Annotated in this window: 56 protein-coding genes, 1 tRNA gene and 3 pseudogenes (1 of these 60 running past the window's edge); 39 read left to right on the top strand and 21 right to left on the bottom strand. The window is 72.5% G+C overall.

What is annotated here, in order from left to right:
- Positions 1–283: the 5' portion of a formate dehydrogenase-N subunit alpha gene (fdnG, locus tag H9645_RS02175; RefSeq protein ID WP_191728085.1), read on the bottom strand. It extends 2786 nt beyond the left edge of the window; 283 of the gene's 3069 nt are visible here — the first part of the coding sequence; its start codon is at positions 281–283; the stop codon falls past the left edge of the window.
- Between the two features lie 200 nt (positions 284–483).
- Between fdnG and H9645_RS02170 the strand changes: the two genes are divergently transcribed.
- Both H9645_RS02170 and H9645_RS02165 read left to right on the top strand, forming a co-directional pair.
- The gene (locus tag H9645_RS02170) at positions 484–1767 is read left to right on the top strand and encodes an acyltransferase family protein (RefSeq protein WP_191728084.1); all 1284 of its coding nucleotides are present in this window, start codon (positions 484–486) and stop codon (positions 1765–1767) included.
- The gene (locus H9645_RS02165; RefSeq protein WP_191728083.1) at positions 1760–2347 is read left to right on the top strand and encodes a hypothetical protein; all 588 of its coding nucleotides are present in this window, start codon (positions 1760–1762) and stop codon (positions 2345–2347) included. Before H9645_RS02170 ends, H9645_RS02165 begins: the two co-directional genes overlap by 8 nt.
- A 35-nt stretch (positions 2348–2382) precedes the next feature.
- On the opposite strand, the gene yghX is transcribed toward H9645_RS02165, so the two are convergent.
- Entirely contained in the window at positions 2383–3270 is an 888-nt protein-coding gene (gene yghX / locus H9645_RS02160; RefSeq protein ID WP_191728082.1) for a YghX family hydrolase, read from the bottom strand.
- A gap of 140 nt (positions 3271–3410) precedes the next feature.
- Between yghX and H9645_RS02155 the strand changes: the two genes are divergently transcribed.
- Complete coding sequence (locus tag H9645_RS02155) at positions 3411–3647, top strand: hypothetical protein (RefSeq protein ID WP_191728081.1); 237 nt, start codon at positions 3411–3413, stop codon at positions 3645–3647.
- A 75-nt stretch (positions 3648–3722) separates the two neighbouring features.
- On the top strand, positions 3723–4253 hold the full coding sequence (locus H9645_RS02150; protein ID WP_191728080.1) for a riboflavin biosynthesis protein RibA: 531 nt from the start codon (positions 3723–3725) through the stop codon (positions 4251–4253).
- Between the two features lie 40 nt (positions 4254–4293).
- On the opposite strand, the gene H9645_RS02145 is transcribed toward H9645_RS02150, so the two are convergent.
- Positions 4294–5193, bottom strand: a complete 900-nt coding sequence (locus H9645_RS02145; RefSeq protein WP_191728079.1) for a LysR family transcriptional regulator — start codon at positions 5191–5193, stop codon at positions 4294–4296.
- A 56-nt stretch (positions 5194–5249) separates the two neighbouring features.
- On the opposite strand from H9645_RS02145, the gene H9645_RS02140 reads away from it, so the two are divergent.
- The 5 genes from H9645_RS02140 (at position 5250) to H9645_RS02120 (ending at position 9774) form a co-directional block, all read left to right on the top strand.
- The gene (locus H9645_RS02140; protein ID WP_191728078.1) at positions 5250–6041 is read left to right on the top strand and encodes a DODA-type extradiol aromatic ring-opening family dioxygenase; all 792 of its coding nucleotides are present in this window, start codon (positions 5250–5252) and stop codon (positions 6039–6041) included.
- A gap of 33 nt (positions 6042–6074) precedes the next feature.
- Positions 6075–6869 carry an SDR family NAD(P)-dependent oxidoreductase gene (locus H9645_RS02135; RefSeq protein WP_191728077.1) on the top strand — a complete coding sequence of 265 codons (795 nt, stop codon included), beginning with the start codon at positions 6075–6077 and terminating at the stop codon, positions 6867–6869.
- A gap of 65 nt (positions 6870–6934) precedes the next feature.
- Positions 6935–7885, top strand: coding sequence for an aldo/keto reductase (locus tag H9645_RS02130; protein WP_191728447.1), 951 nt, complete (start codon positions 6935–6937; stop codon positions 7883–7885).
- A 130-nt stretch (positions 7886–8015) separates the two neighbouring features.
- Complete coding sequence (locus H9645_RS02125) at positions 8016–8546, top strand: cytochrome b (protein ID WP_191728076.1); 531 nt, start codon at positions 8016–8018, stop codon at positions 8544–8546.
- 67 nt (positions 8547–8613) lie between these two features.
- Positions 8614–9774: an AI-2E family transporter gene (locus H9645_RS02120; RefSeq protein ID WP_191728075.1), complete on the top strand. Its 1161-nt coding sequence runs from the start codon at positions 8614–8616 to the stop codon at positions 9772–9774.
- A gap of 3 nt (positions 9775–9777) precedes the next feature.
- Here the strand turns inward: H9645_RS02120 and H9645_RS14125 are convergent.
- From H9645_RS14125 to H9645_RS02100, 5 genes and pseudogenes are all read right to left on the bottom strand, one after another.
- Positions 9778–10122, bottom strand: a pseudogene (locus H9645_RS14125) (DUF1428 domain-containing protein); the annotation flags it as partial.
- A 27-nt stretch (positions 10123–10149) separates the two neighbouring features.
- Positions 10150–10503, bottom strand: a pseudogene (locus tag H9645_RS14120) (DUF1428 domain-containing protein); the annotation flags it as partial.
- A gap of 85 nt (positions 10504–10588) precedes the next feature.
- Positions 10589–11686, bottom strand: a complete 1098-nt coding sequence (locus H9645_RS02110) for an alpha/beta fold hydrolase (RefSeq protein WP_191728074.1) — start codon at positions 11684–11686, stop codon at positions 10589–10591.
- Positions 11687–11866: 180 nt separating this feature from the next.
- The gene (gene azu, locus H9645_RS02105) at positions 11867–12541 is read right to left on the bottom strand and encodes an azurin (protein ID WP_191728073.1); all 675 of its coding nucleotides are present in this window, start codon (positions 12539–12541) and stop codon (positions 11867–11869) included.
- 71 nt (positions 12542–12612) lie between these two features.
- Positions 12613–12906 carry a DUF6522 family protein gene (locus H9645_RS02100; RefSeq protein WP_191728072.1) on the bottom strand — a complete coding sequence of 98 codons (294 nt, stop codon included), beginning with the start codon at positions 12904–12906 and terminating at the stop codon, positions 12613–12615.
- Between the two features lie 118 nt (positions 12907–13024).
- On the opposite strand from H9645_RS02100, the gene sstT reads away from it, so the two are divergent.
- The gene (gene sstT / locus H9645_RS02095) at positions 13025–14302 is read left to right on the top strand and encodes a serine/threonine transporter SstT (RefSeq protein ID WP_191728071.1); all 1278 of its coding nucleotides are present in this window, start codon (positions 13025–13027) and stop codon (positions 14300–14302) included.
- 40 nt (positions 14303–14342) lie between these two features.
- Here sstT and H9645_RS02090 read toward each other — a convergent pair whose 3' ends face one another.
- The 7 genes from H9645_RS02090 to H9645_RS02060 all read right to left on the bottom strand — a co-directional run bounded on the left by H9645_RS02090 (position 14343) and on the right by H9645_RS02060 (position 21818).
- A complete protein-coding gene (locus tag H9645_RS02090) occupies positions 14343–14627 on the bottom strand; it encodes a hypothetical protein (protein ID WP_191728070.1) in 285 nt (94 codons plus the stop codon).
- 175 nt (positions 14628–14802) lie between these two features.
- Positions 14803–16584 (bottom strand): EAL domain-containing protein, encoded by a 1782-nt coding sequence (locus H9645_RS02085; RefSeq protein ID WP_225217981.1) that lies wholly within the window; start codon positions 16582–16584, stop codon positions 14803–14805.
- A gap of 159 nt (positions 16585–16743) precedes the next feature.
- On the bottom strand, positions 16744–17313 hold the full coding sequence (locus H9645_RS02080; protein WP_191728068.1) for a peroxiredoxin: 570 nt from the start codon (positions 17311–17313) through the stop codon (positions 16744–16746).
- Between the two features lie 107 nt (positions 17314–17420).
- Positions 17421–18032 carry a mechanosensitive ion channel domain-containing protein gene (locus tag H9645_RS02075; protein ID WP_191728067.1) on the bottom strand — a complete coding sequence of 204 codons (612 nt, stop codon included), beginning with the start codon at positions 18030–18032 and terminating at the stop codon, positions 17421–17423.
- A gap of 72 nt (positions 18033–18104) precedes the next feature.
- A complete protein-coding gene (locus H9645_RS02070; RefSeq protein ID WP_191728066.1) occupies positions 18105–19154 on the bottom strand; it encodes a glutathione synthetase in 1050 nt (349 codons plus the stop codon).
- Complete coding sequence (locus tag H9645_RS02065) at positions 19148–21019, bottom strand: peptidase MATCAP family protein (protein WP_191728065.1); 1872 nt, start codon at positions 21017–21019, stop codon at positions 19148–19150. The genes H9645_RS02070 and H9645_RS02065 overlap by 7 nt, the downstream gene beginning before the upstream one ends.
- Positions 21012–21818 carry an N-formylglutamate amidohydrolase gene (locus H9645_RS02060; RefSeq protein WP_191728064.1) on the bottom strand — a complete coding sequence of 269 codons (807 nt, stop codon included), beginning with the start codon at positions 21816–21818 and terminating at the stop codon, positions 21012–21014. The genes H9645_RS02065 and H9645_RS02060 overlap by 8 nt, the downstream gene beginning before the upstream one ends.
- Positions 21819–21938: 120 nt before the next feature.
- Here H9645_RS02060 and H9645_RS02055 point away from each other — a divergent pair, with 120 nt between their 5' ends.
- The 6 genes from H9645_RS02055 to H9645_RS02030 all read left to right on the top strand — a co-directional run bounded on the left by H9645_RS02055 (position 21939) and on the right by H9645_RS02030 (position 28034).
- Entirely contained in the window at positions 21939–24068 is a 2130-nt protein-coding gene (locus tag H9645_RS02055; RefSeq protein ID WP_225217908.1) for a M13 family metallopeptidase, read from the top strand.
- 192 nt (positions 24069–24260) lie between these two features.
- Positions 24261–24542, top strand: coding sequence for a hypothetical protein (locus tag H9645_RS02050; protein ID WP_191728062.1), 282 nt, complete (start codon positions 24261–24263; stop codon positions 24540–24542).
- A gap of 69 nt (positions 24543–24611) precedes the next feature.
- Complete coding sequence (gene ubiM, locus H9645_RS02045) at positions 24612–25871, top strand: 5-demethoxyubiquinol-8 5-hydroxylase UbiM (RefSeq protein ID WP_191728061.1); 1260 nt, start codon at positions 24612–24614, stop codon at positions 25869–25871.
- A 27-nt stretch (positions 25872–25898) separates the two neighbouring features.
- On the top strand, positions 25899–26243 hold the full coding sequence (locus H9645_RS02040) for a zinc ribbon domain-containing protein YjdM (RefSeq protein WP_189494817.1): 345 nt from the start codon (positions 25899–25901) through the stop codon (positions 26241–26243).
- 7 nt (positions 26244–26250) lie between these two features.
- Positions 26251–27516 (top strand): TIGR03862 family flavoprotein, encoded by a 1266-nt coding sequence (locus tag H9645_RS02035; RefSeq protein ID WP_191728060.1) that lies wholly within the window; start codon positions 26251–26253, stop codon positions 27514–27516.
- Between the two features lie 71 nt (positions 27517–27587).
- A complete protein-coding gene (locus H9645_RS02030; protein WP_191728059.1) occupies positions 27588–28034 on the top strand; it encodes a hypothetical protein in 447 nt (148 codons plus the stop codon).
- Positions 28035–28052: 18 nt separating this feature from the next.
- Here the strand turns inward: H9645_RS02030 and H9645_RS02025 are convergent, their stop codons facing one another.
- Both H9645_RS02025 and H9645_RS02020 read right to left on the bottom strand, forming a co-directional pair.
- The gene (locus H9645_RS02025; RefSeq protein WP_191728058.1) at positions 28053–28289 is read right to left on the bottom strand and encodes a hypothetical protein; all 237 of its coding nucleotides are present in this window, start codon (positions 28287–28289) and stop codon (positions 28053–28055) included.
- A gap of 187 nt (positions 28290–28476) precedes the next feature.
- Positions 28477–29844: a mechanosensitive ion channel domain-containing protein gene (locus H9645_RS02020; protein ID WP_191728057.1), complete on the bottom strand. Its 1368-nt coding sequence runs from the start codon at positions 29842–29844 to the stop codon at positions 28477–28479.
- Positions 29845–29982: 138 nt separating this feature from the next.
- On the opposite strand from H9645_RS02020, the gene H9645_RS02015 reads away from it, so the two are divergent.
- The 6 genes from H9645_RS02015 (at position 29983) to H9645_RS01990 (ending at position 33742) form a co-directional block, all read left to right on the top strand.
- Positions 29983–30249, top strand: a complete 267-nt coding sequence (locus tag H9645_RS02015; RefSeq protein ID WP_191728056.1) for a DksA/TraR family C4-type zinc finger protein — start codon at positions 29983–29985, stop codon at positions 30247–30249.
- Between the two features lie 44 nt (positions 30250–30293).
- Positions 30294–31130: a spermine/spermidine synthase domain-containing protein gene (locus tag H9645_RS02010; protein WP_191728055.1), complete on the top strand. Its 837-nt coding sequence runs from the start codon at positions 30294–30296 to the stop codon at positions 31128–31130.
- A complete protein-coding gene (locus H9645_RS02005; protein WP_191728054.1) occupies positions 31118–31738 on the top strand; it encodes an HD domain-containing protein in 621 nt (206 codons plus the stop codon). Before H9645_RS02010 ends, H9645_RS02005 begins: the two co-directional genes overlap by 13 nt.
- A 61-nt stretch (positions 31739–31799) precedes the next feature.
- The gene (locus H9645_RS02000; protein ID WP_191728053.1) at positions 31800–32174 is read left to right on the top strand and encodes a DUF6164 family protein; all 375 of its coding nucleotides are present in this window, start codon (positions 31800–31802) and stop codon (positions 32172–32174) included.
- A complete protein-coding gene (locus H9645_RS01995) occupies positions 32171–33076 on the top strand; it encodes a hypothetical protein (RefSeq protein ID WP_191728052.1) in 906 nt (301 codons plus the stop codon). The genes H9645_RS02000 and H9645_RS01995 overlap by 4 nt, the downstream gene beginning before the upstream one ends.
- A 51-nt stretch (positions 33077–33127) precedes the next feature.
- Positions 33128–33742, top strand: coding sequence for a hypothetical protein (locus tag H9645_RS01990; protein ID WP_191728051.1), 615 nt, complete (start codon positions 33128–33130; stop codon positions 33740–33742).
- A gap of 1 nt (position 33743) precedes the next feature.
- On the opposite strand, the gene H9645_RS01985 is transcribed toward H9645_RS01990, so the two are convergent.
- Positions 33744–34925 (bottom strand): BaiN/RdsA family NAD(P)/FAD-dependent oxidoreductase, encoded by a 1182-nt coding sequence (locus H9645_RS01985; RefSeq protein ID WP_191728050.1) that lies wholly within the window; start codon positions 34923–34925, stop codon positions 33744–33746.
- A gap of 678 nt (positions 34926–35603) precedes the next feature.
- On the opposite strand from H9645_RS01985, the gene H9645_RS01980 reads away from it, so the two are divergent.
- Entirely contained in the window at positions 35604–35780 is a 177-nt protein-coding gene (locus H9645_RS01980; RefSeq protein WP_191728049.1) for a hypothetical protein, read from the top strand.
- 129 nt (positions 35781–35909) lie between these two features.
- Here H9645_RS01980 and H9645_RS01975 read toward each other — a convergent pair whose 3' ends face one another.
- The 3 genes from H9645_RS01975 to H9645_RS01965 form a co-directional block, all read right to left on the bottom strand.
- Positions 35910–37730 (bottom strand): DEAD/DEAH box helicase, encoded by a 1821-nt coding sequence (locus H9645_RS01975; RefSeq protein WP_191728048.1) that lies wholly within the window; start codon positions 37728–37730, stop codon positions 35910–35912.
- 73 nt (positions 37731–37803) lie between these two features.
- On the bottom strand, positions 37804–38652 hold the full coding sequence (gene asd, locus H9645_RS01970) for an archaetidylserine decarboxylase (RefSeq protein ID WP_191728047.1): 849 nt from the start codon (positions 38650–38652) through the stop codon (positions 37804–37806).
- Positions 38649–39296, bottom strand: coding sequence for an SCO family protein (locus tag H9645_RS01965; RefSeq protein WP_191728046.1), 648 nt, complete (start codon positions 39294–39296; stop codon positions 38649–38651). Before H9645_RS01965 ends, asd begins: the two co-directional genes overlap by 4 nt.
- A 108-nt stretch (positions 39297–39404) precedes the next feature.
- Here H9645_RS01965 and prmB point away from each other — a divergent pair.
- From prmB to H9645_RS01885, 16 genes and pseudogenes are all read left to right on the top strand, one after another.
- Positions 39405–40319 (top strand): annotated as a pseudogene (gene prmB, locus H9645_RS01960) (50S ribosomal protein L3 N(5)-glutamine methyltransferase); the annotation flags it as partial.
- A 115-nt stretch (positions 40320–40434) separates the two neighbouring features.
- Positions 40435–41544 (top strand): chorismate synthase, encoded by a 1110-nt coding sequence (aroC, locus tag H9645_RS01955; protein WP_191728044.1) that lies wholly within the window; start codon positions 40435–40437, stop codon positions 41542–41544.
- On the top strand, positions 41537–42532 hold the full coding sequence (locus tag H9645_RS01950; RefSeq protein ID WP_191728043.1) for a 2-hydroxyacid dehydrogenase: 996 nt from the start codon (positions 41537–41539) through the stop codon (positions 42530–42532). The genes aroC and H9645_RS01950 overlap by 8 nt, the downstream gene beginning before the upstream one ends.
- A gap of 49 nt (positions 42533–42581) precedes the next feature.
- On the top strand, positions 42582–43325 hold the full coding sequence (locus tag H9645_RS01945; RefSeq protein WP_191728042.1) for a sulfurtransferase: 744 nt from the start codon (positions 42582–42584) through the stop codon (positions 43323–43325).
- A 46-nt stretch (positions 43326–43371) separates the two neighbouring features.
- Entirely contained in the window at positions 43372–44388 is a 1017-nt protein-coding gene (locus H9645_RS01940) for an aspartate-semialdehyde dehydrogenase (protein ID WP_191728041.1), read from the top strand.
- An 85-nt stretch (positions 44389–44473) separates the two neighbouring features.
- Complete coding sequence (locus tag H9645_RS14115; protein WP_263598370.1) at positions 44474–46387, top strand: type IV pilus assembly protein FimV; 1914 nt, start codon at positions 44474–44476, stop codon at positions 46385–46387.
- 55 nt (positions 46388–46442) lie between these two features.
- Positions 46443–47276, top strand: a complete 834-nt coding sequence (gene truA / locus H9645_RS01930; RefSeq protein WP_191728039.1) for a tRNA pseudouridine(38-40) synthase TruA — start codon at positions 46443–46445, stop codon at positions 47274–47276.
- Position 47277: 1 nt separating this feature from the next.
- A complete protein-coding gene (locus H9645_RS01925) occupies positions 47278–47964 on the top strand; it encodes a phosphoribosylanthranilate isomerase (RefSeq protein ID WP_191728038.1) in 687 nt (228 codons plus the stop codon).
- Positions 47961–49175, top strand: a complete 1215-nt coding sequence (gene trpB / locus H9645_RS01920) for a tryptophan synthase subunit beta (RefSeq protein ID WP_191728037.1) — start codon at positions 47961–47963, stop codon at positions 49173–49175. Before H9645_RS01925 ends, trpB begins: the two co-directional genes overlap by 4 nt.
- Positions 49172–50011: a tryptophan synthase subunit alpha gene (trpA, locus tag H9645_RS01915; protein ID WP_191728036.1), complete on the top strand. Its 840-nt coding sequence runs from the start codon at positions 49172–49174 to the stop codon at positions 50009–50011. The genes trpB and trpA overlap by 4 nt, the downstream gene beginning before the upstream one ends.
- Before the next feature lie 44 nt (positions 50012–50055).
- Complete coding sequence (gene accD, locus H9645_RS01910) at positions 50056–50943, top strand: acetyl-CoA carboxylase, carboxyltransferase subunit beta (RefSeq protein ID WP_191728035.1); 888 nt, start codon at positions 50056–50058, stop codon at positions 50941–50943.
- Complete coding sequence (gene glmM, locus H9645_RS01905) at positions 50940–52304, top strand: phosphoglucosamine mutase (protein WP_191728034.1); 1365 nt, start codon at positions 50940–50942, stop codon at positions 52302–52304. Before accD ends, glmM begins: the two co-directional genes overlap by 4 nt.
- A 103-nt stretch (positions 52305–52407) precedes the next feature.
- Positions 52408–53361 (top strand): isopenicillin N synthase family dioxygenase, encoded by a 954-nt coding sequence (locus tag H9645_RS01900; RefSeq protein ID WP_191728033.1) that lies wholly within the window; start codon positions 52408–52410, stop codon positions 53359–53361.
- 100 nt (positions 53362–53461) lie between these two features.
- Complete coding sequence (tpiA, locus tag H9645_RS01895) at positions 53462–54205, top strand: triose-phosphate isomerase (RefSeq protein WP_191728032.1); 744 nt, start codon at positions 53462–53464, stop codon at positions 54203–54205.
- 25 nt (positions 54206–54230) lie between these two features.
- Entirely contained in the window at positions 54231–54683 is a 453-nt protein-coding gene (gene secG / locus H9645_RS01890; RefSeq protein WP_191728031.1) for a preprotein translocase subunit SecG, read from the top strand.
- Between the two features lie 55 nt (positions 54684–54738).
- Positions 54739–54823 (top strand) — tRNA-Leu (locus H9645_RS01885).
- Positions 54824–54848 lie beyond the last annotated feature (25 nt).

The following is a 54848-nucleotide window of genomic DNA, read 5'->3' as shown; positions in this document are numbered from 1 at the left end:
TGGGGCACAGCGTGCCGCGGTTCACCGGGTGGTCGGGATCGCCCTCGATGTGGACGATGGCGGAGGCGGCGTTCTTCGCGCCGTCGCCAAGGCCGTACATCAGCAGGCCGCAGGCAACCGAACAGTAGGGACAGGTGTTCCGGGTCTCGGTCATCCGCGCCAGCTTGAACTGGCGGACTTCGGCCATGGCCGGCGCCGGACTGGCGCCGAGCAGGGCCAGGCTGGAACCGGCGAGGCCGGTGCCCGAGACCTTGAGGAACTGCCGTCGATTCATGTTGACCATGAAGCGATCCTCGAGTCGTGGTGGCTGGAAGGCCCGGCGTGCCGGGCCACCTTGGCTTGTGCGCGCGTTCCGCGCAGGCACGCCCCAGCATAGTCCGGGCAGGTTGCAAGGTAAACGCGGCGGCGGAAGCCGTTGGCGGGCAATAGGTGGGCTCTATCGCGGCCCCGTAAGATGCGGCGACCCCGTCACGCGGAGACCCCATGGCACAGGCATTCGATCGCGACCCGTATCCCGACGCCCTGCGTGCCTGCGCGCTGCTGGTGGTGGTGCTCGGGCACTGGGTCGCGACCCTGCCTCGGCTGGCCGACGGGCAGCTGGTCGACACCGACCACCTGCTCGGCATCTGGGATATGGCCGGCGTCCTGACCTGGCTGGTGCAGGTGGTGCCGCTGTTCGTGTTCGTGTCCGCCGCGGTCAGCGCCGACGGCGTGGCGCGGCGGCTGCGGCAGCACCGGCAGGCGCAGTGGTGGGCCGGGCGCGCGCTGGGCCTGGCGCGGCCGACGGTCACCTACCTGGCGGTGCTGGTGGCGCTGGCGGCGGTGTCGCTGTTCACCGGCGGACGCCTGCTGGGCGTGTTCAACCAGTCGCTGACGATCCATCTCTGGTTCCTGCTGATGCTGCTCACCGTGCAGGCGCTGCTGCCGTGGTGCCTGCGCCTGGATGCGCGCTTCGGCCTGCGCGCGGTGCTGGGGCTGGTAGCGGTGGCGGCGGTGCTCGACGTGGTGCGGGCCGGCGCGTGGACCCCGGAGGCGCTGCGCTGGCTGGGCCGCGGCGTGGCCGACAGTCCGCCCGGCGTCGCCTGGCTCAACATGCTGGTGGTCTGGCTGCTGCCGCAGCAGCTCGGCATCGCGTGGAAGCGCGGGCGCTTCCGCGGCGTGCGCGCGGGCGTGGGCCTGGTGCTGCTCGGATGCGCATGGCTGGCCTGGGCGATGGCGAGCGGGTATCCGGTGGCGATGGTCGGCGTGGCGCTGGCGGGCAACAACATGCTGCCGCCGACGCTGGCCCTGGTCGGCGTGATGTGGCTGCAGGTGGGCGCCGTGCTCGCGTTCGAGCCGGTGGCGCGGCGCCTGCTGGCGGGCCGCGCGCTCGGGCGCGTGATCGCGGTGCTGGGCGCGCTCGGCATGCCGCTGTATCTCTGGCACAAGCTGGCCGAGCTTCCGGCCGCGTGGCTGGGCGAAAAGCTCGGGCTGCCGATCGATGCCGGCGTTCCGGGAGAGCCCGGCTTCTGGCTCGGGCGCGCGGGCTGGATCGCGCTGTGCCTGCTGGTGGTGGCGCCGCTGGTCGCACTGGTGGTGCGCTACGAACTGCGGCGCACGCGCGAGGTGCCCGCCGTCGAGGCCCTGGCGCCGGTGCTGCTGGGCGGGCTGGCGCTGTACCTGGGCCTGGCCTCGGCGCTGGTCTGGGGCGTGTGGCCGGGCGCGCTGGTGGGACTGGCGGGCGTGGCGCTGGCCTCGCGGCGGCTGCGGAAACGCGGCGATGCCTGAGCCGGGCGCGCCGCAGCGCGTGGCCCGGCTGGTGTCGATCCTGGTCCATCCGGTGGTGGCCATGCTGGCCGCGGCCGCGGTGGCCACGGATGGCGCGGCTTCGCCGGCGCTGCGATGGCAGGCGCTCGCCTCGGTCGCGGCGGCCGCGACGGCGGTGATGCTCTACAGCGGACTGAAGACGCGTTCGGGGCGCTGGGCACACGTCGACGCGTCGCAGCGGCACGAGCGCGCGCAGCTCAACCGCTTCGCGTCATGGCTGTTGTTCGTGCTGGCGGCCGGCCTCGCGATGGCGGGCGTGCATGCCGGCATCGTCGCCACGATCGCGCTGTCGGGCGCGATCGTGCTGGCCGGCCACCTGCTGCGGTGCTGGCTGAAGAGTTCGCTGCATGTCGCCTTCGCCGCCTTCGCGGCCTGCATCGCCTGGCCGCACGTGCCCGCGACGGGCGTGCTGCTGGCGGCGACGGTGGCGGTGGCCTGGTCGCGGTTGGCCCTGCGCCGGCACCTGCCGGCCGAGGTGCTGTCGGGTGCGCTGCTTGGCGTCGCGGCCGGCGCCGCGCTGCACGCCATCATGCGGGGCTAGAGCCCGGCGCCCATCCGGGCCCGCGCCCGGCGGCCTCAGGCCAGGTGGCGCCTGAACCAGGCGATCGTGCGCTCCCAGGCCAGCTTCGCCGCCGCCTCGTCGTAGCGCGGCGTCGAATCGTTGTGGAAGCCGTGCTGCGTGCCGGGATACACGTGGGCTTCGTATTCCGTGCCCGCCGCCCGCAGCGCGGCCTCGTAGGCCGGCCACGTCGCGTTGACGCGCTCGTCGGTCTCGGCGAAGTGGATCAGCAGCGGCGCCTGGATGCGCGGCACGTCTTCAGGCCTGGCCTGGCGGCCGTAGAAGGGCACGGCCGCGGCCAGCTCGGGATAGGCCACCGCCGCCGCGTGCGACACGCCGCCGCCATAGCAGAAGCCGGTGATGCCGACCTTGTCCGTGGTGCGCGCATCGGCCATCAGAAACTCGATGGCGGCGAAGAAGTCGTTCATGAGCTTTTCGGGGTCGACCTTCGCCTGCAGCTCGCGGCCGCGCTCGTCGTTGCCGGGGTAGCCGCCGACGGAACTCAGGCCGTCGGGCGCCAGCGCCGCGAAGCCGGCCTTGGCCACGCGCCGGGCGACGTCCTCGATGTAGGGATTGAGGCCGCGGTTCTCGTGCACCACCACCACGCCCGGCACCGGGCCTTCCGCGCCGACCGGCAGCACCAGGTAGCCGCGCACCTGGCCATGGCCCTTCGGCGACGGATAGGTGATGTAGTCCGCGCGGATGGCGGGATCGGTGAACCGGACCTGCTGGGCCAGCGCATAGTCCGGGCTCAGCGCGGCCAGGATGGCGACGGCGCTCATGCCGCCGATCGCCAGTGCCCCGGCACGGTCCAGGAACTGCCGGCGGCTGATGCGGCCATGCACGTAGCCGTCGTAGAGCTCGAGCAATTCGGGCGGGAAGTCCTTCGCGGTCAGGCGGGCCATGTGGCGCTCCTCTCATGCAGGCGGGCGCGCCCACGATAGCGCAGGACCGCGACGCGCTTGACCCGGGTCAAGGACGCGCGGCGGGGCGGCGCCGACCATGGCCGCCGCCGGGGATGCCGGCGCCATGACTGGAGAGCCACATGCAGTTCGAACTCGACGCCCGGCCCGACGCCGCCACGCTCGCCACGGCGCTTCGCCCGCTCGATCCCGACGCGAAGATCGCCCTCGACGGTGCCAGCGGACGCCTGGACGTGATCTCCAGCGCCAGCAGCGAGCAGGTCGCCGCTGCGCTGCGCCAGGCCGGTTACGCGGTCCAGCCGGTCGTGCAGGAGCTGCACGTCAGCGGCGGCAGCACCTGCTGCGGCGGCTGCGGCTGAGGACGCACGCGACCGCTCACGCGGGCGGGACGAAGCCCTTGCCATCATCGGCGCAGCCCACCAGGAGCCAGCGCCGTGTCCGACAATCCGCTGACCGGAGAGGTCTCGAACAGCAAGCTCGCCGCCGTGTTCGACAGCAGTGCCGACGCGCGCGCCGCCGCGGCCGCGCTACTCTCGGAAGCCGGCCTGCAGCCGCAGCAGGTCAAGGTGGTCGGTCCCGACGAGCCTGACGCGAACATCAAGCTGGAGCCGGAGGGCAGGGGCATCTGGCGCACCATCGTGGTGGCGCACGTGAAGCTGGGCATCGTCGGCGCGATCCTGGGTGCGATCGCGTTCGGGATCATGATGTGGGCCGGGCTGCCGTTCGTGACCCGTTCGCCCGTGGCCGCGGCCGCGGCGACGATCGCCTTCGCCACCGTGGGTGGCCTGCTGCTCGGCGGCCTGGTATCGATCCGCCCGGACCACGACCGCTACGTCCAGGCCACGCACGACGCCATGGAGGCGCGGCGCACCACCGTCGTGGTGCACGCGCTGTCCAAGGACGAGCAGCAGCGGGCCAGCGAACTGCTGGCCGCGCGCGGCGCGGAGGTGACCGCCACGCTCTGACTCGGCGTTGCGGTCCGGCTCCGGTCGCGGGCCATCCGCCTCAGCGCGGCGGCGGAATTTCCGGACGCCCGTTGGCAAAGGCTTCGGCCAGGTAGTCGATCATCACCCGCACCTTGGCCGGTGGCCGGCGGTCGGGCGGATAGAGCACGTGGATGCCGCCCAGCTCGACGCACGGCCGGTCGAGCTCCAGCACCGTGAGCTCGCCGCGCGCCAGCGCCGCTTCCACGATGAATTCCGGCTGGTAGATGATCCCCTGGCCGCGCACCGCCGCCGCCAGCAGGGCGTCGCCGTTGTTGGCCAGCAGGTTGCCGCTGGCCGGCACGCGGACGTCGCCGTTGACGCCGAAGGCCCAGTGCCCGCGCCCCTGCGTGCCCGAGAGCGTGTAGCCCAGGCAGTTGTGCTGCACCAGGTCGGCCACCCGCCGCGGCACGCCGCGCGCGTCGAGGTAGGACGGGGACGCACAGACCAGCATCGGGCTGTCCCCCAGGCGCCGCGCCTGCAGCGGGCTGTCCGCCAGCCGGCCGATGCGCACGGCGAGGTCCCAGCTGCCGGCGACGAGGTCGAGTTCGGCGTCGCTCAGGCTCAGCTCGACCGTGACCTCGGGATGGCGACGGCAGAACTCCGGCACCAGCGGCGCCACGAAGCAGCGCCCGAAGGACAGGGGGACGTTCATGCGCAGCAGGCCGCTGGCCTTGATCCGCTGCGAGGCGACCGCGGCCTCCGCCTCGTCGATGTCGGGCAGGATCCGCAGGCAGGCCTCGAGGTAGTCGCTGCCGGCCTCGGTCAGGGCCAGGCGGCGCGTGCTGCGGTGGAACAGCTTCACGCCCAGGCGGGCCTCGAGCGCGTTGACGTGCTTGGTCGCCATCGCCGGCGACATGCCGAGGTGGCGGGCCGCCGCGGACAGGCTGCCGTCGGTCGCGGCGCGGACGAAGACGCGCATGCTGGTAATCCGGTCCAACCCCTGGCAACGCCACCGATGCTGAGCGCGTCGGGCGCATGCCCGTCCTCTTCATTCCCCACGGCGCCGGTCCCTGCTTCTTCATGGACTGGAACCCGGCCGATACCTGGGACCGCATGGCCGCCTTCCTGAAGGGCGTGGCCGGCACGCTGCCGCAGGCACCGCGGGCAATCGTGCTGGTCTCCGGGCACTGGCTGGAGCCGGGCTTCAGCGTCACCGGCAGCGCCCGTGCGCCGCTGATCTACGACTACAGCGGCTTCCCGGCGCATACCTACGAGCTGACGTATCCCGCGCCCGGCGAGCCGGCCCTGGCCGAGCGCATCGTGCAGCTGCTGCGCGACACCGGCGAGCCGGCACGCGTCGACCCGCAGCGCGGCTTCGACCATGGCGTCTTCATCCCGCTCAAGCTGATGTTCCCGAAGGCTGACATCCCGGTGGTCCAGCTGTCGCTGCGGCGCGACATGGATCCCGCCGCGCACATCGCCGCCGGCCGCGCCCTGGCCGCCCTGCGCGACGAGGGCGTGCTGATCGTCGCCAGCGGCATGAGCTTCCACAACATGCGCGGCTACGGCGATCCGCGCTACACCCCGGTGTCGGCGCGCTTCGACGAATGGCTGACCGCGGCTGTTGAAAGCGGAACGCCACGGCGCGAGGCCATGCTCCGCGACTGGGCCAGCGCCCCGCACGCCCGCGACAGCCATCCGCCGGGCGGCGAGGAGCACCTGCTGCCGCTGCTGGTCGCCGCCGGCGCCGGCGCCGGCTCCGACGGCCGCAAGGTCTATTCCGAGGAGGTCATGAAGACCACCCTGTCCGCCTTCCGCTTCGGCTGATCCACGGCCGCGCCCCATCGAGGAGATTCCCCCATGAAGATCGATCTTTCCGGCAGGTCCGCCATCGTCACCGGCTCCACGGGCGGCATCGGCCTGGCCATCGCCACCGGCCTGTCGAAGGCCGGTGCCACCGTCACCATCGTCGGCCGCAGCCAGGCGCGCGTGGACGGGGCGCTGGCGAAGCTGCGCAAGGACGGCGGCCGCGACGACGCGACCGGCGTGGTCGCCGACCTCGGCACCGCCGAAGGCGCCACCGCGCTGACCGCCGCGCGCCCCGACGCCGACATCCTGGTCAACAACCTCGGCATCTACGGCGCGCGCGAGTTCTTCGACATCGACGACACGCTGTGGGACGAGTACTGGCAGGTCAACGTGATGGGCGGCGTGCGCCTGTCGCGCCACTACGCGCGCGGCATGCGCGAGCGTGGCTGGGGTCGGATCCAGTTCGTGTCCAGCGAATCGGCGCTCAACATTCCCACCGAGATGGTCCACTACGGCGTCACCAAGTCGGCGCTGCAGGGGCTGTCGCGCGGCCTGGCCAAGGTGCTGGCCGGCAGTGGCGTCACCGTCAACACCATCCTGCCCGGCCCCACGCGGACCGACGGCGCGGTGGAGATGATGGCCGCGCTCGCCGCCGGCCGTGGCGTGACTCCGGAGGAGATGGAGGCGCTGTTCCTGGCCGAGAACCGGCCGTCGAACCTGCTCGGCCGCTTCGCGACGCCGGAGGAGGTCGCCAGCCTCAGCGTCTACGTCGCCTCGCCGCAGGCCAGCGCCACCACCGGCTCGGCGCTGCGCGTCGACGGTGGCACGGTGGAGACCATTGCCTGATCCTTGCGGGATGGTTCCGCGGGCCTTGCACGGGGAACGACATGCACATTCTTGAGGAGTTCAACATCATGCAGAAGCGCAGGCTGGGCCACGGCGGCCCCGAGGTCGCGCCCCTCGTCTTCGGCGGCAACGTGTTCGGCTGGACCGCCGACGAGGCCACCTCGTTCGCGCTGCTCGACCGCTTCGTCGAGCGCGGCTTCAACGCCATCGATACCGCCGACGTCTATTCCGCCTGGGCCCCCGGCCTGTCGGGCGGCGAATCCGAGGCCGTCATCGGCCGCTGGCTGGCCAGGCGCGGGCGCCGCGATGACGTCGTGCTCATGACCAAGGTCGCCAAGTGGGCGCCGCGGAAGGGCCTGTCGGCGGCCAACATCCAGGCCGCGGTCGAGGATTCGCTGCGCCGGCTGCGCACCGACCATCTCGACGTCTACTTCGCCCACGAGGACGATGCCGGCGTGCCGCTCGAGGAAACGCTGGCCGCCTTCTCCAAGCTGGTGGACGCAGGCAAGGTGCGCGCCGTCGGCGCCTCCAACTACGACGCCGCGCGCCTTCGCGAGGCGCTGGCGATCTCGGCCGACCGCGGATTCGCACGCTACGAGGTGCTGCAGCCGGGCTACAACCTGTACGACCGCGCGGGCTACGAATCGGAGCTGGCCGCGGTGGCGGAGGAGCATGCGCTCGGCGTGGTGAGCTACTTCTCGCTGGCCAGCGGCTTCCTGACCGGCAAGTACCGCAGCGCCGCCGACCTCGAAGGGAGCGCGCGCGCCGGCTTCCTCGGCGGCTACTTCGATGCGCGTGGCCTGGCGCTGCTGGAGACGCTGCGCGGCGTCGCGGACGACCTCTCCGCCACGCCGGCCCAGGTCGCGCTGGCGTGGCTGATGACGCGCCCGCAGGTCACGCCGATCGCCAGCGCCACCAGCCTCGCGCAGCTCGAGGACATCATGGGCGCGGCCGACCTGGTGCTGCCCGCGACCGCGCTGGAGGCGCTCGACGCGGCGAGTCGGCCCGCGGCCTGAGCCGATCACGCCGTCGCCGGGTTGCACGCGCAGCCCGGCGAGCGCGGCACATGCGCCGTTACGATGGACGTCGGGGACGGCCATGCCGCGCCTTGCATCGTTCAGCCCATCCGACAGACAGGAGCCTTCCATGAGCCGTGACACCCGGGACCGCTACGGCACCGTTTCCCGCCTCTTCCACTGGGCCGTGGCTCTGCTCGTCTTCTGTCAGGCGCTGAAGCTCTTCGACCGCATCGACGACGGCGAACACTGGGTCGGCCAGACGCTGGTGCCCTGGCACGTCTCGATCGGCGTGCTGGTGCTGCTGCTGATGGTGCCGCGCATCGCCTGGGCACTGCGCAACCGCGGCAACCGCCCGCCGGCGCCGCCACCGCCCGCGCTGGGCCTGCTGGCCAGGGCCGGGCACGTGGCGCTGTACGCGGCGCTGCTGCTGATGCCGCTGTCCGGCATCGCGATCATGCTCGGCAACGGCTATGGCCTGAGCGCCTTCGGCGTCGAGCTGGTGGCCGGGGGAGCTGAGATCCCGTGGCTGGCGAGCTTCGGCGGCGCGGTGCACTCGCCCCTGGCCTGGTTGCTGGTGGCGATGGTGCTCGGCCATGCCGGCATGGCGCTGGTGCACCATTTCGCGAAGCGCGACGGCGTGCTGCGGCGCATGCTCTGAGCGGCGACGGCTGTACCGGCGGCGGAAGCCTGTCAGACTCCGGCTTCCGCCCGCCACCGTCATCGCAATGCACACCATCGAACTGCAGCGCAAGGTCTTCCTCTTCCTGTTGCTGGCGGTGACGCTGGCCTTCGGCTGGGTCCTGCTGCCGTTCTACGGCGCGGTGTTCTGGGCGGTGATCCTGGCGCTGCTGTTCTCGCCGCTGCACCGCCGCCTGCTGGTGCGGATGCGCGGGCGGCGCAACCTCGCGGCCCTGTCGACGCTGCTGGTCTGCCTGCTGATCGCGATCCTGCCGGTGGCGCTGATCGGGGTGTCGCTGGTGCGGGAGGCCTCGTCCATCTTCCAGCGCGTGCGCGAGGGCGACATCGGCTTCGCACACTACTTCGAGCAGGTCATGCGCCTGCTGCCGGACTGGGCCAGCGACCTGCTGGGACGCCTCGGCCTCGGCACCATTCCCGAGCTGCAGGACAAGCTGGCGGACGGCGCCGCGACGCTCAGCCAGGTCGTCGCCACCCAGGCGGTGAACCTGGGGCAGGGCACGATGCAGTTCTTCGTGTCCTTCGCGATCATGCTCTACCTGCTGTTCTTCCTGTTCCGCGACGGCGCCATGCTGGCCGCGCGCATCCGCCACGCGATCCCGCTGAACGAGGCGCACAAGCGCGCGCTGCTGGGCAAGTTCACCACCGTCATCCGCGCCACGGTCAAGGGCAACATCGTCGTGGCCCTGGTGCAGGGCGCGCTCGGCGGCCTGATCTTCTGGATCCTGGACGTGCAGGGCGTGGTGCTGTGGTCGGTGGTGATGGCCTTCCTGTCGCTGCTGCCGGCGCTGGGCACGTTCCTGGTGTGGGGCCCGGTGGCGATCTACTTCCTGGCCACCGGCTCGGTGGTCCAGGGCCTGGTGCTGATCGGCTATGGCGTGTTCGTGATCGGGCTGGTGGACAACATCCTACGTCCCATCCTGGTCGGCAAGGACACGCGCATGCCCGACTACATCGTGCTGGTGTCGACGCTGGGCGGCATGGCGCTGTTCGGGCTCAACGGCTTCGTGATCGGGCCGCTGATCGCCGCGCTGTTCATCTCGGCATGGGACCTGTTCTCGGCGCCGGCCGAGGCGGTGGATGCCGCCTCGGATGCCGGCGCGGACCTCGACGCCGGCGCGGACCTCCATGCCGGCCCGCCAGCCCGTGGCAGGGCCATGGACCAGGCGGCGCCCGACGGCACCGCCTGAGGCTCAGGACGACCGGGCGGAATCGAAGACCGGCTCGAAGCCGGCCCACATCATGCGCTTGCCGTCGAAGGGCATCTCCGGCATGTCCTGCATGGCCGGGTCCTCCTGCATCGCCTTCGCCGCGCGGTCGCAGGTGGCGCGGTCGGGCCAGGCGATCCAGCTGAACGCCGCGACTTCGCCGTCCACCGCCTTGGTGGCACGGTAGAAATCGGTGCGCTTGCCATGGGGCACGTCCTCGCCCCAGGCCTCGACCACGCCGTCAGCACCGGCTTCGCCGAACATCTCCCAGCCCTTGCGGGCCATGTCGGTGTAGGCGGCCTTGTTCCCGGCCGGGACGGCCAGGGCGAAGCCCTGGTAGTAGTCCGAGCCCATCGGCTCGCCCGCCTCCAGCACCGGCGAGAAGCCGCCGTAGATCATGCGGCTGCCGTCGAAGGGCATCGGTGGCAGCGCGGCCATCGCTTCGTCGGTCTCCATCGCCTGCCATGCGGCGTCGCAGGTGGCGCGGTCGGGCCAGGCGATCCAGGAGAAGACGACCGTCTCGTCCCCGCCGGCCTCGACCGCGCGGTGGAAGTCGGTGGTGTGGCCGTGCGGGACGTCGACGCCCCAGGTCTCGACCATGCGCGTCGCACCGTGCTTCGCGAACACGTTCCACGAGGCGGCGGCATGGGCGATGTAGTCCTGCTTGCGGGCCGTGGGGACGGCGGCGACCAGGCCGGTGTAGTAGGGCATGCGATGTCTCCAGGGGGAGCGGGGCGGCGGCCCCGGCGGATGCCGGAGGCGCGGCCACGTTAGCGGCCGGAATGTTGCGCGCGCGTCATCCGCGGCTGCCGTCCGTCGGCGGAACGGGATCGGCCGCACCGGACAGGATGCCCGGCGCGTCGCAGGCCGGCTGCCCGAACCAGTCCAGGACGGCGGGCGCCAGCACGTCGAGCTGCATCGGCAGGCTGAGGTGGTCCTGCCCGGCCAGCTCGATGTAGCGGGCGTGGGGCGCCGAGGCCGCCAGCGCGCGGCCATGCGCGACCGGCACGTGGCGGTCGGCGTCGCCGTGCACCAGCAGCGGGCAGGGCACCCCGGCCAGCGCGGCCGCCACGTCCACGCGGTCCAGCGGCAGGCCCAGGGTGTCGCCCGCGCGCTCGATCGCGGCGTCGAGCACCGCATCGTTCAGCCGCCAGCGCAGCCATTGGCGGGTCAGCCAGGCCGAGGGAGGCGCCGGCGCGTTGGTGAGCATGTAGGGGACCATGTCGCGGATCGCGTCGTCGGCCATGGCGAAGGATTCCATCGCGACCACGCGCTCGGCGCCCAGCGCCGGATCCGCGCCGGCGAAGATCGCCGTGGCGGCCCCGTAGGACACGCCGAGGACGTGCAGCGGGCCCACCACTTCGCCCTGGCGGCGTAGCGCGGCCACCACGTCCACCACGTCGGCGGCCTCGCGCATGCCGTAGCCCGAGGGTGCGGTGCCGGAGCGGCCGTGGTTGCGCAGGTCGATCGAAATCGTGCGGTAGCCGGCCTCGCCCAGGCGCAGCGCCCAGGGCAGCATCGAATCGCCGTGCATCATCCAGCCGTGCAGCAGCACGACGGTGCCGCGCGGCGTGCCGGCGGGGCCGGTGGGCACCTGGAAGTCGAGGTCGGGGAAGGTGTCGGCCACGCCCAGGTCGCGGGGCCAGGACATCCGCAGCGCGTAGTCCGCGGGATCGATCGCGCGCCAGAAGACGTCGACGCCGGCGCGCGTGGTGACGCGGCCTTCGCGGTCGCGCAGCCGCGCCAGCGCGGCGTCGATCGGCGCGCGCGGCAGCAGCGGCGAGGTCCCGTCGGGCGCGACCAGGTGGGCGGCCAAGGAGGCCGGCAGGCCCGGCAGCGAAGAGAAGCCGGCGAGCAGCAGGCAGGCGAGGAGGAGGGCGGCAAGGCGGAGCATTCGGGCGGCGCGCTGGACAAGGCGGTCCAGCGTGCCGGGCGCCCGGCGCCGGCTCTACCGCAGCCGCATGACAGTGTGATGACGATTGTCGGGACGTTCAGGCCGGCATCCTCCCCGTGAACGCGGACGCCCGCGCCGGAGCTGCCGGCGTGGGCGTCGACGAGCGGTCCTGCGGTGGCGTCAGCCGACGCTGATGCTGCCCTTCATGAGGGCCGCATGGCCGGGGAAGCTGCAGAAGAACTCGTAGGGGCCGCCGTCCTTGATCTTCGACACGTCGAAGGTGACCGAGGTGCTCTCGCCGCCGCCGATCATCTCGGTCGCGGCGATGATGCGGCTGTCGCCGGCCTTGACGTAGCCGGCCGACGCGCCGGCACTGATGCCGTCCGCGGCCACGCCGGCCATGTCGGAGGTGGCGGCGATGACCACGTTGTGGCCCATCGCGGCCTCGGGCAGGCGGCCGACGTGGGTCAGGTTGATGGTGAACTCGCTGCAGCTCGCCGGCACGGTGATCGACGACACGTTGAACTTCATCATGTCGTTGCCCTCGATCGCGACGCTGCAGCCGGTGACGGCGGCGTCGCCAGCGGCGGCCGGAGTGGCGCCGGCGGCGTCCACCGCGCCGGTCTCGCCGGTGGCGGTCGAGGTGCCGTCCAAGGGCGCGGCGTCGACGGGCACATCAGGGGTGGCGGCATCGTCGGCCGGAGCGGTGCCTGCCGGCGTCGTGGTATCTGCCGGCGTGGTCGGCGCCGGAGGCGGCGTCGCAACGGCCGGATCGGCGGGCTGCGGGGACTCGCCGCCGCAGGCGGACAGGGCCAGGGCACATGCGGCGGCGATCAGGGATGCTTGCAGTTTCATGGAATCCTCGTGGTGGGAGAGAACAGGGGGATGATGCCGTTTCGCGGGCTGATCCGCGTGTGAAGGCGGCGTCAGGCCGGTGCAGTTCCGCGCGGGGGCGGCGGGGGCGGATCGATGCTCCGGCCCCGGGCATCGACCACCAGCCGCGCGCGCCGGCCCTGGTGGTAGAAGCTGGCGCGGTAGAGGCCCGCGTCCTCGCCGGTGCCGCGCTCGCACAGCACGCTCACCTTGCCGCGGGCCATCAGCCCGCGGAATTCCTCCACCTCCAGGCCCAGCTCCCGGGCCACCAGGGCACCGTCGACCTCGATGTCCGGGCGGTCGGCGAGTTCGAGCGGGATGGCGTCGCCCACGGCGTCCTCCGTCATGTGTACCGATGCAGGCAGGCTCGCCGTTCGCCGCGCCGCCCGCATTGACCTGGGTCATGCGGGTGGCCGCCGCCGCGACGCCCTATCATGGCCGGCTGCAGCATTCCCGGATCCGCACATGCCACTCCCGTCCTTCCTGCGCCGGCCGAGCCTGGTCACCCAGATCGTCATCGGCCTGCTCGCCGGCGTCGTCCTCGCCCTGGTCTCGCCGCGGGCGGGCGCGGCGGTAGGCCTGCTCGGCACCATATTCATTTCCGCGCTGAAGGCGGTGGCCCCGGTGCTGGTCCTGGTGCTGGTGGCCGCGTCCATCGCCAACCACCGGCAGGGCCAGGACACGCGCATGCGGCCGATCCTCGGCCTGTACCTCGTCGGCACGGTGATGGCGGCGCTGGTGGGCGTGGCGGCGAGCTTCCTGTTTCCGACCACGCTGGCGCTGGACGTGCCGGCCGACGCCGCGCTGAGCGCGCCGGGCGGCATCGGCGAGGTGCTCCGGACCCTGGTCCTGAAAGTGTTCGACAACCCCTTCAACGCGCTGGTCGACGCGAACTACATCGGGCTGCTGGCCTGGGGCATCGCCATGGGCCTGGCGCTGCGGCAGTCGGGCGATGGCACCCGCCGGGTCCTGTCCGACTTCTCGGAGGCGGTCACGCGCGTGGTGCGGCTGGTGATCCGGCTGGCACCGGTGGGCGTATTCGGGATCGTGGCCTCGATGCTCGCCGAGACCGGGCTGTCGGCGCTGCTCGACTACGCGCACCTGCTGGCGGTGCTGCTGGGCGCGATGCTGTTCGTCGCGCTGGTGGCCAATCCGCTGCTGGTGTTCGCGGTGACCCGGCGCAACCCCTGGCCGCTGGTGCTGCGCTGCCTGCGCGAGAGCGGCATCACCGCCTTCTTCACCCGCTCATCGGCGGCCAACATCCCGGTGAACATGGAGCTCTGCGCGAAGCTCGGCCTGCACCGCGAAACCTGCTCGGTGGCGGTGCCGCTCGGGGCCACGGTCAACATGGCGGGCGCGGCGATCACCATCTCGGTGCTGTCGCTGGCCGCGGTGCACACGCTCGGCATCCAGGTCGACCTGGCGACGGCGCTGCTGCTCAGCGTGGTCGCGGCGATCGGCGCCTGCGGCGCGTCGGGCGTGCCTGGAGGATCGCTGCTGCTGATCCCGCTGGCCTGCGGCCTGTTCGGAATCAGCGATGAAGTCGCCATGCAGGTGGTGGCGATCGGCTTCATCGTCGGCGTGGTGCAGGACTCGGCGGAGACCGCGCTCAACTCGTCCACCGACGTCGTGTTCATCGCCGCGGCCTGCGGCGTGACCTCGGGGCGGGACGTGGAGGGGTGGGACGCGGCAGGCGGATCCGTCCTGCCGGAGCTTGCAGGCGACGGCAGGACGGAGGCCTGAGCTGGAGGCGGCGCGCCAGCAGGCGGGCCGCGGCGGGCGGTCAGCCCTTGGTGCCGGCCTTGGCGGCCTTGGGCTCGACCTTGGTGGCCTTGCGCGTGGTGCTGCGGGCGGTATAGGGGCGCAGCGGCGTGTTGCCGAGGACTTCGATGCGACCGCCGGCCTTCTTGAATGCGGCGACGTCGGCGGCGATGCGCTGGCTGGTCAGGTGCGCGGCGCTGGTGGCGGCCGCGCTGCCGCTGCGGCGCAGCGGGGCGGAGGCGCGTGGGCGCGCGGCGGCCGGGGCGGCGGCGGTGCTGGCGGTCTTCTTGGTACTGCTGCGGGACATCTCGACTCCTGTCGTGGGTGCCTGCGGCGCGCGCAAGGGCGGCGGGCAGGCCTGCGGAGGGCGGCCATGGGCAATGCGGGGACTCGGTCCCCGGGAGTGGGGCGCGACGCGCCCTGGGATTTGCTGCCGGACCAGGACGCTGCTGGCAGCCGCGGAGGGCATGCGCGTCCTGCGGCTATTGTAGCAATCGCGCATTAACAAAATGTTCGCCAGGTATTGACGCCGGCTTGACGCCGTGGCAGCTGCGCAGCAGGGCGACGAATTCGCCGGGCGGCAGCGGTCGGGCGATCCCGAATCCCTGCGCCGCGTCGCACCCGGCGTCCAGCAGCCAGGCGCGCGTTGCGTCGTCCTCCACGCCCTCGGCCGCGACGCGTGCGCCGAGTTCGTGCCCCAGATCGATGCTGGCGCGCACGATGGCCTGGTCCGAACGCGACTCCAGCAGCGGTTGTACGAAGGACCGGTCGATCTTGAGCTCGTCCGGGGCCAGGCGCCGAAGGTTCACCAGCGACGAGTGTCCGGCACCGAAGTCGTCGACCGAGATCCGGATCCCGCAGGCGCGCAGCCGCGGAAGCGCGCTGGCGACGTGCTCGGGCTCGCGCATGACCTCGGTCTCGGTGATTTCCAGCATCAGCCCGATCCGGCTGCCGGCGCTGGCCTCGATGATGGCGTCGACCAGCTGCGCGTCGGCGAGGTCGTTGGCCGAGACATTGATCGAGATGTGCAGGGGATGCCCGGTGTCGGGCCAGTCGCGGGAGTGCTCGAGGCCATGGCGCACGAGGTAGAGGGTCATCTCGCCGATGGTTCCGGCCTGCTCGGCCGCCGGCACGAACGTGTCGGGATCCAGCGTGCCCAGCCGCGGGTGTTCCCAGCGGGCCAGCAGCTCGGCGCCGATCCAGTGGCCGCTGCGCAGGTCGATCCTGGGCTGCAGGGCGAAGCCGAGGCTGCCGTCGGCGATGGCCTCGCGCAGCCCGGCGACCAGCGCGGCGTCGGCGGGAGCGCCGTGTCCGCGGGTCGCCGCCACGGCGGGGCCGGGCCGCGCCGGGCGCCGTCGCCATGCCAGCAGCGCGAGGCCCGCGAGCAGCAGCGCCGCCCCGGCCAGGTCTGTCGTGCGCCAGTCCGTCCGGGCGGCCGCATCCGCTGCGGCGTCGCCCGAGCCCCGCATGACCGGGCTGCCGATCCACTGCACGTAGAGCTCGTTCTGCACGCCCGAACGCCCCAGCCGCTCGAGCGCACCGTTGACCAGGGGCACCAGGTCCGGGCGCCCGCGCCGGATGGCGTACACATACTTGCGCTCCAGCAGCGGCGGGCTCAGGGCGACCAGGCCATGCAGGTCCGACCGCCGGATCGCGTCGTAGCCGATCCCTGTCGGAACCAGCGCGTAGTCGGCGCCGCCGCTGGCGACGAGCTGCAGCGTGTCGCCCTCGTTGTCGAGTCCGACGATGCTGACGTCCGGCCGGTCGAGGTCGCGCAGTGCCTCCCAGGCCAGGCCGGCGTCCTGCACCGCGACCCGACCGCCCGCGAGCGCGTCCAGGGACGCGACCGCCGGGGTCTCGTAGTGGCCGAACAGTGCGTGGTGGCGCAGCAGGATCGGTTCACTGAACAGGAAACGGCGCCCGCGCTCCGCGGACCAGAACATCGGCACCGCGTCGAGTTCGCCGCGGTCGAGGCGTTCCAGCGTCTCAGCCCAGTCGCCGAGCTCCACCACCAGGTCCAGGCCGAGGTCGGCGGCGACGGCCTGCGCCAGGTCGATGTCGAAGCCGTCGGCTTCGCCCCGGGCGTTGCGGAAGTGGTACGGCGGATAGTTGGCATCACCGCCGAGGCGCAGCGTCCCGGTGGTCGACGAGGCTCCGTCCGCCGCGGGCGCCAGGGCGGGGTGCAGTCCGAGCGCGAGGACCAGCAGCACCTGCCACCACCAGCGTGGTCGCCCGCGTCCCTGGCCCTTGCCATCCCCTTGCATGATCACAACAGCGTCCCCAGGCGGCGCCAGACCGAGTAGTAGCACGGTTCAGGTGGCTTTTGGCATCCCGGCCGGTCCGGTCATGGCCGCGGGGGGGGGCCGTCGACGCGCTACGCGCACCCCGGCTGTCGGGCGTGTCCAACTGCGATCCGCGCCGTTTCAGTCGCCGCTGGCGGAGCGGTCCGCACCCGCGCCGGGAACGCTCTCCAGCATCCGCTTCACGTGCTGCGCCGGGTTCATGTCGGAGTGCACGGCCAGCACGCGGCCATCCTGGCCGATCAGGTAGGACGTGCGGCTGGACATCTCCGGCTTGCGATCCAGCACCGCGGCATAGTCGGCGGCGATCTTCGCGCCGGGATCGGCCGCCACCGGGAACTTGCCGGCGCAGGTGGCCTTGTCGGCGGAGAACGCCCGCAGCTGGTCGGTGTTGCCGGCGGTCACGCCGATCACCGACACGCCGCGGGCCCTGAAGTCGTCCACCGCCTGCGAGAACAGCGAGGCCTCGATGTTGCAGCCGGGCGTGTTCGCGGCCGGGAAGAAGTAGAGCACCACCGGGCCGTCGCGCAGGGCCTTCGTCAGCGAGTATTCGAACGGCTCGCCCGCGAGCCAGGCCGGCGCGGTGAAGTCCGGCGCGGGATCACCCGGCTGCAGCGTCGCGCGGGCCTGGAACGAGCACGCGGACGCGACCGCGAGGGCGGCGAGGACGAGGCTGCGCGTGATGGTGTTCATGGCGGGCTCCTGGCGAGCGTCGATTCTAGCGGCCGGCGACAGGGTCGTTGCAGCACCGTGCGTCGGCTCGTCGCGGAGCCGCGCGGAGCGCGATGCCGGCGTGCACCTCAGACGTCCAGGCCCGATTCCCGGCGCCGGCTGGCCTTGAGCGCGCGCCTGCGGTCCTCCGCGCTGCGCCAGCGGCGCACGCTGCGCTGGAAGAACAGGCTGTTGGGCACCCGCAGCACGCTGCCGCGGGGTTCGCCGGCGTCGTCGACTTCCTGCAGCGTGGTGTAGACGAGGTTGATGTCGGTGACGCGGCCGCCCAGCCCGGGCTTGTCGCCGCTTTCCAGGATCTCGACGTGGTCGTGCAGCCGGAACGGGCGCGTGGCCAGGATCAGCATCGTGCAGAAGATGTTCGACAGCACGCTCCAGGCGGCGAAGAAGGCCACCGCGGCCACCGCCGCGAAGCCGGTGAACGCCGTCCACAGCACCGTGCCCGAGACCCCGAGCCGCTGCAGCACCAGCAGCACGGCCGCCGCCGAGATCAGGAACGTCACCACCCGCCGCGAGCCGATCACCAGCTCCGGCGGCGCGTCGTAGCGCGCCCAGATGCGGTCGCCGACGCGGCGCGCCACCAGGCGCAGCAGCCACGCCGCCAGCAGGATGAGTGCGACCTGGCCGAGGGGGATGATCACCCCCAGCCATTCCTGCACCCAGACGGGCAGATGTCCGCTCATCGCTGCTCCCCGACGGCGCCTTGCCGTCGCGGCCGCGATTGTCCCAGATCGATCCGGCGCACGGAACGCGCGCTACATCACAGCAAGCGTGCGGTTGTCGAACTGTCCGGGGTGCTGGCGGCGGATCTCGAGCTTGCGTTCGATCGCCGCCAGGATCTCCGCGGCGAAGTTGACGCCGGCCATGGTGCTGCACGAGCCGAGGTTGCCGGGCGAGAACACGTTCACCTCGAGGACGGTGTCGCCGATGATGTCGACGCCGACCAGGAACATGCCGTCGCGCAGCAGCTTGGGCCGGATCATCTCGGCCACGCGCAGTTCGCGCTCGGTGATGCGCACCGCGCGCGCCTTGCCGCCGGCGTGGATGTTGCTGCGGATGTCGCCCTTGGCGCCGACGCGGCGCATCGCCGCGTACTTCGTCCCGACCCTGAGCGGCTCGCCGTTCATGAGGAAGAAGCGGATGTCGCCCTTCTCCGCGCCCGGCACCCAGGCCTGGGCGATGATGTAGCCGTCGCGCCCGATGGCCTCGACCATCTGGTTGAGGTTCTTGCCGGTCTTGCCGTCCAGCAGGAACACGCCCTGGCCGCCCGAGCCCTGCAGGGGTTTCAGCACCACCTTGCCGCCGTGCGCCCTGGCGAAGTCGCGGATGTCGGCCGTGGAGCGGCTGATCAGGGTCTCGGCGCGGACCTCGCGCGGGAAGGACTGGAAGTAGAGCTTGTTGATCGCCTCCGACAGCGAGGCCGGGTCGTTCAGCACCAGGCAGCCGCGGGCCGCGGCCAGGCGCCCGAACTGGATGCCGGCGAACTCGGCCCAGGGGCGCTCGCCGGCGTCGTTGGAGGGATCGTTGCGCAGCATCAGCACGTCGATCGAGGCGATCTCGATCAGCTCGCGCGGGCCCGCGGCCTGCAGGTCCTTGAAGAACTTCGGCCGCCCGCGCTTGCTGCCCTTCGCCGCGGGCAGCATGCGGGCATGGACGCGCAGGTCGTCGTCGGTGCCGAGGACGAAGTCGCCGGGGGTGATGTAGGCGACGTCGTGCCCGCGGCGCGAGGCCTCGTGGGCGAGGATGGTGGTGGTGTAGCCCTCGTATTCCAGCTCGATGTCGTTGACGAAGAAGGCGATCAGCATGGTGCGGGGTCCTGCAGGTGGTCGAGGAAGGTACCCCCGGCGCGGATGCGCGCGATGCGCGCCCGCGCCTCGGGGCGGGTGAGGAATTCGGGGATGGCGGCCGGTGCGCGGAGGATGCCGCGCGCCTGCAGCTCCTCGACCATCGGCACGTGGGCTTCGGCGATCTTGCCCAGCCAGAACGGATCCAGGTCGCGGCCCCCGGCGACGAAGGCGAACACCTGGCGCAGCCCGCGCAGGTAGATGGCGTCCTTGGCCAGGCCGCCGGAGCGGAACACGCGGGCGACGATGGTGAAGGCGGTGCGCGCCGCGAAGCCGTGGTCCTCGACCAGGCTGCGGTGGCACTCGCCGAAGCCGGCGCCGGCGAGCATCGCGTCCACCACCAGCACGCGCGCGGCCAGCAGCCGCAGCCGCGCCGGCGTGAGCCCGCCGACCAGGTATTCGGCGAACACGCCCAGGCCTTCCTGCACGCCTTCGTAGCCGGCCAGCCCGGCGCCGAAGATGCCCAGCCCCTGCTGGCCGCCGTTGATGCAGGTGAGCACGTGCACGCCGACCTCGTGCTGCAGCAGCGCGTCCAGGCGCGCGCGGCGCATGCGGGTGGCCGTCGACACCAGCACGCTGTTGCCGCTGACCATGAGCCCCGGCGCGAGGTCCTCGCGCAGGCAGACCTCGGCCTTGAACACCGGCACCTTGTGGCGATAGCGCGCGATCATCCGCTGCGCGGCGTCGCCGACCTCGCGCGCCCCGACCATCTCCGGATCGTCACTCGGCGGCTCGGCGACGCGGGCGAGGATGCCGTGCGCGTCCTCCAGCAGGGCGGGTTCGACGGCGCCGTACAGCATCACCGAGCCGTGCCGGAACGCGGGCGTGTTGCGGCACTGGAGCAGGGTCAGCTGCAGGTCGAGTTCCTGCCGCTTCTGCTGGAACAGCGTCTCCAGCACCGGATCCTCCACCGCGCGCAGGTCGATCGCGTGCAGCGCGCGCTTGGCCAGCGCGGGGTCGACGGTCAGCGGGCGGTAGCGGAAGCGGGGTTCGGGCGCGGCCTGTCCGCGGCTGCGCTCGAACTGCTCGACGGTGTCGATCGGCGAGACGCCGAGCAGGAAGTCGAAGGAGCGGCTGATGCGGGCGAGTTCGCGATCGGCGACCACGGCCGCCTCGATGTAGCGGCTGCGCCCGAGCGAGCGGTGCTGCGGCGCCGGGCGGCCGCTGCCGGCGGCGACGAAGGCGGCCGCGGCGCGCAGGAGCGCATCGAACACCCGGGTTTCCAGCTCGTGGAAGACCTGCGGATAGATGCCGCCGTTGCCGCCGGGCACCAGGTGGATGCGCGGCAGTCCCAGCGTCAGCCGGGACGTGCGCGCGTCGTCGCGGGGCAGCCCGGAGGGCAGGGCACGGGCATCGGCATCGTCGAGGCGTTCGATCCGGGGCTCGCGCAGGTCGATGCACAGCCCGGCCAGCGCCGCGGCGAGTTCGTCGGCGGCCGCCAGCGCCGCCGGGTCGCCGCTGCAGCCGATGCTGAAGCGGAACGGTTCCAGGCGCGCGCTGTCCTCGCCAAGGCTGTCGTCGCCGGCGAGGTCGTGGAGGCCGATTATCAGCAGGTGGGGGCAGTCCTGGAGCTGCCTCGCCACCACGCTGCGCACGCAGTCGGCCACGCCGGCGTCCCCGTCGCCGGCAGGCCAGAGGATGCTCGCTGGACTGATCGCGGCCACGCGCCGGGCCAGGCTGTGCGCGGTGTCGTCGCTGCGGTGCGCGACCAGGAAGGGCAGGGGGCGGTCGATGTAGACGCGACCGCCGTCCGGCAGGGCGTGGTGGCGCGGGCCGTCATCGGGCCGATCCGGCGCCGGAGCGCGCGCGGGCGTCCGGTCAGCCATGGCGGTCGAGCAGGCCGCGCGCGGTGTCGACCACGTGCGCGATGAAGTCGCGCATGGCGGCCAGCTCCGCCGGGTCGGGCGCGCCGCTCCATTCGTCCATGAAGAACTTCTTGAACTCCAGCGCGATCGCGCAGCCGTGTTCCGGGTGGCGTTCGTGCACGAATCGGGTGAGGGCGCCGCGGCCCTGGAAGGCCACGTTCTCGCGCACGTCCAGCCGGCGCCCGCGGAAATCGAAGTCGCGCATGGCGTCCATCAGCGGATCGAGCACCGGGGCCCAGCGCGCCCTCGGCATCGAGAAGGTGCCGATGTTGATGTCCGGAGCATCTGCCTGCGGCGTCGGCCGCGCGGCGGGCCCGTCGCGGCGGTGGTTGTAGCTGTGGACGTCGATGAGTACGTAGGCGCCGTGCGACTCGCGGATGTCGTCGAGCAGCTGGCCCATCATCGCGTAGAAGGCGCGGTGCAGGCGCAGCGAGCCTTCGACCAGCGCTTCGTCCGGGGCTGTGGCCCAGACCCGCAGGCCCCAGGACTGGTCCGGCGTCCGGTAGAAGGCCTCGTCCTCGCCGCGGTTGAGGTCGACCTCGAAGCGCGAGCGGCCGGCGATCACGTGCGTGGGCGCGGCGGCGGCGGCCTGGCCGGTCCAGGGGTCCTCCTCGCGCAGGCGTCCGGCCTCGTCCAGCGCCATGGCGTCGGCAATGGCGGGGCGCAGGCCGTGGCCGTCGTGGATGGCGGTGGCGAGCACGCGGTCGTCGCTGCGCTGCACGGTCCACCAGGGCGTGGCATGGGTGTGGGCGGTCTCCATGGCCGTCGGTTCTACGCAGGATGGCGTGACCGGCGCGAAAACGCGGCCGTTGGGTATCCTTGGCCGGTTGGCGCCGTTCGCGGCGCCACGCCCATCGCATCCAGTCCGGAGACTTCCAGTTTGAAGACCAGCCTTCTCACCGCGGCGACCGCGCTCGCCCTGTCGCTCGCCGCCCCCGTGCATGCCCATGACGTGCGCGCAGCCGACGAATGCATCGACATCGCCTGCGACGCCAGCCTGCTGTTCGAGGCCGGCGACTCCGCCGCGGACGCCGGTGGCACCGTCGCCGCCACCCGCTACGGCACCTGGGGCATCGACACCGCCGGCATGGACACCTCGGTCGAGCCGGGCGACGACTTCTTCCGCTACGTCAGCGGCACCTGGGCCGACAGCACGGACATCCCGTCGGACAAGTCGATGTACGGCTCCTTCCTGGTGCTGCGCGACCTGTCCGAGGCCCGCGTGCGCGGCCTGGTCGAGGGCTACGTGAAGCAGGGCGCGGCCGCGACCGGCGACGCGGCCAAGGTCGCCACGCTGTACCGCAGCTTCCTCGACGAGGCCGCGATCGAGGCCCTCGGCGCGAAGCCGCTGGCGCCGCACCTCGACGCCATCCGCGCCGCCGCCGACAAGGACGCGATGGCCGAGCTGATGGGCGCGTCCTCGGGCAGCGTCGGCGCCACCCTGTTCCGCCTGGGCGTGTCCGACGACCAGCGCGATCCCGACCGCTACACGCTGTACATGAGCCAGTCCGGCCTCGGCCTCGGCGACCGCCAGATGTACCTGGACGAGAAGTTCGCACCGCAGCGCGAGCGCTACGTCGCCTACATCGCGCAGCTGCTCGGGCTCGCCGGCTGGGACGATCCGCAGGGCAGCGCGCAGCGCGTGTTCGACTTCGAGAAGTCCGTGGCCGAAGCGCACTGGACCCGCGCCGAGAGCCGCGACCGCAGCCGCACCTACAACCCGGTCGAGCGCGCCGCGTTCGCCACCACCGCCCCGGGCTTCGCCTGGGAGCGCTATTTCGCCGCCGCCGGCGTCGGCCAGGCGCCGCGCGCGGTCGTGCGCCAGGACAGCGCGATGCCGAAGCTGGCGAAGCTCTTCGCCGACGCCGACCTCGACACGCTCAAGGCCTGGCAGGCCTTCCACGTCACCGACCAGGCCGCGCCGATGCTGTCGAAGGCCTTCGTCGACGCGCACTTCGACTTCCGCTCGAAGTTCCTCTCGGGCCAGCCCGAGCAGAAGGAGCGCTGGAAGCGCGGCGTGGCGCACGCCGAGGGGGCGATGGGCGAGGCGATCGGCCGCGACTACGTGGCGCTGTACTTCCCGCCGGATGCCAAGGCCAAGATGGACGACCTGGTCGCCAACGTGAAGGCGGCCATGGGCGCGCGCCTGGACCAGCTCGAGTGGATGGGCGAGGACACCAAGCAGGAAGCCCGCGCCAAGCTGGCCGGCTTCGGCCTCAAGATCGGCCATCCCGACACCTGGCGCGACTACGCCGCGCTCGAGGTCAGGGATGGCGACGTGCTCGGCAACGCGCTGCGCTCGGCCGCCTTCGAGTGGGATTACGACCGCGCGCGCATCGGCGGGCCGGTCGACAAGGCCGAGTGGGGCATGACGCCGCAGACGGTCAACGCCTACTACTCGTCGGTGAAGAACGAGATCGTGTTCCCGGCCGCCATCCTGCAGCCGCCGTTCTTCGATCCCGATGCCGATCCGGCCGTCAACTACGGCGGCATCGGCGGCGTGATCGGCCACGAGATCATCCACGGCTTCGACGACCAGGGCCGCAAGTCCGACGGACAGGGCCTGCTGCGCGACTGGTGGACGGCCGAGGACGCGGCGAAGTTCGAGGCCCAGGCCGCGAAGCTCGGTGCCCAGTACGAGGCCTACGAGTTCCCGCAGCTGCCGGGCATGCACATCAACGGCAAGGTGGCGATGGGCGAGAACATCGGCGACCTCGGCGGCCTGACCATCGCGCTGGAGGCCTACCGCCGCTCGCTCGACGGCCAGCCGGCGCCGGTGGTCGACGGCTTCAGCGGCGAGCAGCGATTCTTCATGGGCTGGGCGCAGGTCTGGCGCACGCTGTGGCGCGACGATGCGCTGCGCCAGCAGCTGGTGAACGGCACGCATTCGCCGGGCCACATCCGCGCGTTCGCGCCGCTCCGCAATATCGATGCCTGGTATGACGCCTTCGGCGTGGACAGCGACGACGCGCTGTGGATCGCGCCGGAAGACCGCGTGCGCATCTGGTAAGGCCACGAGGGCGGTGATCCGCCCGCCGGTGGAGGCGAAGGGCAGGCCAAGCGGCCTGCCCTTCGCCGTTTCAGGCGCCTGCGCCGCCGCCCCCTTTCCATCGCCCCCCGTTCCGTGGCGTAATCGGGTACCCCACGTCGTCCGCTCTATCCGAGGTCCGCAGTCCGAACAGCCACAGGAGCCAGCCACGCGATGCATCCGGAAGTGATCAGCGAGGAGTACGGGATTCCCGCCGCAATGGCGAGGGACATCATCGGCCGCGAGACGCGGCGCGCGCTCCTGCAGCGCTGGCAGGCATGGGCCTGGCTGGTGGTAACGGCCGGATTGGCGGGTGCCTTGTACGTCCTGCAGCCCGGGAACGGGCTCTACGCGCTGCTCATCGGGACCGGCGCGGTGCTGGTGTGGTACCAGGTGGGGCGCTTCCTGGCCGAGCCGGCGGTGCACGCCGCCGCGCGGGAGCGTTCCACGGCTTGACCGCGGTCAGGGTCGGCAGTTGCCGGCCCGCCTAGGCTTGTACGCTCCCGCCTGATCCGGAGCGCTTGCATGTCCGAGCCATCCATCCTCGTCATCGGAGCCGGCCCGGCCGGCCTGTCGCTGGCGCGCGCGCTGTCAATGCGCGGCCTGCGCGTCGATGTCATCGAGCGGCAGCCCCGCGCCGCGATCGCTGAGCCGGCGCCCGACGGCCGCGAGATCGCGATGACCCGGTCCTCGATGCGACTGCTTCGCGAGCTGGGCATCCTCGATCGCATCGACGCCGCGAAGGTGGCACCGCTGGTGCGCGCGCGGGTCGCCGACGGCGACGCCGGCGAGGGCTTCGAGGTCGATGCCGGACCGTTCGGGCACGAGGCGCTGGGGAGCCTGGTCGCGAACAGCGACATCCGCGCCGCGGCCTGGGGCGTGGTCGAGGCCGATCCGCGGATCCGCGTGCACTTCGACGCGCGCGTGGCCTCGGTGGCGGCCGGCTCGCGCAGGGCGGAGGTGGTGCTCGAGGACGGCCGGCGCTTCGAGGCGCCGCTGCTGGTCGCGGCCGACAGCCGCTTCTCGTCCACGCGCCGCGCGCTGGGCGTCCCGGTGGCCATGCACGACTTCGGCAAGACCATGCTGGTCTGCCGCGTGCGCCTGGCCCAGGGCCACGACGGCGTGGCCTGGGAGTGGTTCGGACAGGGACAGACGCGCGCGCTGCTGCCGCTCAACGACGGACTCGCCTCGGCGGTGCTCACGGTGACCGGTGCGGAGGCGGAGGCGCTGCTGGCGCTCGCGCCCGACGCGTACGCGCGCGAGCTGGAAGCGCGCTACCACGGCCGCTTCGGCGCGATGGCGCTCGAGGGCCGGGTGCACGCCTATCCGCTGGTGGCGACCTGGGCGCACCGCTTCGCCGGCCCGCGCTTCGCCCTGGTGGGCGACGCGGCGGTGGGGATGCATCCGGTGACCGCGCACGGTTTCAACCTCGGGCTGGCCAGCGTCGAGCGGTTGGCGTCGGCCGTGGCCGATTCGATGGCCCTGAACGGTGATCCCGCCGAACCGGCGATGCTCGCGCGCTACCAGCGCCGGCACCGCGTCGGCTGCGCGACGCTGTTCCTCGGCACGGGGCTGGTGGTGCGCGTGTTCACCGACGACCGCCTGCCGCTGCGGCCGCTGCGCCGCGCGATCATCGGGGCCGGGCGTGTGCTGCCGCCGCTGCGGCGCGCGCTGGCCGATGCGCTGCTCGACGACGGACCCGTGGATCCGACCCCGCTGCAGCGACTGCGCCGCGGCTTCGAGGTCCTGCGGCCAAGGTTACACGGAGCCCCGCGGCTACAATGAACGGCCCCACCTTGCTCCGGAGCCGCCATGCCCGCCATCCCCGCCTGCCCGCAATGCGGCCTCGAGAACACCTATGCCGACGGCGCGCTGCTGGTCTGCGCCGACTGCGGCCACGAGTGGGCGCCGGGCGAGGGCGGCGACGCGGCGGGCGACGCCCCGGTGGTGCGTGACGTCAACGGCAACCCGCTCGCGGCCGGCGACACCGTGGTCGTGATCAAGGACCTCAAGGTCAAGGGATCGTCGATCCCGCTCAAGCAGGGCACGGTGATCCGCAACATCCGCCTGGTCGAGGATGACGCCGAGCACATCGAAGGCCACTCCGACAGGATCAGGGACCTGGTGCTGAAGACCTGCTTCCTGCGCAAGGCCTGAGGATCCCGTGGGCGAGACGACGGCCAGCGGGGCGGCCCAGGCCGGACGCCGCCGCGTCGCCGTGGTCGGAGGTGGAACAGCGGGGCTGTTCGCGGCCGAACGGCTGCGCGCGGCGGGCTGCGAGGTCCATGTCTTCGAGGCCAAGGGGTCGGCGGGCCGCAAGTTCCTGGTGGCCGGCAAGGGCGGGCTCAACCTCACGCACTCCGATCCTCCGGCGCTGTTCGCCAGCCGCTACCGCGAACGCGCGGGCGAGGTCGCGTCCTGGCTCGAGGCCTTCGACGCCGACGCGCTGCGCGCCTGGGCGCTCGGCCTGGGCGTGCCGACCTTCGTCGGCAGCTCAGGACGCGTATTCCCGGACGACCTGAAGGCGGCACCGCTGCTGCGCGGCTGGGTGCGGCGCCTGCGGGCGCAGGGCGTGCACCTCCACGTCCACCATCGCTGGACGGGCTGGGCGGACGACGGCCGCCTGCGCTTCGACACGCCCGACGGCGGGCTCGCCTTCGACGCCGACGCCACGGTGCTGGCGCTGGGCGGCGGCAGCTGGCCGCAGCTCGGCTCCGACGGCGCGTGGCAGGCGCTGCTGCGCGACGCCGGGATCGAGGTGGCGCCGCTGCAGCCGGCCAACTGCGGCTTTGACGTCGGCTGGTCGCCGCATTTCGCCGCCAGGCACGCCGGCGCGCCGCTGAAGCCGGTCATCGCGCACTGGCGCGAGGTCGACGGCAGCGCGCATGCGCTGCAGGGCGAGTGCGTGGTGTCGGAGCACGGCATCGAGGGCAGCCTGGTGTATGCCATCTCGGCACCGCTGCGCGAGCGCATCGCCCGTGAGGGCCACGCGATCCTGGAGCTGGACCTGGTCCCCGGCCGCGAGCTGGCGAGGCTCCAGCACGAACTGGCGCGTCCGCGCGGCAAGCGCAGCGTGTCCGAGCACCTCCGCCGCGCCGCGGGCATCGACGGCGCCAGGGCCGGCCTGCTGCGCGAGGTGCTGGGCGCCGACGCCATGCACGACCCGGCCGTCGTCGCGGCGGCGGCCAAGCGCCTCCCGCTGCGCCTGCTCCGCGCGCGGCCGATCGACGAGGCCATCAGCAGTGCCGGCGGCATCCGCCTGGAAGCGCTGGACAGGCAGCTGATGCTGCGCGCGCGTCCCGGCACCTTCGCCGCCGGCGAAATGCTCGACTGGGAGGCGCCGACCGGCGGCTACCTGCTCACCGCCTGCTACGCCAGCGCCCACGTGGCCGCGGCGGGCGTGCTGCGCTGGCTGTCGATGCCGGCGTGACGCCCGCGCCGCGCCGATCGGGCATGCTGTCCCGCCCGGATCGCGAGAGGCTCCCGATGGACCGCGCACTGATGACCACCCTGTTGATCGCGGCGCTGCCGCTGGCCGGCTGCGACCGTGCCCCGGCCGCCGGTGATCCGGCAGCGGCGACCGACGCGCCCGCGCCCGCGACACCCGCGGCACCCGCGCCGACGCTGCCGGCGGAGTTCGTGGTGTCCACCAACGAGCCCTTCTGGCAGGCGCGCGTGGAGGGTGGCGAGGTGGTCCTGGATGGTCCCGAGGTGGATGGTCGGCGTTTTAGCATCGAGCGCCGGGATGAAGGCGAGGACGCGCGCGTGGTCCACGCCCGCGACGCGGCGGGCACGATCTCGGTGACGCTGAGGCCGGGTCCCTGCCAGGACAGCATGTCGGGTGCGGAGTTTCCGCATGCGGGCGACGTGACCATCGACGGCGTCGGGCCGGCGCCGGGCTGCGCGCGTCCGGCCGGCACGCCGCCTCCGCGGCCGCCGGAAGAGTAGCTCCGGTTCCGCCGCGGCTCAGCCGGCGGCGGCGTTCGACCTGTGCGGGGTTCCGGGCATCGGCCCCGGTTCCACCAGGATGGTGTCGCCCCAGTCGCCGGGCATGACGATGGCGACCGGCCGGCCGCTGGCGGTGGCGTCGCCGAGCGCGACCGCGTGGGCTGCCATGGTCGCCTTGAAGCGGCTGTGGAAGACCTCGTCGTACGTCGCGCCGGAGACCTGGAAACCCGCCGCAATCTGCTTGATCTCGACCATTGGCGCGCCTCGCTGGTTTGGAGCCCCGGCCCAGCTTCACGACTTGCTCAAGGTCGCGGCCATTCCATTGCTGAGCGGCATCCGTGACCGGTGCAGGGCCGTGCTGCCGGGGCATCCGCAAGCTTGCGCCGCGGCGGTCCGCAGGCCCGTCGGGCGCTTCTCCATTACGGGGTAGGAAAACTCCGAATCAGCCCGGTGGCGGTGCGGCGGTGCCGGCCGTCTCTTCGGGAAGCAGGTCCTCGCCCGCGTGCGCGCGCTGTTCCGCGACCAGGTGTTCGTCCAGGTCGTGGTTGACCGATGTGTCGGCGACGCCGTCGCCGGCGTGGCCGGCCGGGTGCGCCGGGCTGGATGCGGGCGGGTCGTCCACCAGCTCGGTGGTGTACTGGATGTTGCGGGGCGTCCTGACCCCGGCGCTGGCCAGGCAGGTGCGGACCGCGTGGATCGCCTCGCTGCGCACCTTGCCGATGTCGCTCTGGCGCTGGTCGACCCAGGCGAAGAAGCGCAGCGTGATCCCGCCGGCGTCGTAGGCGTCCACGGTCCAGGACGGTCCCGGATCGGCGGCCACGCCGTCGATCGACCGGATCGCGCCCAGCGCCAGTTCCTGCACGCGGCGGATCGACTCCTCGACGTCGAGCGGAATGGTGAACTCCAGCCGCCGCTTGGGGTTGCTGGAGAAGTTGAGCACCACCGACTTGAACACCAGCGCGTTCGGCAGGGTGAGGCGGTTGCCGTCGTGCGTGACCAGCACGGTCGCGCGCGAGGTCAGCGCGGCCACCTTGCCCTCGTGGGTATCGTCGATGCGCAGCGACTCGCCGGGCGCGAAGGGGCGGCGGATGCTGAGCAGCACGCCGGCCACGTAGTTCTCGGCGATGTCCTTGAACGCGAAGCCCAGCGCCAGGCCGAGCACTCCGGCCGAACCCATCACCGCGCCCACCAGCGCGGTGGCGCCGAGCAGGTCAAGCGCGATGAGCACCCCGGCGAGCAGCACCAGCCACTGCACCAGCTGCTGCACCAGGGTGGCGAAGAACGGATTCTCCGCCTGCCAGTTGCGGCTTGCGATGCGACGGCCGAGGCGACGCCCCAGCCACTTGCCGAAGGCCCAGGCCAGGGCCACCACGACGATCGCCACCAGCAGCAGCGGCAGCGCGGCGAGCAGCCGGGTCACCTTGTCGACGGCCAGCTCGGACGCGGTGGCGATGCGATCGGTGAAACGCGTGCTCAGCGTCACCCCGTTGTCGACGCGCTCGATGCCCGGATGCTGGGCGGCCACCTGTTCGGCACGCTCGCGGTCCTCGGGGGCCAGGACCACGCCCTGCAGCGCGGCGACGCCGTCGTGCACGGTGACCGAGACGTCGGCCAGGCCGGCGGTGTCCTGCAGGCGCCGGGCCAGGCGACGGCTCTCGACGAGGTCGTGGGCGGCGGAATCGGGTCCGGGGGCGGGCGCCTCGTCGGCGCTGGCCGGGGGTGTAGCGGGCTCCTGGGCATGGGTCGTGCCGGTGGCGGAGACCAGTATGAACAGGAGGGCGGCGAAGGTTCTGGTGAGGTCTGCACGCATGCGGGAATGGTCGCATGCGCTCGTGAAGGGGGCGCTCGCAGCCGTCCGCGCGCTGGGGGCCGGCGTCGCGCGCCCTTGCGTGAACCGTCCTTCGCCCCGATAACGCGGGTTCGGACCCCCATCGTGCAGGAGCAGACCATGGCCACCGGCTGGGCCGGCGACGGCGCCGTGCAGGACCAGATCGACGCGACCGTGAAGGACGCCATCGAACGCGCGCGCAGCCGCCTTGGCCATGGGCCGGGGCGGGCGACCTGCGAGGAATGCGACGCGCCGATCCCCGAGGCGAGGCGGAACGCGGTGCCGGGCGTGCGCCTGTGCGTGGCCTGCCAGTCTGCCCTCGACGAGGAAGAGGCCGGCCACGCCGGCTACAACCGCCGCGGCAGCAAGGACAGCCAGCTGCGCTGAGCCGGGTGCGCTAGGCTGCGCGTCCGCAGGCGAGGGAGCACACGGTGGCAGGGAAGGGAGGGGCGTCGGGCTGGCTGTCCTCGTGGTTCGCGCGCCTGCGCGGGACGGGAGGCGTGGATCCGACCGGTCTGCCGCTGCCGCCCGCGCGCCTGCACCGCCACGACGGCTATGTATCGCTGCAATTCCGGCGCGGCCAGACCCAGAGCCGCATGCGGGGCGCCGAACCCGACCGCCTGCTGATCGACTACACCCGCACCATGCTCGCGGCGCTGCTGTGGCAGCCATGCCCGGCGCGCATCGGCATCGTCGGCCTGGGCGGGGGCTCGCAGGTGAAGTTCCTGCACCGCCACCTCGCGCAGGCCCGGCTGGAGGTGGTGGAGAACCATCCCGGGGTGATCGCGCTCCGCCGCGAGTTCGGCATTCCCGACGACGATGCGCGGCTGGAGGTGGTGCTGGACGACGGTGCGCGCTTCGTCGCCGCGCGTCCCGGGCGCTACGACCTGCTGCTGGTGGACGGCTACGACGCATCCGGCATCCCCGCCGCGCTGTCGACGCCGGGCTTCCACGCGGCCTGCCGGGACGCACTCGCGCCGGGCGGCGTGATGGCCAGCAACCTGCACGGCGATGACCCGGCGCCGCGCATCGAGCGGCTGCGGGAAGCCTTCGGGGCGGAGCACGTGCTGGTGGTGGAGGAAGAGAAGATGAGCAACCGCGTCGCCTTCGCCTGGACCGGGGCCGCGCCGGATGGCCGCGATGCCTGCGTCGCGGCCGTGCATGCGGCGCTGCCCGCGCCGGCGCGGCGCGAGCTGGCGGGCGTGCTGGAGCGGATCGCCCGCGTCCTGCGCGCACGCGACGCCGGGTCGTCGGCATGCGCCAGCTGATCCCGCTGCCGCCAGGCATGCTGGAGGCACTGCGCGCGGCCTACGCCACGCCACCGCGGGCCTACCACCATTTCGGCCATGTCGAAGCGCTGCTGCGGCTGTTCGAGGCCGTCGAGGCCGGACCGGGCTGGGCGCGGCCGCGCGAGGCCTGGCTGGCGATGCTGTACCACGACGCGGTCTACGAGGCCGGCCGCCGCGACAACGAGGCGCGCTCGGCGGGACTGGCGGCATCCGCGATCGCGCGCTGGCTGCCGGACGAAGGCCTCGACGCGGCCCATGTCGCCGGGCTGATCGAACTGACGGCGCGGCACGGCGCGCTGTCGCCCGACGAACTCGGGACCGGGCCGGACGGCGACGACCGCCGCAACTTCCTCGACTGCGACATGGCCATCCTCGGCGCGGCCCCGGACGTCTTCGACGCCTATGACCGCGCGATCGCCGAGGAGTACCGCGGCGTGGTCCCCGCCTGGCTGTTCCGCCTCAACCGGCGCCGCTTCCTGCGCGGACTGCTGCGCCGCGACCGCATCTACCTGGGCGACTTCTTCCATGCGCGCCTGGACGCGGCGGCGCGCGACAACCTGCGGCGCGCACTGGGCGTCCGGGGCTGATCCGCAGCGGCGCGGCGGACGGGGTCCCGCGCTTGCCATGTGCCGCGGGTATCCTTGCGCGATGGCCAAGCTCCTGCTGAACATGCGACTGGTGCCCGAGGACGAGGCGGACGATGTCCGCGCGTTCCTGGACGAGCACCGGATCGCCTTCCACGAGACCAGGCCCAGCCGCTGGGGAATCTCCCACGGCGGGATCTGGGTGTCCGAGGACGGCGATTACCCGCGCGCACGGCAGCTGATGGACGACTACCAGGCCGCCCGCCAGGCGCGCGCGCGCGCCGAACACGCCCGCGCGCTGGCCGACGGCAGCGCCGACACCTTCGCCGCGGTCTTCCGCCGCGAGCCGCTGCGCGTGCTCGCGGTGCTGCTGGGCATCGCCGGCCTGCTGCTGCTGGTGGCGCTGCCGGTGGCCCTGCTCTGGCGTGCGGGGACATGAGCAGGACCCGGCCGGGCAGGACTCCCTACTGGCCGGACCGCTCCGCGCTGCGACGGCGGCGCAGCGCCAGGCGTGCATTCCGGGTGGCGATCGCGCTGGTGCTGGTGCTGCCCTGGTTCGGCTACCGCCACGTGCGCGAGTGGCTGGGCCCCGAGGCCGATGCGACTCCGGTGCCGGTCGTGGCCGATGCGGCCAGCGCGCCTCCAGTGACCCGGGCGCGGCCATTGGAGGCGCGTGATCGCGAGCCAGCCGGGCCGCCGCTGGTCCCGGCGCCCGCCGCGGGCGACACCCCGCCCGACGCCGCGGAGAGCGATCCCGACGGCATCGACGCCATCGGCCGCGACGCGCGCGCCGGTGACGGCGAAGGTGCCGCCGAGCGGCTCGCCGACCTCGGTGCCAGGGTCCATCGCGAGGTGCTGCTGGCCGATCGCGGCAGCGCGATCCGTCGCGAAGCCGCGCGGCGCGACGTGTCCGACATCGCCGGCGTGCGCGCAGCCGGCTGGGTGGACCGGATGACCGTGCTGCTGGTGATGTCCTCGCGCGGCGGCGGGCATTCGACCATCGCCGAGGCCTGCCGGCGCCTGGCCACGCACGGCGACGTGACCGGCCTCGCGGTGCGGGTGCAGGAAGTCGCGGGCGACGACGTCGCGGCCGGGGCGCTGCTGGGGGAGTGCAGGCCCGGCCTGCATGCCTCGGGCCCGGTCGATCCGCTGCAGGCCTTCCCCGGGACCCCGCTGCGCGCCAGCGGCGCGCAGGACGCGCTGGCGGACGGCGAGCCGGAGGATCCGGAGGCCGCGGAAGCGCGTCGCCGGCGCGCCGAGGAGAGCCTGCGCATCCTCAGCGAAAGCACGCCCGAACTGCCCGCGACGCCGCAACCCCGGGCCGACCCTGACGCGCGCTGAACGCACGCCGCTTATCATCCCCACGCATCCTTCACGATCCGGATCCCGCCTTTGGACCTGCTCCACCGCTCCGCCGCCGCCGCGCTCGCGCTCGCCTGCCTCGCGTCCACGGGCTGTGCCCGCGACGACGTTCCGGCGGCCGGAACCGCACAGCCACCCGCCACCAGCGCGCCGCCGCCCGCGCCGCGCACCTCGCTCGATCCCGACCCCGCCAAGGCGCCGATCGAGCGCGCGGCGCCGCCGACGCTGCAGCCCGTCGCGCTTGGCGACTTCGTGGCCGCCGACCGCGTGTCCGCCTCGATGACGGGTGCGATCGAGATCGCCGACGCGCGCATCAGCGGCGCCAACGGCGCGGCCTTCGTCACCGAGCGCGTGGCCATCGTCCGCGGTGGCGACGAATACAGCGCCGGCGAGCGCTATGCCGACATGATGAGCATCGACGCCGGCCATCCGGTGGAGTTGCGGCGGGTGCTGGACGAGGTCCGTGGCGACGACGGGCAGGGCTTCTGCGGCAGCATGAAGACCGGTTTCCTGGCCTTGGCCAGCTACGAGGAGGCCGGCTTCCAGGTGGTGAAGCTGCTCGCGCTGCAGGGCGACGGCATTCCCGCGGCCACGGCCACCGATACCCGGCTCTGCGCCGCCGCCAGTTACGAAGCCACGCCCTGAGTCAGGCGACCTGGCCCGCGGCGCGGCCCGAAGCCCAGGCCCACTGGAAGTTGTAGCCGCCGAGCCAGCCGGTCACGTCGACCACCTCGCCGACGAAGAAGAGGCCCGGCACGAGCCGCGACATCATCGTCGTCGATGACAGCCCGCCGGTGTCGACGCCGCCGAGCGTGACTTCCGCGGTGCGATAGCCCTCGGTGCCGCTGGCTACGACCGGCCACGCCGACAGCGCCGCCGCGGCGCGCGCCAGCATCGGCTCGTCGAACTGCCGCAGCGGCCGGTCGCCGAGCCAGTGTTCGCACAGGCGCTGGGCGAAGCGCTTGGGCATGCGCTCGGCGAGGACGGTGCGCAGTTCGCTGGCCGGCCGCGCAGCGCGCTGCGCACGCAGCCAGTCGAGCGCGTCGGTGCCCGGAAGCAGGTCGATCGACAGCGCCTGCCCGGGCTCCCAGTACGAGGACGCCTGCAGGATCGCCGGCCCGCTGAGTCCGCGATGCGTGACCAGCATGGCGTTGCGGAACGACGGCCCGCGGGCCGTGGCTTCGACCTCCAGCGCGACGCCGCTCAGGCCCTCCAGCCGCTCGGCGTGGCTGCCGGTGAGCACCAGCGGCACCAGTCCAGCGCGCGTGGGCAGCACGTCGTGGCCGAACTGCTTCGCCAGCGCATAGCCCAGGCCGCTGCCGCCCAGGCTCGGGATCGACAGGCCGCCGCTCGCGACCACCAGCGACGCGGCGGCGACGCGGCCCCGCGCGGTCTCGACGACGAAGCCCTCGCCCTCGCGCACGACGCCGTGGACGTCGCAGCCGGTGTCGACGTGGACGCCGGCATCGGCGCACTCGTCCATCAGCATGCGCACGATCTGCTTCGAGGAGTCGTCGCAGAACAGCTGTCCGAGCTCCTTTTCGTGCCAGGCGATGCCGTGGCGGTCGACGAGGTCGATGAAGTCGGCCGGGCGGTAGCGGGCCAGGGCGGATTTGCAGAAGTGGGGGTTGGCCGAGATGAAGTTGGCGGGGGTGGTGCCGGTATTGGTGAAATTGCAGCGGCCGCCGCCGGACATCAGGATCTTCTTGCCGGGCTTGTTGGCGCGCTCAACCACGCGCACCTGCCGGCCGCGCTGGCCGGCCGTCATCGCGCACATCAGGCCCGCTGCGCCGGCCCCGATGACCAGCACGTCGCAGGAAATCGTCATCGCGACAGGATAGCGGGTGGCGCGGGTCTCGATCGGCTCTAGTGGGATTTGCTGACTGCTTGGGAGACCGCGTCGGGCTGGGCATCTCACAGCTTGCTTCGGGAGTGTCCGCGCCGCGGGAGGCGGCTGGCGGGGGGAGTGCTCCGCCCGGCCGCAGACGTCCGTGTCTGAAGCCGGGGCGTGGGCCATCCATGGCCCACTCTCCGCACTCCCCCCGCCATCCATCTCCCGCACGACCGTTGTCGGCTTCGTGGAAGAGGGCGCGCCGCGACGCCGTGAGAGTGGCGGAACACATCGAAGTCTCGTGGTCGCGTGTCTCCGAAGCCGCGCGCCACCAGCCATCGAAGCGGGGCGCTGCGGGGTGGGGATGGACAGCGCACATGGATGTGCGCGGTAGGCGAATCAGCCATAGATGGCTGCTTCGCCGGTCCGTCCCCACCCCGCAGCGACACGCTCCCCCACGAAGCCGAACGCCCAGCGGCGCCCGACGCCCGGCATCCGGCATCCGGCATCCGGCATTCTTCGACGTCCAGCGCCGGCGTTGCGTACCCAGGTGCGCGGCGCGCGCCGCTGCTACAGCCCGTCCACGTAGAATGTCCGGATGCACGAACAGGCACGTCATCCCCGTCATCGCATGTCCAGCACTGCATCCCGCGAGCAGCGTGCAGGAATGCGTCCGTGAGCTGGCTGGGCCTGGTCGCGATCGTCATCGGCCTGTACCTGGCGTTCAAGGTCGCCGGCGTGGTGCTGAAGCTCGCCCTGTGGCTGCTGATCGTGGTCGCCGCCTACTGGTGGCTGGCGCCGATCCTGGGCTGGCCGCCGCTCGAGGAAGTGATCCACGTCCTCGGTCCCTGAGCGGACGAAGCTGTAAACCCCGGATCTGTAGGAGCAGCTACAGCTGCGACCTGGGCGTGCGGTGATTCCGGGTCGCAGCTGTAGCTGCTCCTACAGGATTGCTTCAGCAGTTTCGTGAGGCCTGGCGAGTTACTCGGGACGCGGGCCCTTGCGGTGGGGCGTGCGCGGCGGGAAGGGCTTCCTGCCGAAGGTCTTCTTCGGGAACGGCTTGCGGCCCGGCATCTTGCCAGCCGTGTCAGGGGCTTCGCCGTCCAGCGTGATGCGCAGCTGCTGGCCCGCGCACCACACGCCCTTGAGGTGCGCCATCGTCTCCTGCGGCATGCCTTCGGGCAGGTCGATCAGGCTGTGGTCCTCGAAGATCTCGATGCGGCCGATGTGCTTCGCCTCGAGGTTGGCCTCGTTGGCGATGGCGCCGACGATGTTGCCCGGCTTCACGCCATGGTCGTAACCCACCTCGACGCGGAAGGTCTGCATGCCGGCCTGCGGCGGGCGCGCCACGCGCTCCTTCTTCGGGAACGCCGGGCGGTCGTCGCGGTCGCCGCGTTCGGCGCGTTCGTGGCGGGCGGGGCGCTCGCGGAAGCCGCGATCGTCGCCAAAGGCCGGGGCCGGCCTGGCTTCGCGCTTGGGCACTTCCATCAGCAGCGGCACGTCGCCGCGCGCCATCTTCGCCAGCGCGGCGGCGATCTCGACCGCCGGTACGTTGAACTCCTGCTCGTAGTCCTCGACCAGCGACTGGAACAGCGACAGCCCGCCGCCGGCCAGGGTGTCGGTGATCGACTGCTTGAACTTGCCGATGCGCGCGTCGTTGACGTTCTCCACCGTCGGCAGGTCCATCTGCTCGATCGGCTGGCGGGTGGCGCGCTCGATCGCGCGCAGCAGGTTGCGCTCGCGCGGCGCGATGAACAGGATCGCCTCGCCGCTGCGCCCGGCGCGGCCGGTGCGGCCGATGCGGTGGACGTAGCTCTCGGTGTCGTAAGGCACGTCGTAGTTCAGCACGTGGCTGATGCGGTCGACGTCCAGGCCGCGCGCGGCGACGTCGGTGGCCACCAGGATGTCGACCTTGCCCTCCTTGAGCTGGGCGATGGTGCGCTCGCGCTGGGCCTGGGCGATGTCGCCGTTGATCGCGGCGGCGGCGAACCCGCGCGCCTGCAGCTTCTCGGCCAGTTCCTCGGTCGCGATCTTGGTGCGCGTGAACACGATCATGCCGTCGAAGGGCTCGGCCTCGAGGATCCGGGTGACCGCATCGAGCTTGTTGGTGCCGCTGACCATCCAGTAGCGCTGGCGGATGTTGCGCGCGGTGCTGGTGGCGGACTTGATCGCCACCTCGACCGGATCCTTCAGGTAGGTCTGCGCGATGCGCCGGATCGGCGGCGGCATGGTGGCCGAGAACAGCGCCACCTGGCGGGTCTCGGGCGTGCGCGCCAGCACCGCCTCGACGTCGTCGATGAAGCCCATGCGCAGCATCTCGTCGGCTTCGTCGAGCACCAGCATGCGCAGCTCGGACAGGTCCAGCGAGCCCTTCTCGATGTGGTCGATCACGCGGCCCGGGGTGCCCACGATCACCTGCACGCCGCGGCGCAGGGCCTGCAACTGGGGGCCGTAGCCCTGGCCGCCGTAGATCGGCAGCACCTGGAAGCCGGGCATGAAGGCGGCGTACTTCTGGAAGGCCTCGGCGACCTGGATCGCCAGCTCGCGGGTGGGTGCCAGCACCAGCACCTGCGGCTTGCGCGCGGACGCGTCCAGGCGCGCCATCGCCGGCAGCGCGAAGGCGGCGGTCTTGCCGGTTCCGGTCTGGGCCTGGCCGAGCACGTCGCGGCCTTGCAGCAGCGGCGGGATGGTGGCGGCCTGGATCGGCGAGGGGGCTTCGTAGCCCACCGCGGCCAGGGCCTGCAGCAGCGGCTGGGGCAGGCCAAGGTCGGTGAACAGCGTGGCGGGGGCGTCGGAACTCATCTGCGGCCTCGATTCGGGGCCGGGACGGCCTTGCGGGGCTGCGGATTCTACGCTTCGCGGCGCCTGCGTGTCGTCAGCGCAGCCGCGTCGCCAGCCGCTCCCCGAGCCGGACCGGCGTTTCCGGCCCGAGTCCGGGGGCCAGGGCGGCCACGCCGGGGGGCAGCAGCACGATCACGGTGGAGCCGTAGTTGAACCGCGCCATCTCGGCGAAGCGCGCGAGTTCCACCGTGGCTCCGCCCAGGTAGTCCTTGCTGGTGACGCGGTCGCCGTAGGCGGGGATTTCCTCGCCGCTCCACACCGTTTCCACGCCCGAGACCAGCAGGGCACCCACCATCACCACCGCCATCGGGCCGAAATCGGTGGCGAAGTGGCAGACCAGGCGCTCGTTGCGCGCGAACAGGCGCGGCACCTGCGCCACCGCCGCAGGGCCGACGCTGAAGAGCCGGCCGGGCACGTGGACCGTGCGCAGCAGCCGGCCGTTCCAGGGCATGTGCACGCGGTGGTAGTCCTTCGGCGACAGGTAGACCGTCGCGAACAGGCCGCCGTCGTAGGGCGCGGCGGCGGCCTCGTCGGCGAGCAGCTCGGCGGCGGTGAACGAGCGGCCCTTGGCCTGGAAGATGCGGCCGTCCTCGATCGCGCCGCACTGGCTGATCCGGCCGTCGGCCGGCATCAGGATCGCGTCGGGATCCGCATCGGCCATCCGCGCGCCCGGACGCAGGGCGCGGGTGAAGAAGGCGTTGAACGTGGCGTAGGCGGCGGGATCGGACTGGGCCGCCTCGGACAGGTCCACGCCGAAGCGGCGCACCACGGTGTCGATCAGCCAGGCGCGCAGCCGGGGATGGTCGGAATAGGCCAGCCGGCGCGCGGCCGCCGACAGCATGCGGTGGGGCAGCGCATAGGTGAGCGTGGTGGCGAGGCTCACTGAAGGGTCTCCCCGGTCAGCGCGGCGAGGTCGGCCGCGATCGCGGCCGGCTCCAGCGGAGCCTGCACGACGCCGGCCATGCGGCCCTCCGGGTCGAGCACGGCGAGCGCGGCGGAATGATCGATGGTGTATGCATCCTCGGGCGCGCCGTCGGGGCCGGGGACCTTCATGAACACCAGCGACAGCGAGCGCGCGAAGGCTTCCAGCGCCGGGATGTCGGCAGTGGCGGCCAGCGTGTCGCGGTGGAAGAAGGCGGCGTATTCGCCGATGCGGTCCGGGCTGTCGCGCTCGGGGTCGACCGAGACGAACAGCACCCGCGGGCGCCGCGCCTCGGGCAGGACTTCCCATTCCTTCTGCGCACGCGACAGGTCGGCGAGCGTGGTCGGGCAGACGTCCGGGCAGTGGGTGAAGCCGAGGAACACCAGGGTCCAGTGGCCGTGCAGTTCGCCGGGCACCAGCTGGGTGCCGTCGGACTGCTGCAGCGCGAAGGGCGGCAGTTCGCGTGCCTGCGGGAACAGGCGCACCGTCTGCAGTTCGGGACGGGGCGGCGCATCGTTGCGGCCGAACCAGCGCTGCGAAGCCACCAGGCCAAGGCCGGCGGCGAGGGCGATCACGAGCACGATCAGGATGCTGCGGTTGAACATGGTGCCTCGTGGCGTCCGGGGGCGGGCCATCATAGCGGCCCGCGCGGGGCGGGGCATGGCTTCCCTATATACTGCGTGGCCCCGGCGGAAAGCGCCGCGAAGCGCGCCATGACGACCCATCAGCTCCAGACCATCATCGACCTGATCCGCTACGGCGCCAGCCGGTTCAACGCGGCGGGCCTGACCTTCGGCCACAGCTACGACAACGCCCTGGACGAAGCCACGCAGCTCACCCTGCACGCGCTGCACCTGCCGCACGACCTCAGTCCGGTCTACGGCCAGGCGCGCGTGACCGAGGCCGAGAAGGAGGACGTGCTCGGCCTCTTCATCCGCCGCATCGAGGAGCGCATCCCGGCGGCGTACCTGTGCGGCGAGGCCTGGTTCGCCGGGCTCAGCTTCAAGAGCGACCCGCGTGCGCTGGTGCCGCGCTCGCCGATCGCCGAGCTGATCGAGTCGGGCTTCGAGCCGTGGCTGGCCGGGCGCGAGGTGCGCCGCGCGCTGGACCTGTGCACCGGCTCGGGCTGCATCGCGATCGCGATGGCGCACTGGAACCCGGACTGGCACGTCGACGGCGTCGACCTGAGCGACGACGCCCTGGCACTTGCGCGCGAGAACGAGCGCCGCCTGGACGTGCACAACACCCGCTTCCTGCGCTCGGACCTGTTTTCGGCGCTGCAGGGCGAGCACTACGACCTGATCGTCACCAACCCGCCCTACGTCACCAACGACGAGACCGACGCGCTGCCGCGCGAGTACTCCTACGAGCCGGAGATGGGGCTGCGCGCCGGCGACGACGGCCTGGACCTGGTGCTGGAGATCCTGCGCGACGCGCCGCTGCACCTGTCCGAGGACGGCCTGCTGATCTGCGAGGTCGGCGAGGCCGAGCGCGCGCTGTCGCGCCTGCTGCCGGAGCTGCCACTGATGTGGATCGAGTTCAAGGTCGGGCAGATGGGTGTATTCGTGGTCGAGCGCCACGACCTGGTCACGCACAACGCCCGCATCGCCGCGCTGGCCGCCGAGCGCGGCCGCGGGGCCCCGGCCGCGGTGCCGGCACCGGCACGGCGTCCGCAGGCCGGCGACCCGGACAGCCTGTTCTGATGCGCGCGCCCGCGGTCCAGGCGTCGCGCGGGGCGCGGGCGTGAACACCTTCGGGCAGCTGCTGCGCGTCACCACCTTCGGCGAGTCCCACGGGCCGGCGATCGGCTGCGTAGTCGACGGCTGCCCGCCGGGCATCGCGCTGGCACCGGGGGACTTCGCGCACGACCTCGAACGCCGGGCGACCGGCCGCAGCCGCCACACCTCCGCCCGGCGCGAGGAGGATGCGGTCGAGATCCTCTCCGGCGTCTACGAAGGCGTGACCACCGGGACCCCGATCGCGCTGCTGGTCCGCAACACCGATGCCCGCAGCAGGGACTACACGGCCATCGCCTCGCAGTTCCGCCCCGGCCACGCCGACTACGCCTACTGGCAGAAGTACGGCGTCCGCGATCCGCGCGGCGGCGGCCGCAGCTCGGCGCGCGAGACCACGATGCGGGTCGCGGCGGGCGTGATCGCGAAGAAGTGGCTGGCCGGGCGCCATGGCGTGCGCGTGCGCGGGCATCTCGCGCAGATCGGCGACGTGGTGCCGCGCGCGCACGACTGGGCGGCGGTCGAAGACAATCCGTTCTTCTGGCCGGATACCGCGCAGGTGCCCGAGCTCGAGGCGTACATGGACGCCCTGCGCAAGTCAGGCGATTCGGTCGGCGCGCGGGTCAACGTGGTCGCCGACGGCGTGCCGCCGGGCTGGGGCGAGCCGGTCTACGGCAAGCTCGACGCCGGCATCGCCGCGGCGATGATGTCGATCAACGCGGTCAAGGGCGTCGAGATCGGCGACGGCTTCGCCAGCGTCGCGCAGAAAGGCAGCGCGCACCGCGACGTGATGACGCCTGAAGGCTTCCTGTCCAACCATGCCGGCGGCGTGCTCGGCGGCATCAGCAGCGGCCAGCAGGTGGTGTGCTCGGTGGCCTTCAAGCCGACCTCGAGCCTGCGCCTGCCCGTGGAAGGCCTCGACGTCGACGGCCGGGTCGTGGACATCGTCACCACCGGCCGCCACGACCCCTGCGTCGGCATCCGCGCCACGCCGATCTGCGAGGCGATGCTGGCGCTGGAGCTGATGGACCAGGCGCTGCGGCATCGCGCGCAGTGTGGCGACGTGGGCGGGGTCGCGCCGCGGATCCCGGCGTCGGCCCGCGGCCGGGACGATGGCTGAGCCGCGTCCGCGGGTCTGGGTGTCGCAGCCGCTGTACGCGGACATCGAGGCGCGGCTGGACGAGTGGTTCGAGGTCACCCGCACGCCACGGATTACCGACCATGCGCCGGACGCCATCGCCGCCGCGCTGGCCGATGCCGACGGCGCCCTGGTCACGCTGAACGATCGCATCGGGGCAGCGGAGGTCGCGGGAGCGAAGCGCCTGTGCGCCGTCGCCAACGTCGGCGTCGGCTACAACAACCTCGATGTCGACGCGCTGGCCGCGCGCGGCATCGTCGCCACCAACACGCCGGGCGTGCTCACCGAGACCACGGCCGACTTCGGCTTCGCACTGATGATGGCCGCCGCGCGCCGCATCACCGAAGCCGAGCACTGGCTGCGCGCCGGGCGCTGGCAGGGCTGGGGCTTCCACCAGCTGCTCGGCGCGGAGATCCACGGCAGCACCCTGGGCATCCTCGGCATGGGCCGGATCGGGCAGGGCATCGCCCGCCGCGCACGCGGCTTCGGCATGCGCGTGCTGTACCACAACCGCAATCGCCTTCCGGAGGCGGTCGAGCGCGACTGCGCGGCCGCCTGGCTCGAGCGCGAGGCGCTGTTCGCCGAAGCCGACCACCTGGTGCTGGTGCTGCCGTACACGCCTGCCAACCACCACATCGTCGACGCCGCGGCGCTGGCGCGCATGAAGCCGACCGCCACCCTGACCAGCATCGCCCGCGGCGGCCTCATCGACGAAGACGCGCTGGCCGACGCCCTGCAGGCCGGACGCCTGGCCGCGGCCGGCCTGGACGTGTTCGAAGGCGAGCCCGCGGTGAACCCGCGGCTGCTCGCCTGTCGCAACGTCGTGCTGACGCCGCACATCGCCAGTGCCAGCCTGCCGACGCGCAGGGCGATGGTGTCGCTGGCGGTGGACAACCTGGTGGCGGCGATGGGGTTCGGGCCGGATGCGGGGCGGCCGCCCAGCCTGGTGACGCCGCCGACCGCGACCTGAGCCGGCAGGCCGCGTCGGACTGCTGGCCACTGTTCCGTAGAATGCCGTGATGCACACCAGCATCGCCGCCTACCACTTCGTCGCCATCGACGATCCCGCTGCCGTCGCATCGAACCTGCGCGCCCTTGCGGAGCAGCAGGGCCTGCTCGGCACCGTCCTGGTCGCCGGCGAGGGCATCAACCTGTTCCTGGCCGGCGAGGGCGGCGCCATCGACGCCTTCCTCGCCGCGCTGCGTGCCGACCCGCGTTTCGCCTCGCTGCAGGTCAAGCGCAGCCACAGCCACACGCCGCCCTTCGCGCGCCTGAAGGTCAAGGTCAAGCCGGAGATCATCAGCTTCCGCCGGGAAGGCGCGTCGCCGCTCGACGGCCGCGCGCCGGCGGTGGCGCCGGCGGACCTGGCGCGCTGGATCGGGCAGGGCCACGACGACGACGGTCGCCGCCTGGTGCTGCTCGACACCCGCAACCGCGAGGAGATCGGCCACGGCAGCTTCGCGGGCGCGCTGACCCTGCCGATCGACCGGTTCACGGACCTGCCGGCGGCGCTGGAGCCGCACCGCGAAGCGCTGGCCGATGCCACCGTGGTCGGCTTCTGCACCGGCGGCATCCGCTGCGAGAAGGCGGTGAACTGGATGCGCGACGCGGGCTACGGCCAGGCGCTGCAGCTGGAGGGCGGGATCCTGGGCTATTTCGAGGCCGTGGGCGGCTTCGGCTACGAAGGCCGGTGCTTCGTCTTCGACGAACGCGTGGCACTGGATCCGGGCCTGCGTGCCGCGGCGGACGCCGACGCGCGATAATGGCCAGCTGCGCGGCGAGGCCGCGCGACCAGTCAACGGAGTCACTATGGGCAGGCAGTACAGGGTGGCCGTGGTCGGTGCGACCGGCGCGGTGGGCGAGACCATGCTTTCGATCCTGGCCGAGCGCGGCTTCCCGGTCGGGGAGCTGGTGGCGCTGGCCAGCGCGTCGTCCGCGGGCTCGACGGTCGGGTTCGGCGACGAGGACGTGGTCGTGCGCGACCTGGCGGAGTTCGATCCGGCGGGCGTGGACATCGCGCTGTTCTCCGCCGGCGGCGCGGTCTCGAAGGAGTACGCGCCGAAGTTCGCCGCCGCCGGGGCGGTGGTGATCGACAACTCCTCGGCCTTCCGCATGGACGCCGACGTGCCGCTGGTGGTCGCCGAGGTCAATCCCGAGGCCGCGAAGCAGCGCCCGCGCGGCATCATCGCCAACCCCAACTGCTCGACCATGCAGATGCTGGTCGCGCTGGCGCCCATCCACCGCGACGTGGGCATCGAGCGCATCAACGTCGCCACCTACCAGTCGGTGTCGGGCGCCGGGCGCTCGGCGCTCGAGGAGCTGGGCCGGCAGACCGCCTCGCTGCTGGGATTCCAGGGCGCGGAGCCGGTGCGCTTCCCGGTGCAGATCGCCTTCAACCTGATCCCGCACATCGACGACTTCATGGACAACGGCTTCACCCGCGAGGAGATGAAGCTGGTGTGGGAGACCCGGAAGATCCTCGGCGACGAGTCGATCCAGGTGAACCCGACCGCGGTGCGCGTGCCGGTGTTCTACGGACACGCCGAGGCGGTGCACGTCGAGACCCGCGGGAAGATCACCGCCGCGCGTGCGCGCGAGCTGCTGGAGGCGGCGCCGGGCGTGGAGGTGGTGGACGAGCGGGCGGCGGGCGGCTATCCGACGCCGGTCACGCATGCCTCGGGCAGCGATGCGGTGTACGTGGGCCGGATCCGCGAGGACATTTCGCATCCGCGCGGCCTCGACCTCTGGATCGTGGCCGACAACATCCGCAAGGGCGCGGCCTTGAATGCGGTGCAGGTCGCGGAACTGGTCGCGGGCGAGGCGTGATGCACGGCGCGCGTTGCCATCCAAGGTGCGGGGCCGCTAGAGTCCCATCGATATGACGGGGGAACGAGTGGCCACGACACCGCGTTTGAAGCGAGCGTTCCTCCGGGCGGCCCTCTGCGGACTCGCGCTGGTGCTGTTCGCGGGCCAGGCGCTGGCGCTGGGCCTGGGCCGGATCGAGGTCAAGTCGCGCGCGGGCCAGCCGCTGCTGGCCGAGATCCAGGTGGTGTCCAGCGATCCCGCCGAACTCGACCAGCTGCGCGCGCGCCTGGCGTCGCCAGAGACCTTCCGCCGCATCGGCCTCGAGGCCCCGGACGCCGTGGTGTCGGGCCTCGAGTTCACGGTGGCGCTGGACGCCCGCGGCAACCCGGTGATCCGCGTCACCTCGCGCGAGCCGGTGACCCAGCCGACGCTGACCTTCCTGGTCGAGGTCGACTGGGGGCAGGGCCGGCTGGTGCGCGAGTACTCGGCGCTGGTCGACGCGCCGCAGACCGTGTCCGCGCCGGCGCAGCCCGCGATCCAGGCGCCGGTCGCGGCGTCGTCGAACACGATCGTGCGCGAGCCGGCGGCCGCCGCGGTGGGCGAGGCGGGCGACGCGCCTGCCGGAGCCGACGCCACGGCCGAAGAGGCGCAGCCGGCGGCGGAGGAGGCGGAGGAGGCCGCGCCGGTGACGGCCGAGGCGACGCCTGCGCCGGTCGCCGCACCCGCACCCGCACCGGCCAGCGTCCCCGCACCTGCTCCCGCCGCCGCTCCGATGGCGTCCGGCGAATACGGACCGGTCAAGGAAGGCGAAACCCTGGGCGAAATCGCCGCGGCGCTGGCCGGCGACGGCATCAGCCGCGAGCAGGCGATCGTGGCCCTGTTCCGGGCCAATCCGCAGGCCTTCATCGCCGACAACCTGAACCTGATGCGCCGGGGCGCGGTGCTGCGCATCCCGGACCGGGGCGATATCGCGGCCCTGGACCAGCGCGAGGCGCGCGCGCTGATGCGCGAACAGATCGCCGCCTGGCGCGACATGACGCGGCCGGCGCCGCAGCCGGACGCCGCGGTGGCCGACGCGGCCGCGCCGGTGGGCGAGGGCACGGGGCAAGGCCAGGCGACGGACGGGGCAGCGGCAGCGGATCCGGCGCGCCGGACCTCGGATGCGCGCCTGGAAATCGTGCCGCCGTCGGCCGGCGACGGCCGCCAGGCAGGCATTCGATCCGGCATCCAGGCCGGTGGCGAGGGTGAGATGCTTCGACAGGAACTGCAGCAGGAGCTGCACCAGAACCAGGAAACCCTGGCCGCGCGCGACGCCGAAGTCGCCGAGCTCAAGGCCCGGGTGGCCGACCTCGAGCGCCTGCAGGCGCAGCAGGCGCAGCTGATCACGATGAAGGACAGCGAGCTGGCGGCGGTCCAGGAGCGACTGGCCAATGCGCCGGCGTCCACGGGCGAGGCCGAGGCTGACGCGGCGGTGGCGGATGCGGGCGGCCTGCCCTGGGCCTGGATCGGGCTCGGCCTGCTGGTCGCGGTGCTTGGCGCCTGGCTGCTGATGCGACGCGCCCCGAAGGCGGCGGCGCGTCCCCGCTTCGACACGGCCACCCTGGCCGCGGCCGCGCCCAGGCGCGTCGACGCCGCCGTGAAGCCGGAAGCGCCGGCGGCCGCGCCGGCGACTCCGACCTGGCATGCGGCCGACGCCGCCCCCATGGAGGTGCCGCGCGAGACCGCTCCGGTCCCCGCTACTCCCTCGGCGGGCGCCGTGGCCGAGGCGGAGTCCGCGGCCGTGCACCACGACGCGCCCGGCGACACTGCGCCCAACACGGACGACGCGGCGGCTGCCGACGCCGCCTTGATCGCGTCGCTCAATCCGGCGCCCGGCGGCAGCGAGCGCATCGAGCTGGCCCGCGCCTACCTCGACCTCGGTGACACCGAGACCGCCCGCGACCTGCTGCGCGAAGTGGCCGAAGCGGGGAATCCAGCCGCCCGCGCCGAAGCCTCGCGCCTGCTGGACGGCATCGCCTGACGGCCGCGCCGTCGCCGCGGACGCCCGCGGCGCGGCCGGTCCGTGGACGCACGCCATGCGCTACGCCCTGGGCATCGAATACGACGGCGGCGGCTTCCTCGGCTGGCAGCGGCTGACGCCGCACGGCGTCGAAAGCGTCGACACGCTGCAGGCGGCGCTGGAAGGCGCCCTGTCGAAGGTCGCCGACGCACCCGTCGCCACCACCTGCGCCGGCCGCACGGATGCCGGCGTGCATGCGCGCTGCAACGTGGTGCATTTCGACAGCGAGGCGGGGCGCAGTCCGCGCAACTGGGTGATGGGCACGACTTCGCTGCTGCCGCCGGCGATGTCGGTGCGCTGGTGCCGCGAGGTCGGCGACGACTTCAGCGCGCGCTTCTCGGCGCGCGCCCGGCGCTACCGCTACAGCATCCTCAACCGCCCGGTGCGGCCGGCCCTGGGCCGCCAGTACCTGGCCTGGACCCGCAAGCCGCTGGACGCCGGGGCGATGCACCGGGCCGCGCAGGCCCTGGTGGGCGAGCTGGACTTCTCCTCGTTCCGCACCGTGCACTGCCAGGCGCCGCACGCCCGCCGCGACCTGCAGGCGATCCGGGTCACGCGCGAGGACGAAGTGGTGGTGGTCGAGGTGCAGGCCAACGCGTTCCTGCATCATATGGTCCGCAACATCGTCGGCTCCCTGCTCGAGGTCGGCGACGGCTCGCGGCCGGAGCCCTGGATCGGCGAGGTCCTGGAGGCCCGTGACCGGCGCTGCGCGGGGCCGACGGCACCTCCCGGCGGCCTGGTGTTCCTGGGCCCGCTGTATCCGGCCGCCTGCGGCCTTCCAGACGAAGTCACGCTGGACGCCCCGTGCGCCGGCGGGGCTTCGGTTCCCTCACACGTTCCGGCCTCCTGACATGCCACGCAGCCTGTTCCGTACCCGCATCAAGTTCTGCGGCCTCACCCGCGCGGGCGACGTCCGCCTGGCCAGCGAGCTCGGCGTCGATGCCGTGGGCTTCGTCTTCGCACATGGCAGCCCGCGCCGCATCCACGCCGCCGAGGCGCGCGCGCTGCGCGAGGCGCTGGCACCGCTCGTCGATGCGGTGGCGGTGTTCCGCGACAACAGCGCCGAAGAGGTGCGCGAAGTGGTCCGGCAGGTGAAGCCGAGCCTGCTCCAGTTCCACGGCGACGAGGACGATGCCTTCTGCCGCCGCTTCGACCTGCCGTACATGAAGGCGGTGGCGATGGGAGCCGGCGCCCCGGCGAGCGGCCCGGCGCTGCTGGCCGCGTTCCCGGGCGCCGCGGCCTTCCTGTTCGACAGCCACGGCGGCGGCCATGACGGCGGCAGCGGCCGCTGCTTCGACTGGAGCGCCCTGCCCGCGGGCCTGGGCCGGCCCTTCCTGCTGTCGGGGGGGCTGACGCCGGACAATGCCCACGACGCCGTCGCCACGGTCCTGCCCTGGGGCGTGGACGTGAGCAGCGGCATCGAGACCGCGCCCGGCCTGAAGGACGGCGAGCGCATGCGCGCCTTCGTTTCCGAGGTGCGGCGGGCCGACTGCCGACCCGACGACGACGCCACGAGCCCGGAAGGAGGGGCCCGATGAACGACATTCCCGACGATTTCCATGCATTCCCCGACGCGCGCGGACATTTTGGCCGCCACGGCGGCCGCTTCGTGGCCGAAACCCTGGCCGGGCCGCTGCAGGAGCTGGCCGCCGCCTACGACGCCGCGCGCAATGATCCCGACTTCGTCGCCGCCTTCGAGGCCGATCTCGCCGACTATGTCGGCCGGCCGAGCCCGATCTACGAAGCGGTCGGCCTGAGCCGCCACGTCGGCGGCGCGCGCATCCTGCTCAAGCGCGAGGACCTGAACCACACCGGCGCGCACAAGATCAACAACACCATCGGCCAGGCGCTGCTCGCCAGCCGCATGGGCAAGACCCGCATCATCGCCGAGACCGGCGCCGGCCAGCATGGCGTGGCCAGCGCCACGGTGGCCGCGCGCCTGGGCCTGGAGTGCGTGGTCTACATGGGCGCGACCGACATCGAACGGCAGAAGATCAACGTCTACCGGATGAAGCTGCTCGGCGCGACCGTGGTGCCGGTGACCAGCGGCTCGACCACGCTCAAGGACGCGCTCAACGAGGCCATGCGCGACTGGGTGACCAACGTCCGCGACACCTTCTACATCATCGGCACGGTGGCGGGTCCAGATCCCTATCCGCGCATGGTGCGGGACTTCAACGCGGTGGTCGGCAAGGAGGCGCGGGCGCAGATGCTGAAGCGTCACGGGCGCCTGCCGGACGTGGTCACGGCCTGCGTGGGTGGCGGCAGCAACGCCATCGGCATCTTCCACGCCTTCCTCAACGATCCCGGCGTGCGCCTGGTGGGCGCCGAGGCGGCGGGTGAGGGGATCGCCAGCGGCCACCACGCCGCGTCGATCTCGGCCGGGCGCGTCGGCGTGCTGCACGGCAACCGCACCTACGTGCTGTGCGACGACGACGGCCAGGTGATCGAGACGCACTCGGTGTCGGCCGGCCTGGACTATCCGGGCGTCGGCCCGGAGCACGCCTTCCTTGCCGACACCGGGCGTGCGCAGTACGTCGGCGTGACCGACGACGAGGCGCTGGAGGCCTTTCACCTGCTGGCGCGCACCGAGGGCATCCTCGCGGCGCTGGAGTCCAGCCACGCGGTCGCCCAGGCGATCAAGCTGGCACGCGAGCTGCCCAGGGACGCACTGGTGCTGTGCAACCTGTCCGGGCGCGGCGACAAGGACGTGCACACCATCGCCGCGCGCGAAGGAGTTGAGGTATGAGCGCCGCCGATGTCGCGCCGCGCATCGCGCGCCGCTTCGCCGACCTTCGCGCCGCCGGGCGCAAGGCCCTGGTGCCCTTCATCACTGCCGGCGACCCCGGCCTCGAGGACACGGTCCCGGTGATGCACGCCATGGTCGAAGCCGGCGCCGACGCCATCGAGCTCGGGGTGCCGTTCTCCGATCCGATGGCCGATGGCCCGACCATCCAGCGCAGCTCCGAGCGCGCGATCGCGCGCGGCGCCGGCATGGCCTGGGTGTTGGAGCGGGTGCGCGAGTTCCGCACGCGCGACGACAACACGCCGGTGACCCTGATGGGCTACCTGAACCCGGTCGAGATCCGGGGCGCCGCGGCCTTCGCGGCCGCCGCGGCCGATGCCGGGGTCGATGGCGTGTTGCTGGTCGACCTGCCGCCGGAGGAGGCCGCGGAGTTCCGCGAGGCCTTCGCCGCGCAGGGCATCGCGCTGGTGCTGCTGGCTTCGCCGACCACCGACGCCGCGCGCATCGACATGCTGTGCGGGCTCGCCCAGGGCTACCTGTACTACGTCAGCATGGCCGGCGTGACCGGCGACTCCGCACGCCTGGACACCTCCTCCGCCGCCGTGCACCTGCGCGCCATCCGCGCGCGCAGCCCGGTGCCGGTGGTGGTCGGCTTCGGCATCCAGGACGCCGCCAGCGCCGCGGCCATGGCGGTGGATGCCGACGGCGTGGTCGTCGGGAGCGCCCTGGTCAAGGCCATGGAGGCCGCCGGGAGCGGCCGGGCCGCCGCCGCCGCCGTGGCCTTCCTCTCGCCCCTGCGGCAGGCGCTGGACGCCGGTGCCGGCGGGGCGGTGGGCTAAACTCCCCGGGTTCGCGGCCCCGTCCGCAGAGGATCAAGCAACGCATGTCCTGGCTGAAGAAACTCATGCCCGCCCGCATCCGCACCGAGGGCAGCCCCGCACGCAAGCGCAGCGTCCCCGAAGGCCTGTGGGAGAAGTGCGACAGCTGCGGGGCGGTGCTCTACCGTCCCGAGCTCGAGGAAAACCTCGAGGTCTGTCCCAAGTGTGCCCACCACATGCCGATCCGCGCCCGTGCGCGGCTGGCCGCTTTCCTCGACGCCGGCACCGGCAGCGAGATCGGCGCCCGGCTGGGTCCGACCGACGTGCTGCGCTTCCGCGACCAGAAGAAGTACTCCGACCGCATCCGGGCGGCGCAGAAGGCCACTGGCGAGCGCGACGCGCTGGTCGCGATGGAGGGGCGCCTGAAGGGCAGCCCGATCGTCGCGTCCGCCTTCGACTTCGCCTACATGGGCGGCTCGATGGGCTCGGTGGTGGGCGAACGCTTCACGCTCGGCGCCGAGCGCGCGCTCGAGATCGGTTCGCCGTTCGTGAACTTCTCCGCCAGCGGCGGCGCACGCATGCAGGAAAGCCTGTTCTCGCTGATGCAGATGGCCAAGACCTCGGCCGCGCTCGGGCGCCTGCGCGCCGCGGGCCTGCCCTACATCTCGGTGATGACGCATCCGACCACCGGCGGCGTCTCGGCCTCGTTCGCCATGCTGGGCGACATCAACCTCGCCGAACCCAGGGCCCTGATCGGCTTCGCCGGCCCGCGCGTGATCGAGCAGACCGTGCGCGAGACGCTGCCCGAAGGCTTCCAGCGCTCGGAGTTCCTGGTCGAGCACGGCGCCATCGACCAGATCTGCGACCGCCGCGAGATGCGCGAGCGCATCGCCAGCCTGCTGTCCATGCTGATGCGCCAGCCCGCGCCGCCGGCCGACGAGGCCGCGGCATGAGCGCCGGCAAGCGGCGCTGGTTCGGCACCGACGGCATCCGCGGGCGGGTGGGCGAGGGCCCGATCTCGGCCGACTTCATGCTGCGCCTGGGCAATGCCTACGGCCACGCGTTGACCGCGCAGGTCAAGAGCGGCGGCGAGTGGCGCAAGCCGATGGTCATCATCGGCAAGGACACCCGGATCTCGAACTACATGTTCGAGGCGGCGCTCGAGGCCGGCCTGGTCGCCGCCGGCGTCGACGTGCAGCTGATGGGGCCGATGCCGACCCCGGCCGTCGCCCACCTGACGCATTCGATGCGCGCCGACGGCGGCATCGTGATCTCGGCCTCGCACAACCCGCACCACGACAACGGCATCAAGTTCTTCTCCGCCGAGGGCGAGAAGCTCGACGATGCCACCGAACTCGCGATCGAGGCCGCGCTGGAGCAGCCGTTCTCGACCGTCGCCTCCGATCGCCTCGGCAAGGCAGTGCGCACGCGCGACGCCATCGGCCGCTACGTCGAGGCCTGCAAGAACTCGGTGCCGCGTAGCTTCGACCTGGGCGGCATGCGCATCGTGGTCGACTGCGCGCACGGCGCCACCTACCAGATCGGGCCGATGGTGCTGCGCGAGCTGGGCGCGCGGGTCGACGCGATCGGCGTCGACCCCAACGGCACCAACATCAACGACGGCGTCGGTTCGACGCACCCGGAGGGGCTGTCGGCGCGCGTGCGCGAGGCCGGCGCCGACCTCGGCATCGCCTTCGACGGCGATGGCGACCGGGTGCTGTTCGTCGACGGCGACGGCGTGGTGCGCGACGGCGACGACCTGGTCTACCTGCTGGCCTGCGACTGGCAGGAGAGCGGGCGGCTGCGCGGCCCGGTGGCCGGCACGCTGATGACCAACTTCTCGCTCGAGCAGGCGCTGCAGAAGCGCGGCATCGGCTTCATGCGCACGAAGGTGGGCGACCGCTACGTGCACCAGGCGCTGGTCGAGCACGGCGGCATCCTCGGCGGCGAGGCCTCGGGCCACCTGCTGTGCCTGGACCGCGCCACCACCGGCGACGGCATCGTCAGCGCCCTGCAGGTGCTGGAGGTGCTGCACCGGCGCGGCCTGTCGCTGGCCGAGGCGCTGCGGGACCTGCGCAAGGTGCCGCAGCGTACGGTCAACGTGCGCGTGGCCAATGGCGCGAAGCCGGCGGACGCCGCGAGCGTGCAGGCGGCGCTGGCCGAGGCGCAGCGCGCCGTCGAAGGACGGGGCAGGGCGTTCCTGCGCCCCTCGGGCACCGAGCCCGTGGTGCGCGTGACCGTCGAGGCCGACGACGAGGCGCTGGTGGCGTCCACGCTGGAGATGCTGGCTGCCGCGGTCCAGGCCGCCGCCTGAGCGCGGGGCAGAGGGCGGCGGCCGCCGGGCAGCGGACGTGCGGCGGGCGGTATCATGGCCGCCCTGCGCCCCCGCCCGGGGGCGAACCGTCCCCGAGTGAGCCATGGCCCCGCGCATCCCGACCCTCGACATCCGTCGTTTCACCCATCCCGCCAGTCCCGCCGACCGCGAGGCCTTCGTGGCCGACCTGGGCGCGGCCTACCGCGAGTGGGGCTTCGCCGGCATCCGCAACCACGGCATCCCGCAGCCGCTGATCGACGACGCCTACGCCGCGTTCAAGGCCTTCTTCGCGCTGCCGGAGGCGACCAAGAGGCAGTACCACGTGCCCGGCGGCGGCGGTGCGCGCGGCTACACGCCGTTTGGCGTCGAGACCGCCAAGGATTCGAAGCACTTCGACCTGAAGGAGTTCTGGCACATCGGGCGCGAGATCCCGGACGACTCGAAGTACCGCGACGTGATGCCGCCCAACCAGTGGCCCGCCGAAGTGCCGGAGTTCCGCGAGAAGGGCTACGCCCTCTACCAGGCGCTGGACGACCTGGGTTCGCAGGTGCTGCGCGCGCTCGCCCTGCACATCGGGCTGCCCGAGAATTACTTCGCCGACAAGACCGATGTCGGCAACTCGATCCTGCGCCCGATCCACTACCCGCCGATCACCGCCGACGACATCCCGAACGTGCGCGCCGGCGCCCACGGCGACATCAACCTGATCACGCTGCTGGTGGGCGCGAGCTCGGCGGGACTCGAGGTGCAGTCGCACGAGGGCGAATGGGTGCCCTTCACCTCGGACGCGGACACGATCGTGGTCAACATCGGCGACATGCTGCAGCGCCTGACCAACCACGTGTATCCGTCGACCATCCATCGCGTGGTGAATCCCCCGGGCGATCTCGCGCGCCAGCCGCGCTATTCCGTGCCGTTCTTCCTGCATCCCAACCCGGACTTCCTGATCGACGTGCTGCCCTCGTGCATCACGCCGGACAATCCCAGCCGCTATCCGGAGCCGATCACCGCGCAGGGCTATCTCGAAGAGCGCCTGCGCGAGATCAAGCTGGCCTGACGATCAACGTGCGTCGTGATGGCCGTGCCGTGGCGCGGCCATGACGGAATGCGCGCGAACGCCTAGAATCCCCGCTCCCGCCACATCCGAGGTCCATGGAATGCGCACCCGCATCGTCGCCGGCAACTGGAAGCTCAATGGCAGCCGTGGTTTCGCCGCGCAGCTGCTGCCGGGGATCGCGCCGGCCACGGGGGTCGAGGTGGTGGTGCTGCCGCCGGCGACCCTGCTGGCGGGCCTGGTGGAGGCGCACGGCGGACGCGGCATTGGCTTTGGTGGCCAGGACCTCAGCGAACATGCCGAGGGCGCCTACACCGGCGAGGTCTCGGCCGCGATGCTCGCCGACGCCGGCGCGCGCTTCGCCCTGGTCGGCCATTCCGAGCGTCGCCAGTACCACGGCGAGGACAGCGACCTGGTCGCGCGCAAGTTCGCCGCCGCGCTGGCCGCCGGCCTGCGTCCGATCCTGTGCGTGGGCGAATCGAAGGACGAGCGCGAGGGCGGCACCACCGAGGCCGTGATCGCCTCGCAGCTGCGCCCGGTGCTGGATCTGGTGGGCGCCGAGGGCTTCGCCGATGCCGTGGTGGCCTACGAGCCGGTCTGGGCGATCGGGACCGGCCTGACCGCCAGCCCGCAGCAGGCGCAGGATGTCCATGCATTCATCCGTAGCGAGGTGGCCGCCAGGGATGCTAAGATTGGAAATTCGCTGCCGATCCTTTACGGCGGCAGCGTGAAGCCCGCCAACGCCGCCGAGCTGTTCACCCAGCACGATGTCGATGGAGGCCTCATCGGCGGAGCTTCGCTGGTGGCCGCGGACTTCATGGCCATCGTGGCCGCGGCGGTCCGCTGACCGCCGGGCACAAGAGAACTGGAACATGCTGCAGCTCATCCTCAACATCGTCTTCGTGCTCGTCGCCATCTCGATGATCGCGCTGATCCTGATGCAGCGCGGCGCGGGCGCCCAGGCCGGTTCCGGCTTCGGTGGCGGCGCCTCGGCCACCGTGTTCGGCGCCCGTGGCGCGTCCAGCTTCCTGACCAAGTCCACCAAGTGGCTTGCGGTCGTCTTCTTCGCGCTGACCCTGTTCATGGCCTGGCAGGCCACGCAGATGGCGCGCCAGTCCGGTCCGGCCGCGGTCGATCTGGGCGTGATGTCCGAAGTCCCGGCGGCCCCCGCGGCCCCGGCAGCCGACAGCGCGGTGCCGTCGGCGCCCGCGGCCGCGCCGGTCGTCCCCGACGCCACGGTTCCCGCCGTGCCGGAGGACCAGCCGCCCGCCGAATCGCCCCCCGCGCAGGGGGAAACGGGGCAGGAAGTCCCGCAGGGCGGCTGATAGCGATTACAATATCGCGCTCCCGCAGCCATGCGGGAAGGAAGTAGCAAGATTTGCCCAGGTGGCGGAATTGGTAGACGCACTACCTTGAGGTGGTAGCGGCTTAGGTCGTGGGGGTTCGAGTCCCCCCTTGGGCACCATACAAAGCGTCGGGGGGGGCGGGCG

The sequence above is a fragment of the Luteimonas colneyensis genome, from assembly GCF_014836665.1.
Lineage (GTDB): Bacteria > Pseudomonadota > Gammaproteobacteria > Xanthomonadales > Xanthomonadaceae > Luteimonas > Luteimonas colneyensis.
This window is presented reverse-complemented; position numbering and strand designations above follow the sequence as displayed.

What these genes read in the sequence shown, in the direction of transcription:
- H9645_RS02170 (WP_191728084.1), top strand. Translation starts at nt 484, where the DNA reads ATGGCACAGGCATTCGATCGCGACCCGTATCCCGACGCCCTGCGTGCC.
- H9645_RS02165 (WP_191728083.1), top strand. Translation starts at nt 1,760, where the DNA reads ATGCCTGAGCCGGGCGCGCCGCAGCGCGTGGCCCGGCTGGTGTCGATC.
- yghX (WP_191728082.1), bottom strand. Translation starts at nt 3,270, where the DNA reads ATGGCCCGCCTGACCGCGAAGGACTTCCCGCCCGAATTGCTCGAGCTC.
- H9645_RS02155 (WP_191728081.1), top strand. Translation starts at nt 3,411, where the DNA reads ATGCAGTTCGAACTCGACGCCCGGCCCGACGCCGCCACGCTCGCCACG.
- H9645_RS02145 (WP_191728079.1), bottom strand. Translation starts at nt 5,193, where the DNA reads ATGCGCGTCTTCGTCCGCGCCGCGACCGACGGCAGCCTGTCCGCGGCG.
- H9645_RS02140 (WP_191728078.1), top strand. Translation starts at nt 5,250, where the DNA reads ATGCCCGTCCTCTTCATTCCCCACGGCGCCGGTCCCTGCTTCTTCATG.
- H9645_RS02135 (WP_191728077.1), top strand. Translation starts at nt 6,075, where the DNA reads ATGAAGATCGATCTTTCCGGCAGGTCCGCCATCGTCACCGGCTCCACG.
- H9645_RS02125 (WP_191728076.1), top strand. Translation starts at nt 8,016, where the DNA reads ATGAGCCGTGACACCCGGGACCGCTACGGCACCGTTTCCCGCCTCTTC.
- H9645_RS02120 (WP_191728075.1), top strand. Translation starts at nt 8,614, where the DNA reads ATGCACACCATCGAACTGCAGCGCAAGGTCTTCCTCTTCCTGTTGCTG.
- H9645_RS02110 (WP_191728074.1), bottom strand. Translation starts at nt 11,686, where the DNA reads ATGCTCCGCCTTGCCGCCCTCCTCCTCGCCTGCCTGCTGCTCGCCGGC.
- azu (WP_191728073.1), bottom strand. Translation starts at nt 12,541, where the DNA reads ATGAAACTGCAAGCATCCCTGATCGCCGCCGCATGTGCCCTGGCCCTG.
- H9645_RS02100 (WP_191728072.1), bottom strand. Translation starts at nt 12,906, where the DNA reads ATGACGGAGGACGCCGTGGGCGACGCCATCCCGCTCGAACTCGCCGAC.
- sstT (WP_191728071.1), top strand. Translation starts at nt 13,025, where the DNA reads ATGCCACTCCCGTCCTTCCTGCGCCGGCCGAGCCTGGTCACCCAGATC.
- H9645_RS02090 (WP_191728070.1), bottom strand. Translation starts at nt 14,627, where the DNA reads ATGTCCCGCAGCAGTACCAAGAAGACCGCCAGCACCGCCGCCGCCCCG.
- H9645_RS02085 (WP_225217981.1), bottom strand. Translation starts at nt 16,584, where the DNA reads ATGCAAGGGGATGGCAAGGGCCAGGGACGCGGGCGACCACGCTGGTGG.
- H9645_RS02080 (WP_191728068.1), bottom strand. Translation starts at nt 17,313, where the DNA reads ATGAACACCATCACGCGCAGCCTCGTCCTCGCCGCCCTCGCGGTCGCG.
- H9645_RS02075 (WP_191728067.1), bottom strand. Translation starts at nt 18,032, where the DNA reads ATGAGCGGACATCTGCCCGTCTGGGTGCAGGAATGGCTGGGGGTGATC.
- H9645_RS02070 (WP_191728066.1), bottom strand. Translation starts at nt 19,154, where the DNA reads ATGCTGATCGCCTTCTTCGTCAACGACATCGAGCTGGAATACGAGGGC.
- H9645_RS02065 (WP_191728065.1), bottom strand. Translation starts at nt 21,019, where the DNA reads ATGGCTGACCGGACGCCCGCGCGCGCTCCGGCGCCGGATCGGCCCGAT.
- H9645_RS02060 (WP_191728064.1), bottom strand. Translation starts at nt 21,818, where the DNA reads ATGGAGACCGCCCACACCCATGCCACGCCCTGGTGGACCGTGCAGCGC.
- H9645_RS02050 (WP_191728062.1), top strand. Translation starts at nt 24,261, where the DNA reads ATGCATCCGGAAGTGATCAGCGAGGAGTACGGGATTCCCGCCGCAATG.
- ubiM (WP_191728061.1), top strand. Translation starts at nt 24,612, where the DNA reads ATGTCCGAGCCATCCATCCTCGTCATCGGAGCCGGCCCGGCCGGCCTG.
- H9645_RS02040 (WP_189494817.1), top strand. Translation starts at nt 25,899, where the DNA reads ATGCCCGCCATCCCCGCCTGCCCGCAATGCGGCCTCGAGAACACCTAT.
- H9645_RS02030 (WP_191728059.1), top strand. Translation starts at nt 27,588, where the DNA reads ATGACCACCCTGTTGATCGCGGCGCTGCCGCTGGCCGGCTGCGACCGT.
- H9645_RS02025 (WP_191728058.1), bottom strand. Translation starts at nt 28,289, where the DNA reads ATGGTCGAGATCAAGCAGATTGCGGCGGGTTTCCAGGTCTCCGGCGCG.
- H9645_RS02020 (WP_191728057.1), bottom strand. Translation starts at nt 29,844, where the DNA reads ATGCGTGCAGACCTCACCAGAACCTTCGCCGCCCTCCTGTTCATACTG.
- H9645_RS02015 (WP_191728056.1), top strand. Translation starts at nt 29,983, where the DNA reads ATGGCCACCGGCTGGGCCGGCGACGGCGCCGTGCAGGACCAGATCGAC.
- H9645_RS02005 (WP_191728054.1), top strand. Translation starts at nt 31,118, where the DNA reads ATGCGCCAGCTGATCCCGCTGCCGCCAGGCATGCTGGAGGCACTGCGC.
- H9645_RS02000 (WP_191728053.1), top strand. Translation starts at nt 31,800, where the DNA reads ATGGCCAAGCTCCTGCTGAACATGCGACTGGTGCCCGAGGACGAGGCG.
- H9645_RS01995 (WP_191728052.1), top strand. Translation starts at nt 32,171, where the DNA reads ATGAGCAGGACCCGGCCGGGCAGGACTCCCTACTGGCCGGACCGCTCC.
- H9645_RS01985 (WP_191728050.1), bottom strand. Translation starts at nt 34,925, where the DNA reads ATGACGATTTCCTGCGACGTGCTGGTCATCGGGGCCGGCGCAGCGGGC.
- H9645_RS01975 (WP_191728048.1), bottom strand. Translation starts at nt 37,730, where the DNA reads ATGAGTTCCGACGCCCCCGCCACGCTGTTCACCGACCTTGGCCTGCCC.
- H9645_RS01965 (WP_191728046.1), bottom strand. Translation starts at nt 39,296, where the DNA reads ATGTTCAACCGCAGCATCCTGATCGTGCTCGTGATCGCCCTCGCCGCC.
- H9645_RS01950 (WP_191728043.1), top strand. Translation starts at nt 41,537, where the DNA reads ATGGCTGAGCCGCGTCCGCGGGTCTGGGTGTCGCAGCCGCTGTACGCG.
- H9645_RS01945 (WP_191728042.1), top strand. Translation starts at nt 42,582, where the DNA reads ATGCACACCAGCATCGCCGCCTACCACTTCGTCGCCATCGACGATCCC.
- H9645_RS01940 (WP_191728041.1), top strand. Translation starts at nt 43,372, where the DNA reads ATGGGCAGGCAGTACAGGGTGGCCGTGGTCGGTGCGACCGGCGCGGTG.
- truA (WP_191728039.1), top strand. Translation starts at nt 46,443, where the DNA reads ATGCGCTACGCCCTGGGCATCGAATACGACGGCGGCGGCTTCCTCGGC.
- H9645_RS01925 (WP_191728038.1), top strand. Translation starts at nt 47,278, where the DNA reads ATGCCACGCAGCCTGTTCCGTACCCGCATCAAGTTCTGCGGCCTCACC.
- trpB (WP_191728037.1), top strand. Translation starts at nt 47,961, where the DNA reads ATGAACGACATTCCCGACGATTTCCATGCATTCCCCGACGCGCGCGGA.
- trpA (WP_191728036.1), top strand. Translation starts at nt 49,172, where the DNA reads ATGAGCGCCGCCGATGTCGCGCCGCGCATCGCGCGCCGCTTCGCCGAC.
- accD (WP_191728035.1), top strand. Translation starts at nt 50,056, where the DNA reads ATGTCCTGGCTGAAGAAACTCATGCCCGCCCGCATCCGCACCGAGGGC.
- glmM (WP_191728034.1), top strand. Translation starts at nt 50,940, where the DNA reads ATGAGCGCCGGCAAGCGGCGCTGGTTCGGCACCGACGGCATCCGCGGG.
- H9645_RS01900 (WP_191728033.1), top strand. Translation starts at nt 52,408, where the DNA reads ATGGCCCCGCGCATCCCGACCCTCGACATCCGTCGTTTCACCCATCCC.
- tpiA (WP_191728032.1), top strand. Translation starts at nt 53,462, where the DNA reads ATGCGCACCCGCATCGTCGCCGGCAACTGGAAGCTCAATGGCAGCCGT.
- secG (WP_191728031.1), top strand. Translation starts at nt 54,231, where the DNA reads ATGCTGCAGCTCATCCTCAACATCGTCTTCGTGCTCGTCGCCATCTCG.